Below are 55763 nucleotides of genomic sequence, written 5' to 3' on the forward strand. Positions count from 1 at the left end.
AAGCAGGGCTGCTTGCCGGCCACGATCACGTTGACGTGGTCGCGGCTGCGCAGGACGTGGTCGGCCACGGCCAGCAGGGTGTTGGCGTCCGGCGGGAGGTAGACCCGTACGACCTCGGGGCTCTTGTTGAGGACGTGGTCGACGAAGCCGGGGTCCTGGTGGGAGAAGCCGTTGTGGTCCTGACGCCAGACGTGCGACGTGAGCAGGTAGTTGAGGGAGGCGACGGGGGCACGCCACGGCAGTTCCCTCGATGTCTTCAGCCACTTGATGTGCTGGTTGACCATCGAGTCGACGATGTGGACGAACGCCTCGTAGCAGGAGAACAGTCCGTGCCGGCCGGTCAGCAGATAGCCCTCCAGCCAGCCCTGGCAAGTGTGTTCGGAGAGGATCTCCATGACCCGGCCGTGCCGGTCGAGGTGCTCGTCGACGGGAAGGTGCCCGGCCTGCCACGCCTTGCCGCTGACGTCGTAGACGGCCTGGAGCCGGTTGGAGGCGGTCTCGTCCGGGCCGACGAGCCGGAAGTCGCGTCGATCGCCGGTGTCCTTCATGACCCGCGCCAGGAGGTCTCCCAGAACGCGCGTCGGTTCGTGCAACGTGGTGCCCGGTTTGTCGACGGGGACGGCGAACTCGTCCAGCGGCGCGAGGGGCAGGTCGCGCACCAGCAGGCCGCCGTTGGCGTGCGGGGTGGCGCCGAGCCGCCGGGCCCCGTCGGGGACGCAGGCGAGGACGTCGGCGGTGGGCCGCCCGTCGGCGCCGAAGAGCTCCCGGGGCCGGTAGGAACGCAGCCATCCCTCCAGCTGACGGAGGTGCTCGGGGTTCTCCCGGACACCGGACAGCGGGACCTGGTGGGCGCGCCAGGTGCCCTCGACGGGTCGTCCGTCCACCTCGACCGGACCGGTCCAGCCCTTCGGGGTGCGCAGCACGATCATGGGCCAGTGGACGCGCTCGGCGACCCCGTCCTCGCGGGCGGTCCGCTGCATCACCGCGATGCGGTCCAGCGCGTCGTCCATCGCCGCCGCCATGGCCCGGTGCACCTCGAGCGGGTCGTCGCCGGTGACGTGGATCGGTTCGTGGCCGTAGCCGCGCAGGAGGGCGTCGAGCTCGGACTCGGGAAGACGGGCGAGCACCGTCGGGTTGGCGATCTTGTAGCCGTTGAGGTGCAGGATCGGCAGCACCGCCCCGTCGTGCACCGGGTCGAGGAACTTGTCGGAATGCCACGAGGCCGCCAGCGGCCCCGTCTCCGCCTCCCCGTCCCCGATCACACACGCCACCAGCAGATCGGGGTTGTCGAAGGCGGCGCCGTACGCGTGGGAGAGCGAGTAGCCGAGCTCACCGCCCTCGTGGATCGAGCCGGGCGTCTCCGGGGCCACATGGCTGGGCACCCCGCCCGGGAAGGAGAACTGTTTGAACAGCCGGGCCATGCCCTCACCGTCCCTCGGCACGTCCGGGTACGTCTCGCTGTAGCTGCCCTCCAGCCAGGCGTTCGCCAGGACGGACGGCCCTCCGTGCCCCGGTCCCCACACGCACAGGGCGTCGAGGCCCCGCGCCCTGATCACCCGGTTGAGGTGGGTGTACACGAGGTTGAGGCCGGGCGAGGTGCCCCAGTGGCCCAGCAGCCGCGGCTTGATGTGCTCCGCCGTCAGGGGCTCGGTGAGCAGCGGGTTGGACATCAGGTAGATCTGTCCGGCGGCCAGGTAGTTGGCGGCCCGCCAGTGTGCGTCCAGGGCGCGCAGCTCGTCGTCGGAAAGTACGGTGGCGTCCTGGTGGTCGACCTTGGACATGAGGGACTCCGGAAGTCATCGAGCGATGGAGGCGGCCTGGCCGGCAGGGAGCGCCGGCGGCACTGCCGCGAGAGTCGTGCGAGAAGGGGTCAGCCGTGGGGGATCACGGCGACGGGGGCTGCGCAGTGGTGCAGGACGGCGTGCGTGACATGGCCGATGTGGGCGCCGAACGGACTGCGGCGGATGCGCCGGCCCACGACGACGAGCGAGGCGTCGCGGGAGGCCTCCACGACGTGGACGGCCGCACTGCCGTAACGGGACACCTCGACGACCTCCACGTCCGGGTACTTCTGCCGCCAGGGCCGCAGCGCCTCCGCCAGGGCAGCCGCGTCGGCGAGTGCCAGCCCTTCGTGCAGGGCGGGGCTGACCGGTGTGCCGTACGCGTAGTACGGCGGCGGGTTCCAGCCGTGGACGACCCTCAGGGACGTCGCCCGGCGCCCGGCGGTGTCGAAGGCGAACTCGATCAGCGTCTCGTCGGGGTACTCGACGTCGAGTCCGAGGACCACGGGCAGGAAGGGCGTCGCCGCGGAGGGGATGCCGGCCGGGTCCGGCTCGTGCTCGTCAGCGGCCACTTCCAGCGCGCGGACCAGCACCACCGGGCGGTCCGCGTGGGCGACGGCCGACAGGCCCACGGAGCCGACCATGAATCCACCGATGCCGCTGAGGCCGCGCGAGCCCAGGACGAGCATGTCGGCGCTCTTCGCCGCGTCGGCGAGAACCTCACCAGGAGATCCGGACAGCTGCTCCCTGATCACCTCGACGCCCGGGTGGCGCAGGCCGATGCCCTCGGCGGCCTCCCGGGGGATGCGTTCGGTCCAGTGCTGCCTGGTCTCGACGCCGAGGAGCGGCGCCTGGGCCATGGGCTCCGGCACCGGCTCCCAGACGTGGACGATCTTCAGCGGCAGCCCGCGCAGCCCGGCTTCGCGGGCTGCCCATTCGGCGGCGGCCCGGCTCTCCCGCGAGCCGTCGAGACCTACGGTGATGGTGCGGAGCATGATCTCCACCTCCTGGGGGCAGGGGATCCGATTTCAGCGTCGTTTTCGGGAGGTTCGCCGTGAAGGGGCCGCTGGTCCCCGATGTGGGCCGGCCGGGCCGGCCGACCCGCGCGGCTCGGCGCGGTGGGCCGGGTGTCGGGCCCACCGCGGCAGCGGTGTTCAGCGCAGCCAGCCGTGGTCGCGGACGAACGGCAGCCTGGCCCAGGGACGGCCCGCGCCCAGGGTGTCGCCGGCGGCGGCGACGGCCGACACGACCAGGGCGACGGCGTAGACGAGGTGGTAGTCGACGAACGGGTTCGTCGACATGCTCGCCGAGCCGTCCGAGAGGTGCCTGGCGGGCGGCCACTCGGCGATCCACATCAGCGCCATCATCGCGGTGCCGGCGAAGGCGGCGATCCGCAGCGCGACCCCCGCGACCAGGGCGAGACCGATCCCGAGCAGGCCCAGCATGAACAGCCAGTTCGCCCACGGGTCGCCGGCCCAGGAGTGGAAGGCGGACTCCATCGGCCCGGCGGCGACGGAACCGAGGAACCCCTTCGTCGGCGACCCTCCATCGATCCAGCCCCTGCCGGACGGGGTGGCGTAGCCGAGGCCGAAGGTCTTGTCGAGGAAGGCCCACAGGAACACGAACCCGGTGAGCAGACGCAGAGACGCAAGGACGTAGGCCCGCGCGGAGTCCGTACCGGTTTCCGCCGACACGGACTCGGACGAGGATGCGGTCCGGTGCCCGCGGAACGAGGGCAGGTGGAAGCCGGGGCTCTGACGAGGGTGCTCGTGCACGGCCATGGTCGAGGTTCCCTTCGAGGGGGTCGGGTCGTTGCCTGACGTCACTCACTCTGGCCGCGCCCGCCGGGCGGCGCCGGATGCCGAAGGTCCACGGCCACTGGGCCGAACGGCCCTGCCTTCAGGTGCCGTTGGACTCGGCGCGCACACCGGACACACCCCGTTCAGTAGGCCGCCGGGCCACGTTCGCGGAACTGCTCCACCACCCGCTCGACCGAATCCCGCGCCGGGCTCGGGGTGTCGCGCACCGGGAAGGGGATGCCCGAGGCCTCGTACTTCGGGGATCCGAGCTTGTGGAAGGGCAGCAGTGGACGGGTCGCCGTGCGGCGTGCCGTGGTCCTCGTACACGCACGGGACGTCGGTGAGGCTCAGCGGGAGGTCGGCCTCGACGTCCTCGGCGAGCAGGGCGGCCGTATCGAGCGGTACGCGGTCCCGCGGCAGGTTGTCCCGGGTCGTCGCCCCGGGGACGATGAGCCCGGGAACTCGCGTCCCGGCAGACGGTGTTCGCCCCGCCGAGGTGTACGGCGCCTGCATGGACGCCGGAGGCGACGGAGGGCGATGTGGTGCAGTTGCGGCTGCTCGGACCGGTGGAACTCGTGGTGCGGGGAAACCTGGTGGAACTGGGACCGCCGCAGCGCCGTACCGTGCTGGCGGCACTGGCGGTCGACGCCGGCAGGCCGGTCCAGGTCGACGTGCTGGCGGAGCGGGTCTGGGGAGCGGACCGGCCGGACGGCGCGCGACACGCGCTGTACGCCCACGTCGCCCGGATCCGGCGCACGTGCGAGACGACCGGTGACAGCGCGGGCGAGGCGTTACGGGTCGTGCGGCGCTCCGGCGGCTACCAGCTGGAAGCCGGCCCCGACCAGGTGGACCTGCACCGGTTCCGGCGGCTGACGGAACTCGCCCGGCAACGCGGGCAGGACCTCGCCGTACGGGCGTCCCTTCTGACCGACGCGCTGGCGCTGTGGCGCGGTGAACCGCTCGCCGGACTGGAAGGGCAGTGGATCGCACGGGTACGGGAGACCTGGCGGCGGGAGCGGGTGGACGCCGCCGTCAGATGGGCGCAGGCCGAGTTGCGCGGCGGTGATCCGGACGCGGTCGTCGCGCCGCTCACCGAACTGCTCGAGGAACACCCTCTGGCGGAACCGCTGGCCGAGGCGCTGATGCGGGCCCTGCACGCCACGGGGGACAGCGCCGGAGCCCTGAACTGCTTCGCCGCGATCGGGCAGCGGCTGGCCGAGGAACTCGGCACGGACCCCGGACAGCGCCTGAGGGAGGTCCACCAGGCCGTTCTGCGGGGGCTGCCGGCCGATACGCCCGCCTCGGCGAACCCCGTCGCGGGGCCGGTCCGGATGCGTTCGGCCGTCGGCGTGACCCCCGCCCAACTGCCCATGGGCGTTGGCCGATTCACCGGCCGGAGGGAGGAACTCGCCCGGCTGCGGGACATCCTCGCCGCGGCCGGGCAGCAGCCCACGGCCGTCGTGATCTCGGCCGTGTCGGGCACCGCGGGGGTGGGCAAGACCGCGCTGGCCGTGCACTGGGCCCGCCGGATGAGCCACGCCTTTCCCGACGGGCAGCTCTATGTGAACCTGCGGGGATTCGACGACGGCGGGACGGTGACCCCGGCGCAGGCCGTCAGGGGCTTCCTCGACGCCCTCGGGGTGCCTCCGCAGAACATCCCGCGCGACGTGGACGCACAGGCGGCGCTGTACCGCAGCCTGCTGGCCGGCCGCCGGGTCCTCATCCTGCTGGACAACGCCCGCGACGCCGGACAGGTACGCCCGCTGCTGCCCGGAGCGCCCGGCTGCCTGGCGCTGGTCACCAGCCGCAACCGGCTGACCGGGCTGGCGGTGGCCGAGGGAGCCCACCTGCTGCCCCTCGACCTGCTCGGCCCGGCAGAGGCGCGGGAACTGCTCACGGTCCGGCTCGGCTCCGTGCGGGTCGCCGCCGAACCCGCGGCGGTCGACGAGATCGTCGTCCAGTGCGCGGGGCTTCCGCTCGCGCTCGCCGTGGTGGCCGCCCGCGCCGCGACCGAGCCGCGTCGGCCGCTCGCGGAACTCGCCGAAGAACTGCGCATGGCCGACAGCCGCCTGGACCCACTGGACGGTGACGACCCGTCCGGCGGAGTGCGGGCCGTGTTCTCCTGGTCCTACCGGATGCTGAGCCCGGACGCCGCGCGGCTCTTCAGGATGCTGAGCCTTCACCCGGGGCCCGACGCCGCCCCGCCGGCCGTCGCGGCGCTGGCCGGTGTCACCGAGGACCGCGCCCGAGCCCTGCTGGCCGAGCTCACCGACGCGCACCTGCTCACCGAGCACCGGCCGGGCCGCCACACCTTCCACGACCTGCTGCGGGCGTACGCAGCCGAGTGCACCGCGACCGAGGACGACGACGCCACCCGGCACACGGCGACCCTGCGGATGCTGGACCACTACCTGCACACCGCCTGGGCGGCGGACGCCCTGCTGACCCTGCGCCGTGACCCCCTGACCCTGGCACCGCCTCTGCCGGGCGCCCAGCCCGGCCGGCCGGCCGACCACCGGGCGGCTCTGGCGTGGTTCACCGCTGAGCAAACCGTCCTGCTGTCCGCGGTCGAGCGGACGCCGACCGGCTTCGACACCCACACCTGGCAACTCGCCGCGACGCTCACCACCTTCCTCGAACGGCGCGGCGCCTGGCAGGAGCTGGCGTCCGCCCACACCACCGCCCTGAGGGCGGCCCGCCTCGCGGACGACACGGCGGGCCGGGCGAACGCCCACCGCGGCCTCGGACTCGCCTGGGCCAGACTGGAGCGCACCGACCGGGCCGAGCACCACTACCGGCTCGCGCTCGGCCTCTTCGCCGAACTGGGCAACGAGGCGGGACAGGCCCGCATGCACCAGAACCTTGCGGCCGTCGCCTCGGCCGACGGCCGCTACCCGGAAGCGCTCGACCACGCGCACCACACGCTCGAGCACTACCGTTGCGCGCACGACCGGGGCGGTCAGGCCATCGCGCTGAACCACATCGGCTGGTACCACACCAAGCTCGGAGACCACCGGCGGGCGCTCGCGTACTGCGAGCAGGCACTCGGTCTCGTCCAGGAGATCGGAGACCTCAGCGGCCAGGCCCACACCCTGGACAGCCTCGGTTACATCCACCGGCACCTGGGGCGCCACGCGCGATCCGTGGCGTGTTACGGACAGGCCCTCGAGCTGTTCCGCAAGACGGAGGACCGGCGCAGCGAGGCCATCGGTCACGCATACCTGGGCGACACCCACGAGGACGCCGGTGACCTCGCGGCTGCGCGTCAGGCTTGGATGCGTGCGGTGGAGATCTTCGACGACCTGGGCCTGCCCGACGCCGAGCCCCTGCGCGCCAGGCTGGCCCGCGGTCAGGACGGGTCGAAGCCCGGCTCGTCGTGAGGTCACGGACCGGGCTTCGCACCGTGGCCGGTCGGCGGACGAGCCAGACCCGGGAGGGCGACAACCTATCGACAAGCTCTCGGCCCACACTCCGGCCGCAGGCTGTGGGCCGGGGGCCGACCGGAGTCCCCGGTACCACGAGGAGGGGGACACGAGTGGACGCGAGAGAGCTGTGCGGGCCGTCCGTGGCGGATGCCGGCGGGCGGAGCGTGCTGGAAGGCGCCTTCGCACTGCTGGAGGTGGTGGAGCGCGCCGGGGAGGCCGGACTGACCAGGCTGGCCTCGGAGAGCGGGATTCCCAAGACGACCGCGTACCGGTTGCTGGAGCAGCTGGTCGGCCTGGGCGCCGTGGAGCGGCGCGGCACGTGTTACCGGATGGGATCGCGGATCTTCCGGCTGGGACGGCAGTGGCAACCGCATCCCCGGCTCCGGTCAGCGGCGGCCGAGCCGGTACGCCGACTGGTGCGGGCCACCGGTGCGACCGCCGGGATCGCCGTGCTGCGCCGCGGTCACACCCTCGTTGTGGACTGCACACCGGCCGAGCACGGGGACGCCTGGGCACCGCCGCTCGGCAGCGCGACCTGGCCCTGGCACACGGCGGCCGGGAAGGTGCTGGCGGCCCGGACGCCGTCGGCGATCCCGCAGGACTCCCTCCCGGCCGCCTGGCCGCGGCAGGCGGCGGTGATCCGGGACCGCGGCGTGGCGTTCGACCGCGAGGAACTGGTGGACGGGGTGTGCTGCGCCGCGGTCCCCCTGTACGACCGGAGCCAGGTCCCGGTGGCTGCCCTGTTCGTCGTGACCGACCCCGCACACAGCCTCGAACGGCTCGCCGAGACCGCCCGGGACATCGGCAGCGCCATCAGCACGGCCCTGCGCGGCCCCCGACCGGCCGGGCACGCCGACCCCGTCGCGCGGCACCGGTGGCACCGCGCGACGGGGTCGGACGAGAGCGTGGCGCAGCCGGTTCAGAAGAACCAGCGCTGAGCGATGTTTCCGTTGCACGACCAGACCATCACGGCCGCGCCCTTCTGGTCGTGCGCCGTGTCGAGACAGAGGCCGGAGTAGATGTTGACGATCTCACCGGTGGAGCGAAGCTCCCAGCTCTGCGCCTGGTTGTACGCGTAGCAGCCCACCTGGGTCACCCGCGTCCCGGCGCCGCCACCGGCGAACAGGCACTTGCCCGCGCTCTTCGACCGGATCGTCCACTGGCCCGGGACCGGGCCCTGGCCCCGGTCGGCGGCCACGAGGATGAACTTCTGCTCCGAGACGCCCGTGCAGTTCCACAGTTGCGCGCGGGCGCCCTCGGCGGGGTCCTCCGACTTGATGTCCAGACAGTACCGATGGGTCTCCGCGTTCTGCAGCTGCTCGTAGGTTCGGGTGTTCAGGGCGGACGCCGATGTAGCGGTGGCCCAGAGCACGGCCAGCGCCGTGCAGACGACCACGAAGAGAGCGCGCGGGCCCGTGCTCCAGCGGGAGTTCTTCATCGCTGATTCCTTGCGGTGTGAGGGATGCCGACAGGCCGATGGTGGTCCCGGGTGAGCCCGGTGTCGCGTTCCGGTCCGGTCAGCGAACCGGACCTGCCCGACTCCGCCGAAGCGTTGCGTCCGTCCCAGCCGGGCTCGGCCCGGCCAAATACCCGGCACCGGCACCGGCCCATGGACGGGCCAGGCAGCGGCGAAGGCCACCGCCCTTCTGAGTCGGCATGGCGGACGCACGCATACCCAGTCCCCGAACTGTGTTGCCCCACCATATGTGTCCCTGACCTGCGCGTTCCTACGGTGTGCGGACACCCTCCCGTTCCCACCGCACACGAGGAAGTGGCGCACATGGCCTCCGCAACCACCGCTCCCCCATCACCCCCCGCCAGCCTCAAGCGCATCGTCGCCGCATCCCTCATCGGCACCACCATCGAGTGGTACGACTTCTTCCTCTACGGTTCCGCCGCCGCCCTCGTCTTCAACAGGTTGTTCTTCCCGGACTCCGATCCGCTCGTCGGCACGCTCCTGTCGTTCCTCACCTACGCCGTCGGCTTCGCCGCCCGCCCGCTCGGGGCACTGGTCTTCGGCCACTACGGAGACCGGCTCGGGCGCAAGAAGCTCCTGGTCCTGAGCCTGTTGCTGATGGGCGGGGCGACCTTCGCGATCGGGCTGCTCCCCACGCACGCCACGGTGGGCACCGCCGCGCCCGTCCTGCTGACGGTGCTGCGACTGGTCCAGGGCTTCGCGCTCGGGGGTGAGTGGGGCGGCGCCGTGCTGTTGGTGTCCGAGCACGGGGACGCGCGGCGCCGCGGGTTCTGGGCGTCGTGGCCGCAGACCGGCGCGCCCGCCGGGCAGTTGCTCGCGACCGGCGTGCTGTCCCTGCTCACCGCGGTGCTCTCGGACGACGCCTTCGCGTCCTGGGGCTGGCGGATCCCGTTCCTGCTCTCGGGCGTGCTGGTGCTCGTCGGGCTGTGGATCCGGCTGTCCGTCGACGAATCCCCCGTCTTCCGGCAGGCGTTGGCGCGGGCCGAGGCACGAAAGGCGGCGCGCACGGCGGACGCCGAGCCGCTGCCGCTGGTGTCGGTGCTGCGGCACCACTGGCGTGACGTGCTGTTCGCGATGGGCGCGCGCATGGCGGAGAACATCTCCTACTACGTCATCACCGCCTTCATCCTGGTCTACGCGACCACCTCGGCCGGCGTCTCCAAGCAGACCGCGCTCAACGCCGTCCTCGTCGCGTCCGCCGTGCACTTCGCGGTGATCCCCGCATGGGGCGCGCTGTCCGACCGGGTCGGGCGGCGTCCCGTGTACCTGCTGGGCGCGGTCGGCGTCGGCCTGTGGATGTTCCCGTTCTTCGCCCTCGTCGACACCGGCGACTTCGGCGGCCTCCTGCTCGCGGTGACCGTCGGCCTGGTGCTGCACGGAGCGATGTACGCGCCGCAGGCCGCCTTCTTCTCCGAGATGTTCGCGACCCGGATGCGCTACTCGGGGGCCTCGATCGGCGCACAGTTCGCCTCGGTCGCCGCGGGCGCCCCCGCTCCGCTCATCGCCACGGCGCTGCTGGCCGACTACGACAGCTCCACCCCGATCGCCCTGTACGTGATCGCCGCCGCCCTGCTGACGGTCCTGGCCGTGGGCGTCGCCAAGGAGACCCGCCACCGCGACCTGGCCGACGTCGAGACCGGCGCTGACCGCGAGCCCGCCGGGGACTTCGAACCCGCGAGCGAGACGGAGGGCGGCTGCGCCGGGAAGACCTCCACGACGACGGCGGCGGACACGCAGGCCCTGCGAGCCGATCGCTGAAGCCACCGATCGCCGCTGACGGCGCCCACCCTGCTGACCGCCGTGTGCCGTTCGCGCACACGGCGGTCAGCGGCATACGGAGGGCCTGCGCCGCAGCGGCGGTCGGCAGAGTACGCGGCGCACGGCGGGTACGCGGCGCGCTGCGCGGTCGGCTGCGCACGGCTGTCAGCTGCGCACGCCGCCAGGGGCTGGGACCGCCAACCGGTGCAGGCGCAGGGCCAGTTGGATCTCCAGGGCGCGTGCGGGACTCTGCCAGTCGTCTCCCAGGAGGCGGCCCACGCGTTCCAGGCGCTGGGCCACCGTGTTGACGTGCACGTGGAGTTCGTCCTTCGTGCGGGCCGGACTCATGCCCGCGGCGAAGTACGCGTCGAGGGTGCGCAGCAGGTCCGTCCCGCGCCGTTCGTCGTAGGCGACGACCCGGCCGATGGTCCGGTCCACGAACCCCGCGACGTCCCGGTCGCCGGCGAGGAGCAGGCCGAGGAAGCCGAAGTCCTCGGCGGCCGCTCCGTCGCCGGAGCGGCCGAGCAGTACGAGGGCGTCGAGACAGCGCCGGCCTTCCTCGTAGGCGGCGACCACCGCGTGCGGTCCGTCGGCGAGGTCGCGCACCGGGGCGGACGCGCCGACGGTGACCGCTTCGTGGACGGCGGCGCCGAGATGCTGCGCGGTACGGCGGGCCAGCTCCGTGGCGGTGTCGCCGGGCTCCAGTGGCAGCAGCAGCACGGTCCCGCCGTCGCGGGCGCAGGCCAGGCCCTGCCGCGTCGCGGCGAGGTGGAAGGCCGCGGCCCACAGTCGGCGACGGGCGGCCGCGTCCTGGCCGGGGTCGGCGGCGGGGGCTGCCGCGTCGACCCGGGCCGCGAGGACGACCTGGGTGGCGTCGAGGTCGGCGTGCAGGCGGGCGGCCCGCTCGCGCAGCAGACGCGGATCGCGGTCGCGGGCCTCGAGCAGGTCGTCGAGGAGTTCACCCCGCACGCGCTGTTCGGCCTCGGCGGCCGAGCGTCTGGCCAGCAGCAGCAGGGACGTCACCATGGCGGCCCGCTCCAGCGTGCGCTGGTCGACCGGGTCGAGGCCGGGGTGGCCGCGCAGCACGAGCGCTCCGAACAGCTCCTCGCCGGCGGCCACCGCCGCGATCCAGTCGTCCCGGTGCCGTACGGCGTGGCCTTCGGCGCGGGACGCCTCCAGCGCGTCGGCCGCCGCCGTCTCCGTGAACTCCACGGTCTTGTCGAGGACATGGGACACCGCGGCGGCCACGTCGTGGACTCCGCCGCCGCGCAACACCAGCTCGGCCAGCCGGTCGTGGACGTCGGAGGCGCGTTCGATGACGGCGCTGCGGTCGCGGATGATCTCGTTGGCGTGTTCCAGGCCTGCCAGCGCGGAGCGGGTCTCGGTGAGCAGGTTGGCGGTGTCGATGGCGGCCGCGGCGAGCGCGGCGAAGGAGCCGAGCAGTGCGATCTGCCCCCGTTCGAAGACACGGGCGCGTCGGTCGGCGGCGAACAGGACGCCGATGACGTTCGGTCCCAGCGCCAGCGGGACCCCGAGGATCGCCACCAGCCCCTCGTCGCGCACGCCGGAGTCGATGGCGGCGGTGTGCCGGAAGCGCTCGTCCTGGAAGTAGTCGTCGGTCACGTACGGTCGGGCCGTCTGGGCGACCAGGCCGCCGAGCCCCTCCCCCATGCCGAGGCGCAGCTGCTGGAAGCGGGCCGCCACGGAGCCCTCGGTGACCCGCATGTAGGTGTCGCCCCTGGCCGGGTCGTTCAGGCTGAGGTAGGCGACGTCGGTGCCGAGCAGCGAGCGGGCCCGTTGCACGATCGCGCGCAGGACGGCGTCGAGGTCCCGCAGGCCCGCGAGGTCGTGGGCGGTCTCGAAGAGGGCCGACAGCTCGGCCTCCCTGCGTCGCCGGCCCTCCAGTTCCGCGCGCACACGCAGCGCGACCCGCTTGGCGTGTTCGAGCGCCGCGATCCGCTCGCCGGAACCTCCTTCGGCGCGCGCCAGCAGCACGGGCCGGTCGTACGCCTCGGCCGCCGCACCCCGGGCGAGCAGCTCGAGGAACGGCGCGTCGGCGTCGTGGGCGGTGGTGAGGGACGAGGCGCCCTCCAGGTGGTCGCGGGACATGCTCACAGGATTCCTCATCGTCGGGCCGCCCCGTCAGCCCTGTGGAAAACTCCGCCGGGGCCGCCCGCCGGGGTCCTGCCCAGGGTGTCCCCCCACGCCCTTCCGGGCTCTCGGCGAGTTCAGTGCGCGGTCCAGCCCCCGTCGAGGACCAGCGACGTGCCCGTCACGAAAGAGGCCTGCGGGCTGCAGAGATAGGCGACCGCTTCGGCGACCTCGGCCGGCTCGATGAGCCGCTTCACGGCGCTGTCGCGCAGCAGAACCTCGGCCAGCACCCGCTCCTCGGGGACGCCGTGCGTACGGGCCTGGTCGGCGAGCTGCCGTTCGACGAGCGGTGTGCGCACGTAGGCGGGGTTGACGCAGTTGGAGGTCACACCGTGGGGGGCGCCTTCGAGGGCGGCGGTCTTGGAGAGGCCTTCGAGTCCGTGCTTGGCGGCCACGTAGGCCGCCTTGTAGGCGGATGCGCGCAGCCCGTGGACCGAGGACACGTTGACGATGCGGCCCCAGCCCTGCCCGTACATGTGGGGCAGCGCGCCGCGGACGAGGCGGAAGGGCGCCTCGAGCATCACGGTGAGCACGGTGCGGAAGACGTCCGGAGGGAACTCGTGGAGGGGGGCCACCCGTTGCAGTCCCGCGTTGTTGACGAGGACGTCGGTTCCGGCGGCGGCGAGTTCGGCGGCGTCCAGATCGGTGAGGTCCAGTACGCGGGGTTCGAGCGAGCCGGGCAGACCGGCCGCGCTCTCTGCGAGCCTCTCCAACCCGCTCGCGTCGCGGTCGACGGCACGGACCTTGGCCCCGGCGGCCGCGAGCCGCAGCGCGCAGGCCCGTCCGATGCCGCCGGCGGCGCCGGTGACGAGGGCGGTGCGGCCGCCGAGGTCGAGCGAGGGCGCGGCGGGGCCGGCAGGGACGGCCCGGGGGGAAGTCATGCCTCGACCCTAGGCAGAGCCCCACCCCGGACCCATGTGGTCAGCGCCCACACTTCACTGCGAGGTCGTGGTCTCGAACCATGTGGGTTCGTCGGCGAGTGCCTGCTTGATGCGGAACAGCTGGCGTTCGCTCAACGGCGGCAGGGCGTCCACCGTGAACCAGCCGACGTCGACGGACTCGTCGTCGTTGACCCGTGCGGTCCCGCCCACGGCCCGGCAGCGGAAGGTGACGTCCATGAACTGGCACGCGTCGCCGTTCGGGTACGCCACCTGCTCGCCGGCCCGCACCAGGACGACGCGCTCGGCGACGCAGTGCACCCCGGCCTCCTCGTAGACCTCGCGCACGGCGCAGTCCGCGGGCTGCTCGCCGGGGTCCGGGATGCCGCTGATCACGGTCCACCGCCGGTTGTCCGCCCGCTGGCCCAGCAGCACCCGCCCCTCGTCGTCGAAGACGACGGCGCTGACGCCGGGGAGCCAGAGAAGCTGGTGGCCGGCGACGGCCCGGATCTCGGTGATGAACTCTGGAGTCGGCATGGTGCGACCCTATCCGGGCGTCCCGGTCAGCCCGCCGCGCTCCGTCGGGTCCGCACCGCGGCGCCGATCGCCCATCCCAGACCGCCCGCCGCGACGAGCAGCAGAGCCATCTCGGGGAGGATGCCGAGCCTGGTCGCCGGGGTCTGCGAGGAGCGCAGGGGCACCTTCTGCACCAGGGAGTCCGCCACGAACATGCCGGTCTTCTGGGTGATCTTCCCGTCCGGCATGATGATGGCGCTGACGCCGCTGGTCACCGGCACCGTGACGGTCCTGCTGTGCTCCACCGCGCGCACCCGGGACATGGCGAGCTGCTGGTAGGTCATCTCGCTGCGGTCGAAGGTGGCGTTGTTGCTGGGCACGGAGATCAGCTGGGCGCCGTCGGTGACCTCGGAGCGCACGGCCCAGTCGAACGCGGCCTCGTAGCACGTGACCAGCCCGACCTTGGCGTCGTCCATGTCGAACACGCCCGGCTTCGTGCCCCGGCTGAAGTCCTTGCGCACCATCGACGTCCAGTCGCTGTTGATCGCCCCGATGAGCGAGCGCAGCGGAAGGTACTCGCCGAACGGCTGGACCTGTCGCTTGTCGTACGTCTGGGTGGGGCCCTTCACCGGGTCCCAGAGGATCTGCTCGTTGTAGAGCCTGCCGTCCCGCTCGACGACGCCGCCGACCGAGACGGGCGCGCCGATGGCCTTGGCGGCCCGGTCGATGACGGCGGCGGCGTCGGCGTTGGCGAAGGGGTCGACGTCGGAGGAGTTCTCGGGCCACAGCACGAAGTCGGGCCGGGCGACCTTGCCCGCCTTGACCTCGGCGGCCAGCCGCTCCGTCTCACGCGCGTGGTAGTCGAGCACGGCCCGGCGCTGGGAATTGAAGTCCAGGCCGAGGCGCGGCACGTTGCCCTGGATGACGGCGACGGTCGCGGTGCCGTCCTGCGCCTTGTCGCTGACCAGCGTGCGGGCGGCCAGCGCGCCGACGACCGGGACGGCCACGCTGAGCAGGGCCACCGCGGCGGCCGACCGCCGCACGTCGCCCGAGTTCCGCCGTTCGAGCACCAGGCGCACGATCTCGTACAGGCCGAAGCCGCACAGGACGACGCCGAAACCGAGCACGGGGGTGCCGCCGACCGCGGCGAGGGGCAGGAAGACACCGTCCGCCTGCCCGAATGCGATCTTGCCCCACGGGAAGCCGCGGAAGGGGACACGCGCGCGTGCCGCCTCCCCGGCGATCCACAGCGCAGCCGCCCACAGCGGCCAGGCCGGCAGTTTGGCCACCGTCGCGACGCCCACGCCGACCAGCGCGACGAAGATCGCCTCGATGGCCACCAGGGCGAGCCAGGGGCCGGGTCCCACCTCGACGCCGGTCCACACCAGGAGCGGCAGCAGGAAGCCCAGCCCGAAGAGGTAACCGAGACCGAAGGCGGCCTTGCGGCTGCGCCCCCGCAGCACCCAGCCGAAGACGGCGAAGGCCGGCAGCGCCAGCCACCACACGGTGCGCGGCGGGAAGCTGAGGTAGAGCAGGACTCCGGAGAGCGCCGCGGCGGCGCCCGGGAACAGGCGGCGCAGGAGCCGCGCGCCGCGCGAAGCGGGCGCGGCCGAGGGCTCCAGCCGGTCCGGCCGGCCTACGGAAGTTGCGGTGACGGTCACTCCGGGAGTGTACGGCGAGTCACCATTGTGCTGACAGCTCGGTCCGTGGAGCCCGCGACCTGGTCGGCCGGGGCCCCGCGCCCGGCGCACAACCCGGCGCAACTCATCCACAAACGGCCCATCAGCGGTTACGGTGTGGCTGAGCTTCGGTCGTGTGCGGCCGGAGTCCGTCACGGTTCAGGTCCGTCACGGTCGGGGGGCGACCGGGTTCGGGGGGCGGGGTGGGTTCCACCGGGATGTCGGTCCGCGAGGCCGCGGACGGGGACGGGGACGGCCGAAACGTTTCGGACGCGCTCGGCGTGACCGTGCTCGGGGCCTGCGCCGTCTGGTCGCTGGTCACCGCCGCGGTGCACGGCGGACGCCCCGAGGGCGTCCTGCTGTCCGTGCTGGCGCTGGCCGCCGGCTACGCGGCGGGCCGGATCACCGGCGTGCTGCTGCCGGTCGCCGCTCCCTGCGCCGGCGCACTGGCCGGGCTCGCGTCGACCGTGACCGTGCCGCGGCTGGGCCCGGGGCCGGAGATCGCCGCGCCCCTGGGACAGGCTGGCGCCACCGCCGCGATGCTGACCCTCTCGGCCGGCGCCGCGTGCTGCGCCGCCTGGACGAGCCGGGTACCCGCACAGCGGCTCGCGCTGTGGCTGCTCGCCGTGGGCGTGACGGCCGCCGCGGCCTTCCTGGACTCGACGACGGGCTTGGTGACCTGCTGCGCCGTGCTGGTGTGCTCGCTGGCCGCCGGACGGATGCGTCACCGAGGTCCGGCGCTCGCCGCGTCCGCCGTGGCGGCCGCCCTGGTGACCGGCCTGACCTGGGCCGTCGCCGGGAACGCGGTGCCTTCCGGTCTCGCCGGCCCGCTCACGGACCGGTTGACGCCGCACCGCGTGGACCTGTGGCGCGACGCCCTCGGCATGGTCCGGCGCCAGAGCGTCCTGGGCGTGGGCCCGGGACGCTTCGGCGAGCTGAGCACGACGGCGGCGCAGTCGACACTGTCCGACGGCAAGCCGCACTCCGCGCCGCTGCAGACCGCGGCGGAGCAGGGCGTCGTCGGACTGCTGCTGCTTTCGGCGGCTTTCTGCTGGGTGCTGTTCGCGCTGTGGCGGTCGCAGCGTCCGACACCGGTCGTCCTCACCGCGGGGGCCACGCTGACGGCGCTCGCCGCGGTGGCCGCGATCGGCAACGCGCTGAGTTTCACCACCGTGTCGGTGGGCGCGGGGCTGCTGGCCGGCCTGGCGACGGCCCGGCCCCTCGCCGCGGAACCCGCGGCGTACGGCGCCCCGTCGGCGTTCGGGCGGGACCTGCGGCGCGGCGACCGCCCGACGGTCTGACGCCGGGAGAGGGCGGACGCCAGGAGAGCGCGGACGCCGAGAGAGGGCGGACGCGGGGGAGGGACGCTCAGCGCGCGGGGCCGGGGGCTCCGGTGCGCAGCCGCTCCTGGATGACGCGGACCGCGGACTCGGCGTCGTCCACGGTGATCGTGAACGTGTGGCCGTCCCACAGGCGCAGCACCACGCCCTCGCCCTTGCGCACGACGACCGCCGTGCCCTTCTCCGGCCGCCAGCGATAGCCCCAGCCACCCCAGTGACGTGGCGTGACGTGCGGTTCGAAGTCGGCGCCGGCGACATGCGCCAGCGGGATGCGCCGGCGTGGCAGCCCGATGTGGCCGCAGCGCACTTCGAGGGACTCCTCGTCGAGCTTCAGGTCGACGTGGACGAAGGCGAGGGTGCCGAAGAGCACCAGCAGCCCGGCGGCGATGCAGCCGACCACGGACATCACGAGCGGGGCGACGCCGGACGTCCAGGCGGACTCGACGGCGAGTTCGACGCCGAGCGCCAGGCAGGCGACCCCGACCAGGGCGAGCAGCCACTGGAAGCGGTTGGTGGCGCGCCCCGTCCAGACGTCGGGGTGCGGGGCATCGCGATGCGGGACGTCGGGAAGCGGGATGCTCTCGTCGTGGGGGTGGTCCCTCATATTCATGAGATTACTCAGGTTTCGCTGCGCCGGTAGTCCGTAGCGCAGGGTGACTGCTCCGCCCGGGGCCCCGCCAGGGCCGTCCGTGCCGGGCAGGTCACGGGCCGCGGTACGTGACGGTCAGGTCGCAGGGTGCGCGACGTTCACGGGGCGGGACTGACGGCTTGGAGCAGGCGGCCTTCCGCGTAGGCCAGCGCCGGCGCCGGCAGAGCTCCGGGGCGACCGCTGAGCAGAACCGTCACTGCACCGAGCGCCGCAGCCTCCGGCTCGGGGCGGGCGCCGATCCTGCGCAGGGCCTGCGCGACCACCGCCCCGGCCGATCCGTGCAGGGCCAGCGGCGGACGGCCGGGACGCTGCACGGCGGCGCGGATACGGTCGGCGACGAGCTCGTAGTGGGTGCAGCCGAGGACGACGGTCGTGACGTCCTCGGGGGTGAGAGCCGCCGCCGCGGCCACCGCCGCGTCGATCGCGGCCTGGTCGGCGTGCTCCACTGCCTCGGCCAGCCCCCAGCACGGGACCTCGGCGACCGTGACGCCGCCGGCGAAGTCCTCGATGAGACCGCGCTGGTAGGGGCTCCCGGTGGTGGCGGGCGTGGCCCAGATGGCGACGGGTCCGCCGCCTGCCGCGGCCGGCTTGATCGCCGGAACGGTGCCGATCACCGGGATGCCGGGCTCGAGGGCGTCCCGCAGCGTGGGCAGGGCGTGCACGGTGGCGGTGTTGCATCCCACGATGAGGGCCTCGGGCCGGTGCGCGGCGGCGGCCTCGGCGACGGCCAGCGCACGCGCGGTGAGGTCCTGCGGGGTGCGCGGTCCCCAGGGCATGCCGTCGGGGTCGAGGGAGAGCACGAGATCGGCGTCCGGTCGCAGGCGCCGTACCGCGGCGGTGGCCGCCAGCAGGCCGATTCCGGAGTCCATGAGCGCGATCTTCACCCGGCCACCATAGACGATGTGCGCCTGTGGCCCCTTCGGGTGGGGAAGACTGCGCACGTGAGCGCCATTGTGTGGATCGCCGCCCTGTCCCTGGCCGCCTGGCTGTGGCTGCTGCTCTGTCAGGGCTTCTTCTGGCGCACGGACATCAGACTGCCGGACCGGACGGCGCCGCGGCAGTGGCCGTCGGTCTGTGTCGTCGTCCCCGCGCGCGACGAGGCGGCGGTGCTGCCCGCGAGCCTTCCCTCGCTGCTCCTCCAGGACTATCCGGGACGGGCCGAGATTTTCCTCGTCGACGACGGCAGCAGCGACGGCACGGGAGACCTGGCGCGCGCCCTCGCCCGGCGGCACGGCGGGCTCCCCCTGACCGTGGCCTCACCCGGCGAACCGCCTGCGGGCTGGACCGGGAAGCTGTGGGCGGTGCGGCACGGGGTCGGTCTGGCACGCGCGCGTGAGCCCGAATACCTCCTCCTCACGGACGCCGACATCGCGCACGCGCCCGACAGTCTGCGGGAACTGGTGGCGGCGGCCCGCACCGGCGGCTTCGACGCCGTGTCCCAGATGGCGCGACTGCGGGTGGAGAGTCCGTGGGAGCGACTGGTGGTGCCGGCGTTCGTCTACTTCTTCGCCCAGCTGTATCCGTTCCGCAGGATCGGGCGGCGCGGTGCGCGCACGGCGGCCGCGGCGGGCGGCTGCGTCCTGCTGCGCGCCGAGACGGCCGAGCGGGTGCGGATCCCGGACGCCATCCGGCAGGCGGTCATCGACGACGTGGCGCTCGCGCGGGCCGTGAAAAAAGCGGGCGGGCACATCTGGCTGGGGCTGGCCGACCGGGTGGACAGCGTGCGGCCGTACCCGAGGCTGCACGACCTGTGGCGGATGGTGTCGCGCAGCGCGTACGCACAACTGCGCCACAGCCCGGCGCTGCTGATCGGAACGGTGCTCGGCCTGATCCTGGTGTACCTCGTCCCGCCGCTCGCCCTCCTCTTCGGGCTCGCGGCCGGCAGCGCGCCGACGGCGGTGTGCGGCGCGCTGGCCTGGCTGGTCATGGCGGGGACGTACATCCCGATGCTGCGTCACTACCGGCAGCCGCCGTGGCTCGCTCCCGCGCTGCCGTTCACCGCGTTCCTCTACCTCCTGATGACGGTCGACTCCGCCGTGCAGCACTACCGGGGGCGCGGCGCGGCCTGGAAGGGCCGCACCTACACACGTCCGGACGCCGTCGCCGACGAGGGCTGAGCCGGGCCGGGACCCGGCCCGGGACCCTATTTGCGCCCCGGCGTCCAGTTCATGCCCCAGCCGTAGACGTGGTCGACGGTGCGCTGCGGGCTCACGCCGCGCTCGGGCACCAGATAGCGGGCCTCGCGCTGGACGACGAGGTCGCCGCCCTGGTTGGTGATGAGCGCCAGCGCGCAGACGGTCGAGGGGACGGTGCACTCGTCCAGGGAGAAGTCGACCGGTGCGCCGAACTGGGGCTGCAGCGTGACCGTGGCGTGCAGGTCGGCGAACGAGCGAGCGCCCTCGTAGATGGTCACGAAGACCAGGATGCGCCGGAAGTCGTTCTTGCGGTCGAGGTTGACGGTGAGGTTCTCGCCGCTCGACACCGCGCCCGTGCGGTCGTCGCCGTCGAGGTGGATGTACGGCGGCTGGTGCAGCGAGCCGAAGGCGTTGCCGAGGGCCTGGACCACGCCCTTGCGGCCGTCGGCGAGTTCGAACAGGGCGCACAGGTCGAGGTCGAGGTCGTTGTGCAGCGCGACCGCCCGTCCGCGCTTGCTTCCCCAGCCGGAGAACTGCTTGCGCACCTCCCAGTTGAGGTTGACGCGCAGGGCGCCCGACGTGCCGCCCTGTTTGGTCAGGGACACCGACGGGGCGGCCTTGGTGAGCGTCACCTTGGTGAGCCTGACCGGCGCGCCCGGCACCGTGGGCGGGGCGGGCGGGGGCGGCGGGGCCTGATGCAGGGGCGGGGGCACGGTGACCGGGAAGGCGGGCATGGTCGGCTGCTGGGGCGGCGGCGTCGGGGTGACGGGGGCGGGGGCCGGCGGGACGGGGGCCGCGGCGTGCTGGGGCTCGTCGACGGTGATGCCGAAGTCCGTGGCCAGACCCTCGAGACCGCTGTCGTAGCCCTGTCCGACGGCGCGGAACTTCCAGGCGCCCTGACGGCGGTAGAACTCACCCAGAACGAAAGCGGTTTCGACCGTGGCGCCCGCGCTGTCGAACCGGGCCACGACCGCGCCCTGCGCCGCGTCCCGCACCTCGATGTAGAGGTCCGGGATCCGGCCGAAGGAGCCGCCGTCCGACGAGGCGGCCAGGACGACGGTCTCGATCGAGGGCTCCACGCGCGCGAGGTCGACCAGGATGCCGTCGGTCACCCGTCCTCCGGCGTCGCGCTTGCCCTCGTGGCGGACGGAGCCGGAGGAGTGCGCGGGCTGGTTGTAGAAGACGAAGTCGGCGTCGGAACGGACCTTCCCGCCCACCAGCAGCAGCGCCGACGCGTCCGCGTCGGGAACACCCGGCCCGGAACGCCATCCCAGCTCGACGCGCAGCGCCGTGGTCGGCACCGGGACATTGGACCCCTTCGACATTGACATGTACGCCCCCATCGCGTGTCGGTGGACCGGGTCCAGGTCCCGGCGCCCCTCGGCTTGTCTACCGGCCAACCTATTCCGAGGGACCGCGGACGCCCATCGGGAACGCAGGATCAGCCCTGGCCAACCCCTGGTAACCCACCCGGAACTCGGCCATTACACGATCTACGCGCCGCTAGCCGTCCTTTTTTCCCAAGTTCGCTCGCATTGGGGATCCGAGGCTCCTACCGACACGGAAATCAACCCTCTTATCGGTCTCCCCAACCAGCACATCGTGGGCTTACCTTATGTGCCATGACCTCCCCCCGCTCCACCTACGGAGGCGGCTACTACTCCGCCTTCCCGGACACTCCGATCTACGACTCGCTCGTGGCCGAGCGGGGCACCCCGCAGATCGCTCCGATCCGGGTCCCCGCCGCGTACGACATGGGCAGCAGCAACCTGCCCGCGTTGCCGTCGGCGCTGCCCGCCCTTCCCGCGGGTCCCTCGCAGCAGTCCTACGGCTACCCGCAGGCGCAGCAGCCCGCGCCGCTGCAGCAGGCTCCGGCGGCCTACATCCCGCCGCAGGCCGTCGCGCCGCGCGGCTACCCCGGCCCGCAGGCGCAGCAGCAGCGTCCCGCCGGGCCCGGCATGAACTACGAGGCGATGCGCCCGGCCGCGCCCCGGCCGGCCGCGCCCCAGTACCAGGATCCGTACAACCAGCAGCAGTACCGCGGTTACTGAGCCGGTCCGGGGTCACCCGCGCCACCTGGCAAAATGACCCCATGCCTCTCGCGGAACTGGTGTCGATCCACGTCCATCCGGTCAAGGCGTTGCGGGGCCAGGCGCCCCGTGAGGCCGTCGTGGAGCCCTGGGGGCTGGCCGGGGACCGACGCTGGGCGCTGATCGACGACGGGGGAAAGGTCGTCACCCAACGCCAGCAGCCGCGCCTCGCACTGGCCGCCGCCGAGCTCCTGCCCGGCGGCGGCCTGCGTCTGTCCGCGCCCGGCCGTCCGTCCCTGACGGTCCCCGTGCCCTGTCCCATGCCCACGATGTCGCTGGAGATCTTCCGCGACAAGGTGGAGGGGGTCCTCGCCGACGCCGCCGCGCACGCCTGGTGCAGCGACTACCTGGGCGCGGACGTGCAGCTGGTCCACATGGACGATCCCGCCACCCGCAGGCCCGTCGACCCGGCGTACGCGCTGCCCGGCGAGACCGTGTCGTTCGCCGACGGATACCCGCTGCTCGTCGCCACGACCGCGTCGCTCGACGCCCTCAACTCAGCTGTCGCGAAGGGCCCGCACGCCGCCGAGGGGCCGTTGCCGATGAACCGTTTCCGGCCGAACCTGGTCGTGTCGGGCACCGATGCGTGGGCCGAGGACGGATGGTCGCGTGTGGTGGTCGGCGAGGTGGAGTTCCGGGTCGCCAAACCGTGCGGCCGGTGCGTGGTCACCACCACCGACCAGGACACCGCGGCGCGCGGCAGGGAGCCGCTGCACACCCTCGGACGGCTCCGGCGCATCGGCGGCGCGCTGCTCTTCGGCCAGAACCTGGTGCCGCTGTCCCGCGGCACGGTCAGGATCGGCGATCCGGTGCGCGTCACCGGCTGACATCCCGCCCGCCACCGCCCTCCTCACGTCGCGCTCCGGGCCGGGCCCGGGCCCGGCCCGGTCCGCCCCGTCGCGGGCGGGGGGCCGACGGGAACCCCTGCCCGGTTCCGGGGCGTTGGGAGAGGGTGAGCGACTCACGGGGGGCGTCGGCCTTGGTGATTTCGCTCTCTCTTTCACGGGACGCGCGTGCGGACGGCTCCGGCCGGGGTTGTCTCGTAGCGGGAAGGGGGTGGGGTCCATGCAGGCGATCGGCGGAATCTGGCGTTGGCGGCACAACCCGCTGCGCCGACGAACGGACCTGGTCGAGGCGTGGTTGGCCCTCTCCGCCCTGTTCCTGATCCTCCTCGTCGCCCCCGTCGCGGGCTCCGTCGTCGGCGCCGCGGCCCAGGGCACTCTGCAGCAGTCGGTCCGTGCGCAGCACGCGTCGCGCCACGAGGTGACGGCCACCGTGGTGCGCAGGGCGACCGGTTCGCCGGTGGAGGTGGACCCGGAGACGACCACCGGCAGGGAGACGCGGACCCGGGTCGTCGCCGACTGGACCGCGCCGGACGGCACGGCGCAGCACGGCACGGTCCTGGCCGGTCTCAGGACCCCGCACCGCGGCGACCACTTCGCGATATGGACGGACGGACACGGCCGTCTGACGGCCCGTCCCCTGGACTCCGCCACCGCCACGACACATGCCGTGCTCGCCGGCTTCGGCGCGGCCATGTTCACCGCGGGCGCCGTGGAGGGCGGCCGGCGGCTGGTCGTCTGGCGCATGGTCCGCCGCCGTTACGCCCGTTGGGACCGGGCCTGGGAGCGTGCGGGCCCGGACTGGGGGCGCACCGGCGCCGGCAGCTGACGGCCTTTCGCCTCTGGTCAACCCACTGCCCGCGCGCACGCTACGGTGGTCCGGCCGAAGCCTTCGGCATCAACCCGCGTACCACGAGGTGGGGGCACAGCAACGCCATGGCACAGGGCACGGTCCAGGTGACGCACACCGGCACATCGCGGTGGCGGCGCCGCACGGGTGAGTACGCATCGCTCGCCGCAGCCCTGGAGGCCGCGGCGGAGGGCGACGTCCTCACCATCGCTCCCGGCACCTACCGGGAGAACCTGGTCGTGGAGCGGCCGGTGACCCTGCGCGGTCCCGAGGGCTCCCCGGGCTCCGTGCGACTGGCTCCGGTGGACGGAGTGCCGCTGACGGTCCGGGCCTCGGCCGTCGTGCAGGACCTGCACGTGGAGGGTCAGGACGCTGCCGCGCCCGCGGTGCTCGTCGAGGAGGGCACGCCGGAGCTGCTGGACCTGCGGATCGTCACCCGGTCCGCGGCGGGCGTCGAGGTGCGCGGCAGCGCCCGCCCCACGGTGCGGCGGTGCACCGTCGACAACCCGGCGGGCATCGGCATCGCCGTGGTGGACGGCGGCGGGGGCGTCTTCGAGGAGTGCGAGGTCCTCGCGGCCGGCCAGGCCGGCATCGCGGTGCGCGGCGGCGCGCGTCCGCGGTTCGAGCGCTGCCGTGTGCACCACACCGCGGGGGCGGGCCTGAGCGCGACCGGCGACCACACCGCGCTCGAGGCGGTGGGCTGCGAGGTGTACGAGGTCCGGGGCAGCGGCGTGCAGGTCAGCGCGCGGGCCACGGCCCATCTCACCGACTGCGACGTGCACCGCACCACCGCCGACGGCGTCACCCTCGACACCGACGCCGTGCTCACCCTGGCCGACTGCCGTATCCACGACATCCCGGAGAACGCCGTCGACCTGCGGTCCCGTTCCGTCCTGACGCTGACCCGCACGACGGTGCGTCAGTTCGGGCGCAACGGGCTGTCCGTCTGGGATCCGGGCACGCGCGTGGACGCCAACCAGTGCGAGATCTTCGACAGCACCGGTGACTATCCGGCCGTCTGGGTGAGCGACGGCGCCACGGCGGTGCTGGACTCCTGCCGGGTGCACGACGTGCCGGACGCCCTGTTCGTCCTCGACCGCGGCTCCCGTGCGGACGTCGTCGACAGCGACCTCTCCCAGGTGCGCAACACCGCGGTGTCCGTGAGCGACGGCGCCACGGCACAGCTGGACGACTGCCGGATCCGGGACGCGGCGACCGGCGCCTGGTTCCGCGACCACGGCAGCGGCGGCACCCTCGACAACTGCACCATCGACGGCACGCAGACGGGCGTGATCGTCACCAAGGGCGCCGACCCGACCGTCGAGCGCTGCACGGTCGACTCCCCCGCCGAGGCCGGGTTCTATGTGTCGGCCGGCGGCCGCGGCAGCTTTCTGAACTGCAAGGTGACCAACAGCGGGGGCTACGGCTTCCACGTCATAGACGGCAGCCGCACCACGCTCCGCAAGTGCCGGACCGAGCGCTGTGCGCGCGGCGGCTACGAGTTCGCCGACGCCGGTGCGGAGTCCGCGTCCGGTTCGGCGCCCGTGGTCGAGGACTGCAGCAGCGACGAGAGTACGGGCGTGCGCTCGCCAGGGGCTCCGGTCGCCCTGGAGACGGTCGTGCAGACGACCGTCCGGTCCCCGGGCCTGCTCGGCGTGCTGCCCGATCAACGCGTCGCCGTGCCGGAACCGCAGCCGGCCGCTCTGGAGCCGCAGTCGCCGGTGCGGACCTCGCAGGACGTGCTCGGCGAGCTGGACACCCTGGTCGGTCTGGACAGCGTCAAGCGCGAGGTGCGGGCCCTCATCGACATGATCGAGGTGGGCCGGCGCCGTCAGCAGGCGGGGCTCAAGGCGGCGTCCGTCAAGCGCCACCTGGTCTTCACCGGCTCCCCCGGAACGGGCAAGACGACGGTCGCGCGCCTGTACGGCGAGATCCTCGCCGCTCTCGCCGTGCTGGAGAAGGGCCATCTCGTCGAGGTGTCCCGGGTGGACCTGGTCGGCGAGCACATCGGTTCGACGGCGATCCGCACCCAGGAGGCGTTCCAGCGGGCGCACGGCGGCGTGCTGTTCATCGACGAGGCGTACGCGCTGTCGCCGGAGGACGCCGGCCGGGACTTCGGCAAGGAGGCCATCGACACGCTGGTGAAGCTGATGGAGGACCACCGCGACTCCGTCGTCGTGATCGTGGCGGGCTACACGGCGGAGATGGAGCGGTTCCTGTCGGTCAACCCGGGTGTGGCGTCCCGTTTCTCACGGACCATCACCTTCGGCGACTACGGCCCGGACGAGCTGCTGCGGATCGTGCAGCAACAGGCCGAGGAGCACGAGTACCGGCTCGGTCCGGGCGCCGCGGACGCGCTGCTGAAGTACTTCACGGAACTCCCGAAGGGCCCCGCCTTCGGCAACGGCCGCACCGCCCGCCAGACGTTCGAGGCGATGGTGGAACGGCACGCGAGCCGTGTCGCGCAGGTGGCGGAGCCCAGCACGGACGACCTCACCCTGCTGTACGCGGAGGACCTGCCGGAGCTGCCCTGACCCTCCAGGACCGCCGGTCATGCAGACCCGCCGGCCCGTCACGGCCTCCGGCCCTTCCCTGCCTCCGTCGCCTCACGACCCCGGCCGCTTCAGGACCGCTGCACCGGCACCTCCCCCGCCGGCCTCTCGGGCCGCAGCCTCCCCAGCAGCAGTTCGCGCTCCTCGGCGAAGGCCGGGTCGGCCTGGTAGTCGGAGTGTCCGAGGACGGGCGCGGGCAGCGGATGGTCCTCGCTGCGGCCGTACGCCAGGGGGTCGGCGAGCGGCTCGCGGTCCACCTGCGGGCCGCAGCCGTCGCCGGACAGCCGTACGGGGCCGCCGATGGGATCGGTCGGCCGGTACAGGTTGCGCCAGCAGTCGATGTCCTCGTGCAGGGCGGCCAGCGCGGCCGGTCCGAAGTGGGCGGGGAACCAGCGGCCGTAGAGGCGCTCGATCGGGGAGCCGTAGGTGAGCAGGGCGACGCGGGCCCGGTCGGAGGGTTTCAGCTGCCAGGCCGCCGCGGCCGCGAGGACGCTGCCCTGGGAGTGCCCCGAGATGACGAGCCGCCCGCCCGTGGCCCGCGTCCAGGTGGTCATGCGCCAGGTCAGGTCGGGTACGGCGCGCTCCGCGTAACAGGGCGGGGCGAAGGGGTGCGCGGCGCGCGGCCAGAACGTGCCGACGTCCCAGAGGATGCCGATCGTGCGCCGCGCGGAGACGTCCTTGTAGGCGCGCCGGCCCCAGGTCACGAACAGGATGAAGCCGAGCCCGATCATCCAGGAGCCCAGCGCCTGGGCGGTCTGGGCGGCGCCCTGCACGAAGGGGGCCGCCGTCTGCGCGGCCCGGACCGGGGTCCGTCCGGTGCCGAAGGCGCCGACGAGCGCGCCCGCGCCGAGGAGCAGGGTCGTGGTGGCGACCACGGCGACCAGGAGCGGGCCGCGGTCGGTGAGCGCGGCCGTCGCACGGGCCCGGGCGATGAGCCGGGTGCGCGCCGCGTCGCCCGAGCGCACCTCGTACGTCCGGATCACCTCCTTCTCCTCGGCCCGGATCAGCAGCAGGGTGCGGCGGGCGAGCAGCGCGCACACCGCCAGCACCACCGCGAGCAGCACCGGTATGGCGGCCGCCTGCCAGGTCAGCAGCACCGGCGGGCCTTCGAGGAAGGTCCCGGTGCCGTCGAGCCAGTCCGACACCCGCTGCGACACCCCGCCGGACATGACGCCGCCCAGCGCGCAGGCCAGCATCGCGACGGCCGGTCCGCCGAGGCCGTGCAGCGCGCAGCGCTCCGGCGGCGCGTCCGGCCCGTGTCGTCGCGGGCAGTGGTGCAGGGTGCGGGCGACGACGGCGAGGGCGATCACCAGGGCGCCCTGGGCGAGCGCCAGTGCGCCGAAGGTCGCGTCGCCCGGCAGCCGGCCCTCGGACCTCCAGCCCGGGCGGTCCCATCCGGCGTACACCAGGGTGAGGGCGAGCAGCACGAGGGCGGCCGACGGCAGCCCGTGCACGAGGCAGGCGTCGACGCGCCGGTCGAGGCGGCGCTCGCTGCGGCCCCGGCGGCACACCACCCACACCGTGGCCAGCGCGCCCGCGGCCAGGGAGGCCTCCAGGGCGCGGCCCAGCAGGTCGAGGAGGGCGGGGCCGCCGGGCCTGCGGTCCTCGCGCGCGGCCGCCGTGCCGACCGCCGCGGCGATCGTCAGCAGGCCGGCGGCGGTGTGCGCGGCGCGGAGCCTTGCGACCAGGCGGCGCCCGTACCAGAAGCCGGGCCGGCCGAGCGCCGTGTGCGCGGGGCCGGTCTCCGGCTCGGGCGCGCGGTCCAGGGGTTCCTGGGACTCGTACGCCCGCCAGGTGCGGTGGGACAGGTACCACAGGAGCGCCGTGAGCGCGGCCGGCAGCAGGGCGGCGAGGGCGAGCCTGCGGCCCGGCCCGCTCCACCAGCTGCCGTCCGAGACGGCCGGTGACAGGAAGCCGAGCCAGGTGTGGCGTTCGGCGCAGGCGGTCGTGCCCGCGCACTGCCAGGCCGTGAGGTCGAGGGCGACCTCGCAGGCCGCCGCCACCAGGAGGACCGTCAGGCTCAGCGCCGCGAGCCGCACCAGCAGGCCGTACACCCGCACCGCGCGGGTGCCCTCCCGCGCGGCGGGGCGCATCCAGTGGGCGAGGTTGACGACCATGAACGGCAACAGCAGCAGCCACAGGGCGCGGGTGCCGTTGCCGGACGTGAGGTTGGACCACACATACGCCTCGGGGACGGGAACGCCGCGGCCGCGGTCGTCGCCGGGGCCGGTGTCGGCGGCGACGTCGTCGGCCCGGCGGTAGACGGCCGCCGTCCCGTCGCCGGTGATCCGCACGGTGCGCGGATCGTTCAGCATCTTCTCGGGCGTGGCGCCGCCCACGCCGTGGACCAGAAGTTCCAGGGCGGCTCCGCCCGCAGAGGCAGGTTTCACGATGCGCACTTCCCCCATGACACGCCTTCGAATGTGTCCGTGCGGGCATAAGGATCGCCACTTCGGACGCGTGATACACCTCCGGTCACGGAATCTCCGCCTGGTGTGCGAGGGACCGGCGCCCACCGCGGTGGCATGCACGCGTCGGGGTGGTGGTACAGCTGTGACCCCGCCGTGCGAGGATGGGACGCCCGCACACCGGCGTCGGGGGCGAACGTCCTCGTCGGAGCAGGTGAGCGGCCCGTCGGACGGCTTGAGGGAAAGGACCGGAGCGTACGTGAGTGAGAATCAGAACCTCCTCGCGGAGCAGCGGCGCTCCCTGATCCTGGACGAGGTCCGACGCCGGGGCGGCGTCCGCGTCAACGAGCTGACCCGAAAGCTCGGCGTGTCGGACATGACGGTGCGGCGTGATCTGGACGCGCTGGCCCGGCAGGGCGTGCTGGAGAAGGTGCACGGCGGCGCGGTGCCGGTGGTGGAGGCGAGCACCCACGAGCCGGGCTTCGAGGCGAAGTCGGGTCTGGAGCTGACCGCCAAGGAGGACATCGCCAAGGCCGCGGCGCAACTGGTCGCCCCGGGGAGCGCGATCGCGTTGTCGGGCGGTACGACCACCTACGCGCTCGCCCATCACCTGGTGGACGTGCCGGACCTGACCGTGGTGACGAACTCGGTGCGCGTCGCGGACGTCTTCCACGTGGCGCAGCGCACCGCGGGCCCCCGGCAGGGCGCGGCCACGGTCGTACTGACGGGCGGGGTGCGCACGCCGTCGGACTCACTGGTGGGGCCGGTCGCCGACCAGGCCATCGCGGCACTCCACTTCGACGTGCTGTTCCTCGGCGTGCACGGCATATCGGCCGAGGCCGGGCTGTCGACGCCGAACCTCGCGGAGGCCGAGACCAACCGGCGGCTGGTGCAGTCGGCGCGCCGGGTCGTGGTGGTCGCCGACCACACCAAGTGGGGTGTGGTGGGCCTGAGTTCGTTCGCCGCGCTGGAGCAGGTCGACACGCTCGTGACGGACGCCGGTCTGCCGGAGGCGGCCCGCACGGAGATCTCCGAACACCTGCGTCGACTGACGGTCGCGGGCGAGCCCGACGAGGGTGCAGACATCTGAGAGGACGGCGGCTAGGGTGGCGCACCCGTTTCCCCGCCATGCGGAGGTCGCGCGTATGCCTCGCCGGTTGCGTCCCGAAGGGCTCGACTTCGTCCGGACCGCCCCCGTGCGGCTGGTCTACGCGGCGGAGGTGTCCGCTCCCCCCGAGCACGTCTTCCGTGCGCTCGCCGAGGACGTGCCCGGGTGGGCGCAGTGGTTTCCGGCCGTGACGTCCGCCGAGCCGCTGGACGGCGGGGCGGCGCGCGAGGTGCGCCTGCGGGGCGGCACGCGTTTTCGTGAGACGGTCCTCGCGGCGAAGGAGCCGGAGGTGTACGCCTACCGCGTCGACGTCACCAACGCTCCGGGCGTCGGGGCACTGGTCGAGGAGTGGCGGCTTGCGCCGGCCGGGGCGGGGACGCGCGTGCAGTGGACGTTCGCCGCGGACGGCCCCGGGGCGTTCCGGGCGGTGCTTCGACTGGCCCGGCCGGGGCTCGGACGATCGTTCCGCGGGGCCGTGAAGCGGCTGGACCGCCGGCTCTCCGGCTGAGCGCGGCGCCCCGTGGTGGGCGCTCCGGTTCAGTCCTGCCACACGCCGGTGGCCAGCAGCGTCTCGATCACCGCCGCGTAGGGGGCGATGTCCAGGCCCTGCTGGGCGAGCCAGTCGTCGGAGTAGTACTTGTCCAGGTAGCGGTCCCCCGGGTCGCACAGCAGGGTGACGACGCTGCCCCGGCGGCCCTCGGCCACCATCTCGGCGACGATCTTGAGCGCGCTCCACAGCCCGGTGCCCGTCGAGCCGCCCGCCTTGCGGCCGATGGCCCGTTCCAGGGCGCGCACCCCGGCGACGCTGGCGGCGTCGGGGACCTTCATCATGCGGTCGACGGCGCCGGGGACGAAGCTGGGCTCCATCCGGGGCCGGCCGATGCCCTCGATGCGTGACCCGCAGTCGCAGGTGACGTCCGGATCGCCGCTCGTCCATCCCTCGAAGAAGCACGAGTTCTCCGGGTCGGCGACACAGATGCGGGTGTCGCGCTGGGTGTAGTGGACGAAGCGCGCGAGGGTGGCGGAGGTGCCGCCGGTGCCGGCCGTGGCGACGATCCAGGCGGGCTCCGGGAACCGCTCCAGCTCCAGTTGACGGAAGATGGATTCGGCGATGTTGTTGTTGCCGCGCCAGTCCGTGGCCCGCTCCGCGTAGGTGAACTGGTCCATGTAGTGGCCCTCGAGGTCCGTCGCGAGGCGTGCCGACTCCTCGTACATCGTGCGGGAGTCGTCGACGAAGTGACACCGCCCGCCGTGGAACTCGATCAGTCGGATCTTCTCGGCGCTCGTCGTACGCGGCATGACGGCGATGAAGGGCACGCCGATCAGCTTGGCGAAGTACGCCTCGGACACGGCCGTCGAGCCGCTGGACGCCTCGATCACCGGGCGGTCCGGCCTGATCCAGCCGTTGCACAGGCCGTAGAGGAAGAGCGAGCGGGCGAGCCGGTGTTTGAGGCTGCCGGTGGGGTGGGTGGACTCGTCCTTGAGATAGAGGTCGATCCCCCAGCTCTCCGGGAGCGGGAAGCGCAGCAGGTGGGTGTCGGCCGAGCGGTTGGCGTCCGCCTGGACTCTGCGGACGGCTTCTTTCAGCCAGTCGCGGTAGGCGGCGTCGCTGCGGTCGACGTCGAGGGTGGCGCCGGTCCTGGTGGGCGGGGAGGTGGTCACGGCGGGGCTCCTTCGGACTTCGCGCCGACGGTGGTCCGCGCGGCCGACACTCCGATCATAAACATCTTCCACACGCTTCTCACCTGCATAAACACTGCTTTGAGGCACTCAAAGGCGGCCCTGGGGGCGGATGCGTGCGCCGGGGGCGCATTCATGCGAATGCTCCGGACGGCCCCTTGTGGACGTGCGGACGCACTGGTGCTCGAGGACAGGCGCGGGCAGACTGCACCGGGTCGGGGCGAGCCCCGCACAGGGGCGCGCACCGGGTCACGGACGACTTCGAACGCGAGGGGGCGGAAGGGCATGGCGGAGCCGGAGTTCACGGCTACGGGCGTGCGTATCGGGAAGCGGCTGCGCTCGCTCACCCGGGCCGGGCAGGTCCGCATCAGCGACGGCAGGCTGGAGTTGCTGACCAGCTACGGCAGCGAGATCGACAGCGCGCCCGTGCAGGCGGTCCGCGCCTCGAAACCCTGGTTCGCCCCGGAGGACCGGGCGCTGGCCGACCTCAACGGCAACCGGTACCTGCTGACGCTCGGCGAGCACGACCCCGCACCGGGCGAACCCGGACCGCCTGCGGCGCGCCGCTTCATCGAGGCCGTGCGCAGGGCGGCGGGACGCGGCGGCTGAGCCGCAGGGGGCGGGAGACCGGCCCGGGTGGCCGAATCACCGCGAGTTGCGCCACCGCATCCGCTGCGTCACTCTGGTCTCACGTCACTCTGGGTTTACCGGCGATAACGCTGCGAACCAGCCCGCCGGCCAAGACAGCAGGCGGCCGCCTTGCGCAGACGCCCTGCTCGATCCGAACTCCGTGTTCTTCCGGACCTCAGTCGGGGAGTCGCAGCCGTGATCAGCAACCCAAGCAGGCACTGCATGGTGGAGCTTCAGGCCCTGCCGTCGCGGATCGGTCAGGTCCGCAGAATCGTATCGGCGCAGTTGCGCTACTGGCACATGGATCCGCTGATAGACCGGGCCGCGCTCGGTGTGACGGAGCTGTTGACCAACGTCCACCTGCACGCCCAGCCCGACAAGACCTGCGTCGTCGAGATGGAGCTGCTGCTCGACCGGCTGACCGTCTCCGTGCGCGACCACGATCCGCGACTGCCGGTCGTCAAGGCCGCCGAGACGCTCTCCACCTGCGGACGCGGACTGGCCATGGTGGCCGCGGTCAGCGAGAGCTGGGGCGCCCGGCCGGAGGGAGAGTCCGGCAAGGTCGTGTGGTTCACCCTGCCGGCGCCCGTCGCCGCGCGGGAGCTCGCGGCGCGTCCGCCGCGCCGCACCCCGCGCGAGCAGGCCGCTCCCCGGTTCACGGAGGTCGTCTCCGTCGACGATCTGCGGCCCGCGCATGCCCCCGCCCGGTCGGCCGTCGTCGGTTGACCGGGCGGTGACGTCCCGCACGGCGAGGCGCCCCCGCGCCCGGTGTGCCGGCCCCCGCCGGGGGCCGGCACACCGGGCGCGGGCGTTCCCGGTCGGGACGCGAACGCCGGTGGCGTCGTCCACCTCCGCCTCCGTGGCGTCGACGGCCCCTGCGGCGTGATCACGCCGTGCCGCCCCTGCCCATGCGGCCGAACTGCTCGTCCAGGACGGACAGTCGCCGCCAGTACTCGTCCTCGTCGATCTCGCCGGAGGCGAAGCGGCGGCCGAGGACCGCGAGGGGCGAGTCGCCGGTGGGGCGGGGGTCTCGCGGCGCGCCCCAGGGACCGGGGCGGCCGCGCCACACGGTGCGGCGCAGCAGCGTGACCGCGCCGATCACCACGGCCGCCCAGATCAGCGGGAGGAACAGGATCCACGGGCCGGGGCCGCCGCCCTGCCAGTCGGCCAAGGTGTTCATCTCGGGTCATCTCCTCAGGGGATCTGCAAGGGGACCTTGCAACGGGACGTGCTCGACGTCTCGAGAGTCCCGCCGGACGGGGGTCCGCGTCGTCGCACGGTCGGCGTCACTGTGCGTACCTCCCCGGGAGTACGGGGACGGGCCCCGGATGCTCCCCGGGCTCTCGACTTCTGTACCTACTGGTATGTACAGTCGCTTCATGGGCACATCGGAGCGACTGATCGAATCCACCCGGGAACTGCTCTGGGAGCGCGGATACGTGGGGACGAGCCCCCGGGCGATCCTGCAGCGGGCGGGGGCGGGACAGGGCAGCATGTACCACCACTTCAAGGGCAAGCCCGATCTCGCCTCGGCGGCGATCCGGCGGACCGCCGAGGAGATGCGCGCCGGCGTCGAGGAGGTGCTGAACGGGCCGGGCACGCCCTACGAGCGCATCGAGGCGTATCTCACGCGCGAGCGCGACGTGTTGCGGGGCTGCCCCCTCGGGCGGCTGACGATGGACCCGGACGTCGTCGCGAACGACGCGCTGCGTGGACCCGTGGACGAGACGATCGACGGGATCCGCGAACTGATCGCCCACATCGTCGAAGAGGGCAAGGAACAGGGGCAGTTCGGCCCGGAGCTGGACGGCGAGGCGATCGCCGCCACCGTCGTGGCCACGGTTCAGGGCGGCTATGTGCTGGCCCGCGCGGCCGGTTCGCCGGCCGCCTTCGACGCGGGCGTCCGCGGACTGCTCTCCCTGCTCGCCCCCCGCCCGGCCCGCCAGGAGGCCCCGTGCACGCCATGCAGTACGAGCTGACCCTGCCCGCCGACTACGACACGCGCGTCATCCACGCGCGCGTGGCCCGTGTCGGGCGCCGGCTGGACGACTGGGCGGGCCTCGGTCTCAAGGCGTACCTGCTGCGCGAGCGCGGGGTGCACGGCTCACCGGTCAGCCAGTACGCGCCGTTCTATCTCTGGAACACGGTGGAGGGCATGAACGCCTTCCTGTGGGGCGCCGGGTTCCAGGGCCTGAGCGACGACTTCGGGCGCCCGGCGGTCCGCCAGTGGACGGGACTGGCCTACGAGGAGGGAGTCGCCGCCGACGCTCCGGCCCGGTTCGCCGTACGGCGGCGCCGGCCTCTTCCGGACGGCGGCCCGGTCTCCGCCGCGGTGCGGGAGTCGGTGGACGAGGCGCGACGGCTGGCGCGGGAGGACGGCGCGGTGCTCGCGGCCGCCGCCGTGGACACGAGCCGGTGGGAGACGGTGCACCTGTCCCTCTGGGAACACGCCGCACCGACGGCCGAGGGAGAGCTGTTCCAGGTGCTGCACCTGTCCGCGCCCGGTCGGGCCGCGCTCCCCGCAGGCCGCCAGTGGTGAAGCGATGACCGGGGTACCGGCGGTCACCACACGGGCGACGACCGGCACGGGGTGGCCGTGACCGGCGCGGGGTGGTCGTGACCGGCACGGGTGGCCGTGCGGTGAAGCGGGCAGGCCCGATCCTGTCGAAGCGTGGCCTGCCGGACCGCCGACGGACGTCCGTGCTCGCCCGACCATGGAGGACGACGAACCGACCCCGACGAGGAGCACGTACCGCGATGGCCCTGGAGATGCGCGACCGCTGCGAACGCTGCACCACCGCCGCCCTGCCCCCCGACGGGCCGGCCCGGATCTGCTCCTACGAGTGCACGTTCTGCGTGCCGTGCGGGGAGGCCATGGGCGGCGTGTGCCCGAACTGCGGCGGGGAGCTGGTCCCCCGGCCGCGCCGAGCCTCGGCCGGCTGACGGGACGCCCGGTCGCCGTCCGTCAGCGCGCCAGGCCGGGCCGGCGATCGGCCTCGGGCCACGCGCGTGTCCACGATCCATCCCTCGTCCAGGCCATCGGCGGGCGGCCGTCGCCGTCCGGGGGCAGGGGTCGGCGTGACCCCGCACTTCGGCGGCCTCGGGCGGCGGCGGGGGCCGGGTCACCGGATCTCCCCCCGGGCTTTCTCAGTCGGTGCTGTCGAAGCTGGCGAAGTAGGCGGCGGCCATGTCCTCGTCGCCGTGGCCCTGCGCGGCGGCCCGCTCCAGACGCTCGGCGCTCGCGGCCGCCACGTCCAGGCGGACGCCGTTCCCCCGCCCGGCCTCCACGATCAGCCGGGCGTCCTTGGCGGCCGTCGCCACCGCGAACTGGGCCGGCGTGAGCCGTTCGTCGAGAATCAGGGCCGCCTTCGCCTTCAGGTACCCCATGTCGAGCGGGCCGCCCTCGATCAGTGCGAAGAACGCCTCCGGGTCGACGCCCAGGGACTGCGCCAGCGCGAGCACCTCCCCGGTGGCGGCGGTGGCCGCGATCACCCAGCTGTTGGCCACCAGCTTGAGCCGCGTGGCGGTGCCCGCGCCGCCGTCCTCGCCGGTCCACACGGTCCGGGCCCCCACGGCGTCGAAGACGGGGGCGACCGCGGCCCGGCTCGCCGAGGGACCGGCCGCGAGGACGGTCAGCTGCCCGGCCTCGGCCGGCTGACGGGTGCCCAGGACGGGGGCGTCGAAGAACGCGAGACCGTGTGCGTGGGCGAAGGCCGCCAGGTCGGCCACGGCCTCGATCCCCGCGGTCGTCGACTGCACCCAGGCCGTCCCGGCGCGCAGGGCCGGAGCGGCCTCGCGCATCACCTCCAGGGTGGCGGGTCCGTCGTAGAGCATGGTCAGCACGACGTCCGCGCCCTCGACGGCCTCCGCGGGCGCCGCCGCGACGTGGACGCGGTCCGCGGCCAGCGGCTCCGCCTTGGCGCGGGTGCGGTTCCAGACGCGGACGGTGTGGCCGGCCCGGGCGATGCTGCGGGCCATAGCGGCGCCCATGATGCCGGTGCCCAGGACGCTGACGGTCAGATGGTCTGTCATGCCGTCAACCTACGTCCGCATGTGGGCCACCGGCGCCATTCGCATGGCACGGCGGCCACCGGGGTGCGGCCTTTCGGCCGACGGCTGACCGACCGTCATGGGCGCGTCGACCAGGACCGGGTCGGCGCCTGCCCCGAGGCCGCCGAGAGGGCGGACGCGGCGCGTCTCATGCCGCGGTGAGCGCGCCGAGCGGGTCGTCCAGGACCGGCTGCCAGGCAAGCTCGGCCGCACCCACCAGGCTGTTGTGGTCGAGGGAGCAGGCGAGGACCGGCACCCCGCCGTTGTGTCCCCAGAGGCTGCGCTCGGTGACGACCGCCCGGAGCCGGTCGGGGTCGGCGGCGAGAAGGGTGCGGTGCAGTCCGCCGAGGATGATGCGGTCGGGGTTGAGGATGTTCACCAGACCCGCCAGGCCGAGGCCGAGCCGGTCGATCAGGGCGCCGACGGCCATCCGGACGACCGGGTCGCCGTACTCCTCGCGGATCAGTTCGTTGGCCTGCTGGAGCAGGGAGCCCTCGGGACCGGGCTGCCGGCCGGCGGTGTTCAGCAGGGCGAGCGGATCGGCCTCCACGTCGAGACAGCCGCGGCTGCCGCAGTAGCAGGCCCGTCCCTCGGGGTTGACGGTGAGGTGTCCGACCTCGAGGGCCAGTCCCGAACTGCCGGTGTGCAGACGGCCGTCCAGCACGAGTGCGCCGCCGACGCCCCGGTGCCCGGTGGCCACGCACAGCAGGTCGCGGGCGCCGCGTCCGGCCCCGTGGCGGTGTTCGGCCAGGGCGGCCAGGTTGACGTCGTTGGCCGCGAACGCCGGTCCGGTGACTCCGGCGGCGCGGGTCCGCTCGGCGAAGATCTCCCGCACGGGCGCGCCCGCGGGCCAGGCCAGATGCAGGGGGTTGAGCGCCAGCCCTTCGGGTTCCGTGATCGCGGAGGGCACGGCGAGCCCGGCGCCCACGCAGCGCCGGCCGGTCCGCCGCAGCAGCTCCGCGCCCGCGTCCACGGCCGCCCCGAGCACCTTCGCGGGGTCGGCGTCGACGGCCTCACAGCTGGGCGTGGTGGCGACGATCCGGCCTCCGAGACCGACCAGCGCGGCCCGGAAACCGTCGGCGTGCACCTGTGCCGCCAGGACGACGGGGCCGTCCTGCGCGACTTCGAGCCGGTGGGAGGGGCGGCCCTGCGAACCGGCGGCGGCGCCTGGCCGAGCGTCCACCCGGATCAGGCCCAGCGCGACGAGCTCGGCGGCGACCGCGCCGGCCGTTGCGCGGGTGACCCCGAGCTCGGCCGTGAGCACCGCGCGGGTGGGCGCCCGCCCGGTGTGCACGAGCTCCAGCGCGGGCCCGAGCGCACCACGCCCCCGGTCCAGCCGCGCCCTCGAGGTGGTCCTTTCCCCCGCCGGCCGGGGGTCCGCCTTGCCGCTCATGAGGGCGAGTCTCCCATGATCCGTTGCTCAGCCGGCGTCGGGGAAGCCGCTCACCCGCAGGGTGATGTTCAGCCGTCCCGTCAGGCCCAGCGCGGGCGGAGCCGTCCCCGGCAGCACGCGTGGCACCCCGTGGTACGCGAGCCGGGAGGCGCCGCCGAACACGAAGAGGTCGCCGCTGCGCAGCTCGACGTCGGTGTAGGGCCGTGTCCGGGTCCGCGGGTTGCCGAAACGGAAGACGCAGGAGTCCCCGAGGCTGAGGGAGACCACGGGCGCGTCGGACTTCTCGTCGGCGTCCCGGTGCATGCCCATCCGGGCGTCGCCGTCATAGAAGTTGATCAGCGCGATGTCGTACGCGGCCGCGCGGGACTCCTGCGGTCCGAGCGCGTCGGCCACCGCGCGCCGGCCCAGCTCGTCCAGCCAGCCGGGGAACGGCTTGACGGGCGTGCCGTCGCCGTCGGTGACGGTGCGGGCATAGGCGTACGGGCGCCAGTGCCAGCCCAGACAGACCTGGCGGGCGGTCATCGTGCCGCCGCCGGGCGTGCGGACCGTGCGCAGACCGGCCGGCGGACGGGCCCAGTCCCGGCACGACCCGAGCAGCTCGAGCTGGCGGGCCGCGTCCAGCCAGTCGGGCAGGTGCACCGCTCCCGGCGCGACCTCGGCACGCCCACGGGGGAACAGCTCCGTGTCCATGAACCCATCCTCCCGCATCGCCGTGCTGCCGCCGCCCGGCGGTGACACCGCGTCTGAACTGCGGCTCGGTTAGCCTGACCACGATGAACGACCGTATGACGACGCCGTGGGGCGAGGTCGAGCTGGCCCGCCACCCCGAGGACCCGCGCGATCAGCTGCGCGCCTGGGACGCTTCCGACGCCTACCTGCTCAGACACCTCGCGGCGCAGGACGTCCCGCTGAGCGGCACGGTGGTGGTGCTGGGCGACCGCTGGGGTGCGCTGGTGACGGCGTTGGCGGCGCACCGGCCGACGCAGATCACCGACTCCTGGCTCGGGCAGGAGGCGACCCGGGCCAATCTGGCGCGGGCCGGCGTCGAGACCGGATCCGTGCGGCTGCTCACCACCCAGGACCCGGCGCCGGAGCGGATCGACGTGCTGCTGGTGCGCGTCCCGAAGAGCCTCGCGCTGCTGGAGGACCAGTTGCTGCGGCTGGCGCCCGCCGTCCACGCGGGCACGGTCGTCGTCGGCGCGGGCATGGTGAAGGAGATCCACACCTCGACGCTGAAGCTGTTCGAGCGGATCCTCGGGCCGACCCGGACCTCCCTCGCCGAGCAGAAGGCCCGGCTGGTCTTCTGCACCCCCGACCCGTCGCTGAAGCGGCCCGCCAGCCCGTGGCCGTACGTGTACGACCTGCCCGGCGACCTCGGCTCCCCGCTGTCCGGCCGTCCGGTCGTCAACCACGCGGGGGTGTTCTGCGCCGACCGCCTCGACGTCGGCACCCGGTTCTTCCTCCGGCATCTGCCGAGCACCGGGGGCGACCGCCGGGTCGTCGACCTGGGGTGCGGCAACGGGATCGTCGGCACGGCGGTGGCGCTGGCCGATCCGCGGGCGGAGGTGCTGTTCACCGACGAGTCGTTCCAGGCGGTGGCGTCGGCGGAGGCCACCTACCGGGCGAACGGGGTGCCGGGGCACGCCGAGTTCCGGGTCGGGGACGGGCTGGCCGGCGTCGCCGACGCCAGTGTGGACGTCGTGCTCAACAACCCGCCGTTCCACTCCCACCAGGCCACCACCGACGCGACGGCGTGGCGCATGTTCACGGGGGCCCGGCGCGCGCTGCGGCCGGGCGGCGAGCTGTGGGTGGTCGGCAACCGGCACCTGGGCTACCACGTCAAGCTCCGGCGGCTGTTCGGCAACAGTGAACTGGTCGCCGGGGACCGGAAGTTCGTGGTGCTGAAAGCAGTCAGGCGAGGGTGAGTCCCGCCGACGACCCGAGGCCGCCGCGGCTAGGTCGTGTGGGCGAGTTCGATGTCGTGGTCGCTCACGTCGGCGCCGCCGAGGCTGACGTCGTCGGCCCGGGGCGGGTAGCCCGACGCGATGACCGTGTACGGGCCCTCGTCCAGGTCGGTGAAGGCGTACGTCCCGTCGCCGCCGGTCGTGGCGGTCGCCACGACGTTGCCCGCGGCGTCCACGAGGGTCACCCGGGCATCGCACGCCGGAGCGCCCGCGGCGCGTACCGTGCCCCGCACCTGCGTGCCGGGCCGCAGCTCGACGTCGACCCGGGTGGCGCCGGCGACGCCGATCTCGACGGGCTGTGCCAGCGGCCGACGCCCCGGAGAGCTGACCGCGAGGACGACGTCCCCCGGCACCAGGTCGGCGACGGTGAACTCACCCTTGCCGTCGGTCCGTGAGGTGGCCAGCACATCGCCGTGCACGTCCATGACGACGACCACCGCCCCCGCCAGCGGCGCTCCGTCGCCCGTGGAGCGGACCGCGCCGACCAGACCGGTGGAGCTGCTGAGCAGCACGTCGTGCTGGACGGACGCCGCCCCGACCACGACGGTCGCGGCCTGCGGCTGGTGGCCGTCGGCCGAGGCGATGAGCACGTAGGCCCCTGTCCCGGGCGTCAGTTCGTAGGAACCGTCGAGGCCGCAGACTGCGCGGCCCACCTGGCGCCCGCCCAGCGAGATCAGCGTGACGGCGGCACCGGCCACCGGCAGGCCCTCGGCGCCCCGCACCCGCCCGCGCACCGCTCGGCCGCCTGCGGCCGGTCCGCCGTCGTCCAGTCCGGGAACCGTGGCGACGAGCTCCGCGACGGCGCGGGCCAGCGGCACCGCCACGGCCGCGCCCGCCGCCCGCGCCTCCCCGGCCGTGCCGACGCCCGGCTGCTCGCCGCTCGGTTCGATCGAGGCCGGTTCGACGCGGGCCGGTTCGACGCGGGCCGGTGCGGTCCGCACCGGCGCCGTCCGGGCCGGTTCGACGCAAGAGGGTGCGATCGGCTCGTCGGAACACGATGCGGCCGGCGCTGCAGTGGTCGCGGTGCGCCGCCCCGGAAGGAACGCTGCGACGGCCAGGGCGAGGATCGCGGCTCCGGCTCCCGCCGCCATGACCATGTCGAACCTGCCGCCCGTGGGCAGTGCGCCGCCGCCGAGGTCGCCGGTCATCCGGACCAGGATCACGCCGGCCACGGCGACGAAGGCCGGCACCGCCAGGGCGACACCGACCCGGGGCGCCGCGGCCCCCTCCTCGATCCGGCCGGATCGGGTCTGCGCAGGGGACATGGGCCGGGCCTCCGTGGGGGGTGCGGTGCTGCACGACTGCGCAGCATCCTAGGCCCGCTTGATTTACTCAAGCAACTGGCATGTTCGGTGTGCGGCGTGTGAAAGATCCGGGCAGGGAAACCCTGCCCGGAACCCCTTTCCCGCCCGTTACAGCGCGCGCTCCAGGCTGTCCGCCACCAGCTTCACGAACCGGCCCGGCTCCTTCGGCCGCCCGCCCTCGGCGAGCACGGCAAGGCCGTGCAGCAACTCCGCAGTCTCCGCGAGACCGGAGCGGTCCTCGCGCTCCTGGTAGGCCTTGTTCAGTCCCCTGACGAGCCGGTGCTCGGGGTTGAGCTCGAGGATCCGCCGGGCCCGCGGCACCTCCTGCCCCATCGCCCGGTACATGTTCTCCAGCGCCGGGGTGAGATCGTTCGCGTCGGAGACGATGCAGGCCGGCGACACCGTGAGCCGGGAGGACAGCCGCACCTCCTTGACGTCCTCGTCCAGGTGCTCGTTCATCCAGGAGAGCAGCGCGGCGTACTCCTCGCTCTGCTTCTCCCGCTCGCCGTCCGCCTGTTCGCCGCTCTCCCCGTCGAGGTCGACCTCGCCCTTGGCGACCGACCGCAGCGGCTTGCCGTCGAACTCGCCCACCACGTCGGCCCACACCTCGTCCACCGGGTCGGTGAGCAGCAGGACCTCCACGCCCTTCGCCCGGAACGCCTCCATGTGCGGGGAGTTCTCGATGCTCTGCCGGGACTCGCCGGTCAGGTAGTAGACGGCGTCCTGGCCCTCCTTCATCCGCTCGACGTAGCCGCGCAGGGTGGTCGGCTCGTCCTCGCTGTGCGTGGTGGCGAAGGAGGAGACCGCGAGAAGCGCGTCGCGGTTGTCGGCGTCGGACAGCAGCCCTTCCTTGAGGACGGCGCCGAACTCCCGCCAGAACGTGGCGTAGCGGTCGGGCGCCGCGGTCATCATGTCCTTGACCGTGGACACGACCTTCTTGGTGAGCCGCCGCTGCATCATCCGGATGTGCCGGTCCTGCTGCAGAATCTCGCGGGAGACGTTCAGCGAGAGGTCGGCGGCGTCGACCACGCCCTTGACGAAGCGCAGGTACGGCGGCAGCAGCGCCTCGCAGTCGTCCATGATGAAGACGCGCTTCACATACAGCTGCACACCGCGCTTGTAGCCCTGGTTATACAGGTCGTGCGGGGCGTGCGAGGGCACGAACAGCAGCGCCTGGTACTCGAAGGTGCCCTCCGCCTGCAGCCGGACGGTCTCCAGCGGCTCGCGCCAGTCGTGGCTGATGTGCTTGTACAGCTCGTGGTATTCGTCGTCGGACACCTCGTCGCGCGAACGCGCCCACAGGGCCTTCATCGAGTTCAGCGTCTCGGGAGCGGGCGCCGCGTCGTCGCCTTCGCCCTTCTTCGGGGTCATCCGGATCGGCCAGGTGATGAAGTCCGAGTAGCGCTTGACGATCTCCCGGATCGTCCACTCCGAGGTGTAGTCGTGCAGCTTGTCCTCGTCGTCGGCAGGCTTCAGGTGGAGGGTGACGGAGGTGCCCTGCGGGGCGTCGTCGACGGCCTCCAGGGTGTACGTCCCCTCGCCGCGCGACGACCAGCGGGTGCCGTGGGCCTCCCCTGCCCGCCGGGTGACCAGGGTCATCTCGTCCGCCACCATGAAACCGGAGTAGAAACCGACGCCGAACTGTCCGATCAGCCCCTCGGCGTTGCCCGCGTCCTGCGCCTCGCGCAGTTCCCTGACGAACTGGGCCGTGCCCGAGTTGGCGATCGTGCCGATCAGCCGCCCGACCTCGTCGTACGACATCCCGATGCCGTTGTCCCGCACGGTGAGGGTACGGGCCTCGGGGTCGGTCTCGATCTCGATGTGCAGGTCGGAGACGTCGGCGTCGGGCGCGTCCTCGCGCAGCGCGGCGAGGCGCAGCTTGTCCAGCGCGTCGGAGGCGTTGGAGACGAGCTCGCGCAGAAAGACGTCCTTGTTCGAGTAGACCGAGTGGATCATCAGCTGCAGCAACTGACGGGCCTCTACCTGGAACTCAAACGTTTCGGTCGACATGGTTCGCGTGTTCCTCACAGGTTCCGAAAGAGCTCCTGAACTGGCGGAAGCCACTTTAGGACACCTTCTCGGGCTGCGCGGGCCGTGGTGCGCAATGCTCCCCGCCGAACGCGCGGCGGGGTGTCAGCGCATGAGCGCGGCGCGCACGGTGAGGCCGTAGCCGACGCGGAGCCGGCGCAGTTCCCAGAGGGCGACCGCGCTGACCGACAGCGGTGCGCCCAGCAGGAGCAGGATCCGCACCGGCCCCGGAACGCCCTCGTACGCGCCGGTGAACACGTCGATCACCGTCGACTCCCACACCAGCACCATCGCCAGCAGCGGCGGGACCGTCTCGTGGATGTCCGCGGTGCGGAACACGTGCACGAGGGACATCCCGACGCCGTAGACGACGAACGGCAGAACCCACAGGATCAGGAACAGCGCGACGACGACGGTGATCACGGTCGTTGCGGGACCGGTTGCGAAACGGCCGTCGAGGAGGCCGGTCAGCACGGCCGCAGGAAACAGGGCGACTGCGGCGATGATCGCCACGATCGAGCCGAACGGCTTGGCCGCCCGGCGCAGCAGCTCGCGACGGGCCGGCGGGCGCGCCGCGCCGATCAGTGCGCCGACGACCAGGGGGAGCGTCACCGCGAGGACGAGGACGTCGTTCCAGGTCTGATCCACCCGGTCGTCGGCGAAGTCCCCGACGGACGCGACGAGTTTGTAGGAGATCATCACCCACACCAGGGCGGCCAGTCCGACGGCGGTACGGATCCGCTGCATGCGGGTGACCGCCGGATCGTCGATCCGGCCGGGCCGAGACGGCCGGAACACCGTACGGCCCACCGCGATCGGCCCGACGGCCCCCCACCATCGCCGGAACAGGCCCACGCGGGGCATCGGTTGCGGAAACGGCTGCGGCAACGGCTGCGGCCCGTAGGGGCCGTGGGGAGGGTGGTACGGGTCGTGCGGCGGCTGTCCGCCGGTCTGGTTCCAGGCGTTCATGATGTCGGCTCCCCCGAGGCACTGCGCTGATGACGGATGCGTGCGGAAGCCTAGCGACCGCGTCGACCCGGCTCCGGGGCCGTGTGCGGATCAGCGCGGAATCTCCTCCACCTGTGCGAAGCCTTCCGTCGCGGTCCAGTCCAGCCGGGTCAGCGTCTCGGTGGAGTTCCTGGTGAAGCGCAGGCGCCCCGCGCCGCCGTCGCCCTGCGCGGCGACCTTCGTCCAGCCGTCGAAGTCCTCGGTGAGCTCGGCGTCCCAGCGTCCGAGATCCGCCGTGCCGACCGCGGCGATCGACTCGGTGGGCGGTTCGCCGTCATAGCAGTAGTCGCCCCAGTCCGCGATCACGGCGACCGTGTTCCCGAACGCCTTGAGCGTCAGGCTGTGGCAGCGGTCCGCCGCGGTCGCGTACACCAGGCGGGGCGTGCTCCAGGCGCCCGAGCCGGCGTCCCGGTGCCGCTCCACGAGTCCGCGTCCGGCCGCGTAGGACATGCCCACGCGCCGGCCGTCGGCCAGGCGGATCTCCCCGTCGAAGCGGGGGTCCGAGGACGAGGACGGGGTCGGGGCCCCGGTCGGGGCGGGGGACCGATTCGGCGAGGCTTCGGCGACGGACCTCGTCGGCGTCGCGGTCACCCCGGCTCCCGTGTCCGCCGCCCCCGTGCCCGACGTCCCGTGGCAGGCCGCCGCGAGGCCCGCCGCCATCGCCGCAGCGGCCAGGGCCCGCAGTGGATCACCGCTCATGCGCATCCCCCCATGGTGCCCCCGCACGCCGAGCGCGACCACGACGGGCGACTGTCAGTCCGACAGCATTCTGGTCAGCACCGCGCGCTGCACCGGCCGTACGTCGCCGTGCAGCGTGCGTCCCTTTCCGGTGAGCGCCACGCGGACGCCTCTGCGGTCCTGCGCGAACAGGCCGCGCTCGACGAGACCGTCCTTCTCCAGACGGGCGATGAGCCGCGACAGCGCGCTCTGGCTGAGATGGACCCGTTCGGCGATCTCCTGGACGCGGAAGCCGTGCGAGACGTCCCGTGCGGCCGACCCGGCGAGGACCTCGAGCACCTCGAAGTCGCTGGCGCACAGGCCGTGTCGGTGCAGTGCCCGGTCGAGTTCGCACTGGGTGCGGGCGTGCAGGGCCAGCATGTCCCGCCACTGCTCCACGAGCGCCTGCTCGGCCTCGGCGCCGTCCTGCTCCACCGCCATGGGGCGCACCGTAGCAGAGCACGAATTTTGTTGCACCTGAATTAAATGCATTTGCATTCGATGCATACGCATGTACTGTCCTCGGCATGACCTCTCCGCTCACCTCCCCTGCGGTCCCGCTCCCCGAGGGCCACTGGACCGCCCGGCGCTGGGGCACGCTCCTGGTGCTGTGCGCCGCGATGTTCCTGGACGCGCTCGACGTGTCCATGGTCGGCGTCGCCCTGCCGTCCATCGGCTCCGACCTCGGACTCTCCACCTCGACCCTGCAATGGATCGTCAGCGGCTACATCCTGGGTTACGGCGGACTGCTCCTCCTCGGCGGTCGCGCGGCCGACCTGCTGGGCCGCCGCCAGGTGTTCCTGGTCGCGCTCGGCGTCTTCGCGTTGGCCTCGCTCCTCGGCGGCCTCGTCGACTCGGGTCCGCTGCTGATCGCCAGCCGGTTCGTGAAGGGTCTCAGCGCCGCCTTCACCGCCCCCGCCGGCCTGTCGATCATCACCACGACGTTCCCGGAGGGCCCGCTGCGCAACCGCGCCCTCTCCATCTACACCACCTGCGCCGCGACCGGCTTCTCGATGGGGCTGGTCCTCTCCGGCCTGCTCACCGAGGCCAGTTGGCGCCTGACCATGCTGCTCCCCGCCCCGATCGCGCTTCTCGCGCTGGCGGCCGGCCTGAAGCTCCTGCCGCGCAGCGAGCGGGAGAGGAACCACAACGGCTACGACGTCCCGGGGGCCGTCCTCGGCACCGCGTCGATGCTGCTGCTCGTGTTCACCGTGGTGCAGGCCCCCGAGGCCGGCTGGACGTCCGTTCGGACCCTGCTGTCCTTCCTGGCCGTCGCCGTCCTGCTGACCGTCTTCGTCCGCGTCGAGCGGCGCTCCGCCGGTCCGTTGATCCGGCTCGGGGTGCTGCGCTCGGGCAGCCAGATCCGCGCCCAGCTCGGGGCGATGGCCTTCTTCGGCTCCTACGTCGGCTTCCAGTTCCTGGCCACGCTGTACATGCAGACGCTGCTCGGCTGGTCGGCGCTGCACACGGCGCTCGCCTTCCTGCCTGCCGGCGCGCTGGTGGCGGTGTCCTCGACCAAGGTGGGCTCGACAGTCGACCGGTTCGGCACCCCACGGCTGATCGCGGCGGGCTTCGCGTTGATGGTCGCCGGGTACGCGCTGTTCCTGCGCGTCGACCTCCACCCGGTCTACGCCGCCGTCGTCCTGCCGTCGATGCTGCTGATCGGCGCGGCCTGCGCGCTGGTCTTCCCCTCGCTCAACATCCAGGCCACCAACGGCGTGCCGGACCACGAGCAGGGCATGGTGTCGGGCCTGCTCAACACCTCGGTGCAGGTGGGCGGAGCGATCTTCCTCGCCGTCGTGACGGCGGTGGTGACCGCGGGCGCCCCCGCCGACCCCACCCCGCAGGCCGTCCTCGACAGTTACCGCCCTGGACTGGCCGTGGTGACGATCGTGGCCGCCGCCGGTCTGCTCATCACCCTCCCCGGCCTTCGCACCCGCCGCGCCCGGAACTCCGTCGTCGTCGTCAAGTCCCCTTCGACGAAGGCGGAGTTCGAGACCGAGGCGGAGCCGGTGGGGGCCCGGGACTGACCCGGAGCGCGCACAGCACCGTCCGCAACGGGACGCCCGGCGGGGCCGATTGCCACGCCGGGCGTCCGCCTGTGACACTCGGCCCCATGGACGGTATGGACGGTCACGGGGGACGGCGGACACAGGCCGAGCGGGACGCGATCACCGTCGAGATCGGATACGCGCTCGTCAGCGCCGTGTTCGCGGCGGCCGTGGTCTTCGGCGCGGTCGCGGGCCCGGCGCTGCTGTTCGACCTGCCCGGCCCGGCGGAGACGTGGCTGGTGCGGGCGGCCCTCGTGCTGGCCCCGGTGCTGTTCGCGGCCCGGGTGGTCTCCGTGCTGCTCCACTTCAGGCCGGGCACTCAGCCCAGCCAGCCCGGCCGCACCAGCCCCGACTCGTAGGCGAGGACGACCAGTTGGGCCCGGTCCCGGACGCCCAGCTTCACCATCGTGCGGCTGACGTGCGTCTTGGCGGTGAGCGGGCTGACGACCAGCCGGCGGGCGATCTCCTCGTTGGACAGACCGATGCCCACCAGCGCCATCACCTCCCGCTCCCGCTCGGTGAGCCGGCCCAGCGCGTCGTCCGTGGCCGGCGCCTTGGAGCGGGCGGCGAACTCGGCGATGAGTCTGCGCGTCACCCCCGGAGAGAGCAGCGCGTCGCCGGCCGTCACCGCCCGCACCGCGCGCAGCAGTTCGTCCGGCTCGGTGTCCTTGACCAGGAAGCCGGAAGCACCCGAGCGGATCGCCTCGAACACGTACTCGTCGAGTTCGAACGTGGTGAGCATGACCACCCTGACCTGGCCGAGGGTCTCGTCGCCGGTGATCCGACGGGTTGCGGCCAGACCGTCCAGAACGGGCATCCTGATGTCCATCAGGACGACGTCGGGTCGCAGTTCCCGCACCGCGCGCACCGCCTCCTGCCCGTCCGCGGCCTCGCCGGCCACCTCGATGTCGGGCTGTGCGTCGAGCAGCGCCCTGAATCCCGCCCGGACCAGCGACTGGTCGTCGGCGAGCAGTACGCGGATCACCGGTCCTCCCTCGTTCCCCGATCGCCCCCGGACGTCGCGGGCAGCACGGCCAGCACCCGGAATCCGCCGTCGGGCCGAGGCCCCGCCTCGATCGTGCCACCCAGGGCCGCGGCCCGCTCCCGCATTCCGGCGAGACCGTTGCCGCTGCCGCCCGCGTCGGCGCCGGTCGCCGGGCCGTCGTCGTCGATCCACAGCCGCAGCGTCGTGCCGCTCGCGTCGAGCCGCACGCGCGCGTGCCGCGAGCCGGAGTGCCGTACGACGTTGGTCAGGGCCTCCTGGACGATGCGGAAGGCGGCGAGGTCCGCGTGCGGCGACAGCCGCGGCGGCCGTCCACTCACGTCGACCACGAGGCCGGCCCGCGCCGCCTGATCCACCAGTTCGGGCAGCCGGTCCAGGCCGGGCGCCGGGGTTCGCGGCGCGTCCCCCGGCGCGCGCAGGGTGTCCAGCACCTGGCGCACCTCGCCCAGCGCCTCCTTGCTGGCGGACTTGATGGCGCCGAGCGCGGTGCGCGCCTGCTCGGGGTCGGAGTCGAGGAGCGCGAGACCCACGCCCGCCTGCACGTTGATCACCGAGAGGCTGTGCGCGAGGACGTCGTGCAGTTCACGCGCGATCCGCAGCCGTTCCTCCCCGGCTCGCCGCCGGGCCGCCTGGGCGCGCTCGGCCCGCTCACGGGCCCACTGCTCACGCCGGCTCCGGACCAGCTCCGCGAGCGCCACGATCGCCACGGCCCAACCGGCGACGACGATCTCCTGTCCGAAGGGGGCCGGATCGTCGCCGGCGGGCGGCAGCCACCGGTACCACCAGTGCGCGACCAGCAGATGCACGGCCCACAGCATGCCCAGGGCCGTCCAGGCGGCCCGGCGGTGTCCGGAGGCGACCGCGGCGAAGCAGGCCACCGCCACGGTCAGGAAGACCGGTCCGTAGGGGTAGCCCGCGCCGAGATAGAGCGCGGCGGCCGCAGCGGTGCCGAACACGACGGCCACGGGGTGCCGCAGGCGCCACAGCAGGAGCCCCGAGGCGGCCACCAGCAGCACGCGCGCGAAGACGTCGAGGGAAGCCCGCTCGCCCTCCTGCGCATGGGCCGCGAAGGCCGAGCCCGCGAGCACGACCACGGCGACCAGCACAGTCGAAAGCCACGGCAGGGGGACGGGACCAGGCTCCGTGTCGTCCCGGCCGTCCGGCCGGCCCGCCCGTCGCCACTCCCCCCGTCCCCTCCATGGGCGCAGCCCCGACGAGAGACCGTGCGAGCGCCGGCGCCGCCGCTCCGGGCCGGCACGCCCGCCACCCACCTGCTCTCCGTCCATGCCCGCCACGCTAGACGCCGCCGGCCTCGCCCGACGTCCGCCGGGCGAGGTCATCAGCCGTACTCCCCCGGAAGTACGGCTGGGGCCCTGCGGTCCCGGGCAGCGGTTCAGCGGGCGGCGAGCGCCGCCTCGACGTTGCCCGCCATCACGGACAGCACGCGCAGCGTCTGCGTGTACTGCTCACCGGTGAGTCCCGTGACGACGACGGCTCGGTCGGCCTTCACCCGGGCCAGGACGTCCGTGTGCGCGGTCCGCCCGGCCTCTGTGAGGGCGAGACCGTCGCCAGGGCCGTCGAGGAGCCAGCCGCGCACGGCGAGCCGGGCCAGCACCTCCGCCGCCCCCGGACCGTCCGCCGTCCAGAAAGGGGCGAGGGCGTCCTGGAGCGCGGCTCGGCCGAGACCGCCGGAGGCAAGCGTGTTCAGCACCTGCCACTGCCGTCGATCGAGCCCGAGGTCCGCGAGGGCGGCCTCGAAGTGCCTCTCCAGGAGGTTGTCCAGATGCTTGAGCCAGTAGCCGATGGGTCGGTCGGACGCGGTCACGGACGCCTCCTGGAGCGGTCTCGGACTGGTTCACAGGCACAGGGTCATGCGACTCTCCGACCCTCCGCCATTCCCATGTAATATGACATACAGTTGTCTTCGACTATGCACAGGAGGGCCGATGGACGGCAAGCCCGGCGCCGACACCGCGGCCATCGAGCGGGCGGTGGTCGCCCTGCGCCGCGCTCAACGGCGCCGCAACCTGGCCCGGTTGTCCGAGCGTCGCGGCGAGCGCGCCGACGATCGGTCCGGGCCGCCCGACGGCGTCTTCGACCTGCTGGACGCGGTGGAGGCCGCCGCCGAACAGGGCGGACGCCTCACCGTCACGGAGGCCGCGGGAGCCCTCGGAGTCGACCAGCCCCGCGCGAGCCGGCTTGCCGCCCAGGCCCTGGAGGCAGGCCTGCTGCGCCGGGTGGCCGACCAGCACGACGGCCGGCGCTCCCTGCTCGCCCTCACCGCCGAGGGGAGGACCGCACTCGCCCGGATCCACGACTTCCGACACCGCATGGTGGCCGAGGCGATGGCCGCCTGGCCGGCCGCAGACCGGGACGCGCTGGCCCGCCTGCTGCCCCGGTTCGTGCACGACTTCACGGCTCTGGGCGACCCCGGCCCGCGCCCCCCGGCCACTCGGCCCGGCGCACCCGACTAGCGCAGGCCCACCTCGCGGGCCAGGCGGGTCACCGCATACCGGAAGAAGGGCTCACGTTCCTCCACGACGCGGTGGAACTGCCCGAAGAGCTCGAACCCGACCAGCCCGTACAGCTGGGCCCAGGCCGCGACGAGGGCGGCGACCACTCCCGGCGGGAGGTCGGGCGCGAGGTCCGTCGCCATCCGCACCGCCTCGGGGACCAGGTCGTCCATCAGGAGTGGCACGTCCAGCCGGTCCTCGCGGCGCGCGTCGCGCACGATGCCGATGAAGAGGAGGCCGACCCGGGCGGCGGCGGGGACGGTGCTCTGAGGGGCGCTGTAGCCGGGCACCGGCGAGCCGTAGATCAGTGCGTACTCGTGCGGATGCGCCAGCGCCCAGGCGCGCACCGCTTCACCGACCGCGACCCAGCGTTCCAGGGGCTCGGCACCCGCAACGGCCGTGTGCGCGGCCTCCGCACTCTCGCCGAGGGAGTCATAGGCGTCGATGATGAGCGCGGTGAGCAGGTCGTCGCGGCTCGGGAAGTACCGGTAGAGCGCCGAGGAGACCATGCCGAGCTCGCGGGCCACGGCGCGCAGCGAGAGCTTGGCGGCGCCCTCGGACGCCAGCTGTCTGCGGGCCTCCTCCTTGATGGCGGCGGTGACTTCGGCCCTGGCCCGGGCCCGTGCGCCTCGAACGGTGTCGCTGCTCATGTCCGCAGTGTCCCACGAAACCGGATCGGTGCACACAACCGTGAGCAGCGCCCAGAAAAGAGAGCACCGCTCTTGCCATGGCCCACCACGCTCGGGCACACTCGTCAGCAGCGAGAGCAGTGCTCACACTTTCCGCCTCAGGAGGCAGCCACCATGTCGACCCACGTGCAGAAGCCCGGCTGGTTCACCGTCAACGTCTTCAACCGTGCCGTGGCCTGGCTGACCCGTCGTGGTCTCAGCGTGTGGGGGTCGAGGGTGCTGGCGGTCCGCGGCCGCAAGAGCGGCGCCTGGCGGACCACCCCGGTGAACCTGCTGACCGTGGACGGACAGCACTACCTCCTCGCCCCGCGCGGCCACGTCCAGTGGACGCACAACATGCGCGCGGCGGGCGGCGGTGAGCTCCACCTCGGCAGAGCCGTGGAGGAGTTCACGGCCACCGAGGTCGCCGACGACGACAAGCCGCCACTGCTTCGCGCCTACCTCAAGCGCTGGAAAGCCGAGGTCGGCGTCTTCTTCAACGGGGTGGGCCCCGACTCCTCCGACGCCGAACTGCGCCGAATCGCCCCCGACCACCCGGTCTTCCGGATCGCGGTCACCGGCCGCCGCTGACGGAAACCGTCAGGAACCGCTTTCGTCGGCCGTCGGCGCCGGCACCGGTTCCGTCGTGGCCGCGATCCGCCGGTCCATCGCGGTCAGCGCGCGCTGGGCCATCGGGTGGGACCGGACGAGTTCACCCAGCGTCGTCCGGCCACGCGTGATGTCGGTGAACGCCCGCCAGGCCGGCCGGAATCCCGTGAGCGCCGCGTGGAAGAGCCCCGGGCGGCGCTCGAACGCGGCGAGCATCCGCTTGCCGACGCTCATCTCCACGCCGAGACCCGCCTTGACCGCGAAGGCGTAGTTCAGCGCCTGGCGGCGGGCGTCGACCGCGTCGTGCGCCTCGGAGATCCGCACCGCCCACTCGCCCGCGAGCCGGCCGGAGCGCAGGGCGAAGGAGATGCCCTCGCGCGTCCACGGCTCGAGCAGCCCCGCCGCGTCCCCGCAGACCAGCACCCGCCCGCGCGAGAGCGGTGAGTCGTCCGCCCGGCAGCGGGTCAGATGACCGGAGGAGATGCTCGGCTCGAACCCGGCGAGGCCGAGCCGCCCCACGAAGTCCTCCAGGTACCGCTTGGTGGCCGCGCCTTCGCCACGCGCCGAGATCACGCCGACGGTCAGCGTGTCCCCCTTGGGGAACACCCAGCCGTAACTGCCCGGCATCGGACCCCAGTCGATGAGGACCCGGCCCTTCCAGTCCTCGGCGACCGTGTCCGGCACCGGGATCTCCGCTTCCAGACCGAGGTCCACCTGGTCGAGCTTGACGCCGACGTGCGCTCCTATCCGGCTCGCGCTGCCGTCCGCCCCGACCACCGCGCGCGCCAGCAGCGTCTCGCCGCCCTGCAGGACGACGGCGACCGAGCGCCGGTCCGGCACCGCCGAGCCGTGCTGTTCGACGCGCTGCACCGTCGCTCCGGTGCGCAGCTCGGCGCCCGCCTTCTGGGCGTGCTCGACCAGCTGCTGGTCGAACTCGGGCCGGTTGATCAACCCGAACAACATCTGCCGGGAGCGGCGCGTCCGGGTGAAGCGCCCGTTGTTCGAGAACGTCACCGCATGGACGCGGTCGCGGAACGGCAACTCGAATCCGGGCGGCAGTGCATCCCGGGAGGGGCCGATGATGCCGCCGCCGCACGTCTTGTAGCGGGGCAGTTCCGCCTTCTCCAGCAACAGCACGCGCCGCCCCGTGACCGCGGCCGCGTAGGCGGCCGAAGCCCCCGCGGGTCCCGCGCCCACGACCACGACGTCCCACACCTGCCGGGCGTCGTCCGCCGAAGAGTTCTCGTCGTCCGCCGCAGAGTTCTGGCTGCTCACGATGGTCTACTGCTCCCGATCAAGCCGCTTGCCGCACCTGTCTCCCCGCATCCTACGGCGGAGATCGTCACGGTCCGATGACGGTCCGCTGTGGCAGGATCGGCGGCGTGCGCGCCCCCACCCGGCAGGCGCGTACGCTCGCACGGTCCCTCGAACGGACCAGTGCCACCCTGTACAACGTCGCACCCACAAGGAGCGTGCCCATGTCGTCGAATCCGGTCGCCGAGACCGTCGCCTCGCTGATGCCCAGGGCGCGGGCGGAGCTCACCGAACTGGTGGCATTCGCCTCGGTGGCGGACTTCGACCAGTTCCCGAGGAGCGAGAGCGAGGGCGCCGTCGAATGGATCTCGGCGGCCCTGCGGGCCGAGGGCTTCCAGGACGTGACCGCGCTCGACACCCCCGACGGCACCCAGTCGGTCTACGGCTGCCTGCCCGGCCCGGCCGGCTCCAGGACCGTCCTGCTCTACGCCCACTACGACGTGCAGCCGCCACTGGACGAGGCCGCGTGGACCAGCCCGCCCTTCGAACTGACCGAGCGGGACGGCCGCTGGTACGGCCGCGGCAGCGCCGACTGCAAGGGCGGCGTGATCATGCACCTGCTCGCGCTGCGCGCCCTCAAGGCGAACGGCGGCGTGCCGGTCACCGTCAAGGTGATCGTCGAGGGCTCCGAGGAGCAGGGCACCGGCGGCCTGGAGCGGTACGCGGAGGAGCACCCCGACCTGCTGACGGCCGACGCGATCGTCATCGGCGACGCGGGCAACTTCCGCGTCGGTCTGCCGACGGTCACCTCCACCCTGCGCGGTATGACCATGCTGCGGGTGCGGATCGACACCCTCGAGGGCAATCTGCACTCCGGCCAGTTCGGCGGCGCGGCCCCCGACGCGCTGGGCGCGCTGATCCGCGTCCTGGACTCGCTGCGCGCCGAGGACGGCTCGACGACGGTCGACGGCCTCACCGACGACTCGCGGTGGGAGGGCCTGCAGTACGACGAGGCGCAGTTCCGCCAGGACGCCAAGGTGCTGGACGGCGTCGGCCTGATCGGTTCCGGCACGGTCGCGGACCGCATCTGGGCCCGTCCCGCCGTGACGGTGCTCGGCATCGACTGCCCGCCGGTCGTCGGGGCCACGCCGTCCGTGCAGGCGAGCGCCCGCGCGCTGATCAGCCTGCGTGTGCCGCCGGGCGTCGACGCCGCCGAGGCCACGAAGCTCCTCCAGGCTCACCTGGAGGCGCACACCCCGTGGGGCGCGCGGGTGAGCACAGAGCAGATCGGCCAGGGTCAGGCGTTCAGCGCCGACACCGCCAGCCCGGCGTACGCGGCGATGGCCGAGGCGATGGCCGTCGCCTACCCGGGCCAGGAGATGCAGTACGCGGGACAGGGCGGCTCCATCCCGCTGTGCAACACCCTCGCCGGTCTCTATCCGCAGGCGGAGATCCTGCTGATCGGCCTGAGTGAGCCCGAGGCGCAGATCCATGCGGTCGACGAGAGCGTGTCCCCGCAGGAGCTGGAGCGGCTGTCCGTGGCGGAGGCCCTGTTCCTGCGCCGGTACGCGGCGAGCTGATCCGCCGGGTACGGATACCGACGGGGGCGACGAGGGCGCGGCCTGCCCGCGCAAGGGCGCCTACCGGTGCGAAGGCTGGTGCCGGAGAGTCTCCTCACCCGGGCACGTCACGTCGGCAGCCCAGTGGTCGCCGGCCACTGGGCGGCAGCCCGCTCACCGACGGACCGCTACGCCACGGTCGCCGACATCACGGCCCCGAGGCCGTCGCACAGCGCTCCGCGCGAGCGGGGCCGCCGAAGGCGGATCCCGCCACAGGGGCCGAAGGAAGACGGTTCCGGGCACGGAGACCGGCGGATAGCGGTTCCGGGCACAGGGACCGGCGGATAGCGATTTCGTGCACGAGATCGGCGGGAACCGGTTCCGAGCACAGGGACCGGCGGATAGCGGTTCCGTGCACGAGATCGGCGGAAACCGGTTCCGAGCACAGGGAAAGCACAGGACCGACGGAAAACGGTTCCGGGCGCAGAGGCGGACGGAATGCGTTGCCGCACCAGAAACGCGCGGAAAGCGGTTCCGCAAGCAGAAGTGTCGGAAAGCGGTTCAGAGACCAGAAGCCAGCGGAAAGCGGCTCCCGACGCGGAGACCGGCCGAATGCGGTTCCCGGCTCCAGAGGCCGGTCGAATGCGGTTGCCAGCTCCAGAGGCCGGTCGAATGCGGTTGCCGGCTCAGAGGCTGACGGAAAGCGGTTACCGGCTGCTCAGCGCGTGACCAGGACGGCTGGGCCGTCTCGGGCGAGGGCCGCAAGGTCGTTCCCGGCGGCGTCGTTGCGGGGGCGGGGCGCGTCGCGGTCCGACCGCCGCGCTCACCCCTGCGGAACGCCCGCTTCGAGGTAGTGGGCGGCCCCGCGCTCACGGGCCCGCAGCGCCCAGCGCAGTCGCTCGTAACGGACCGGCGGCAGCAGGACGGCGGCCTCCTCCTCCGTCACGAAGCGCCAGGCACGCAGCTCGGGGCCGGGCAGCAGCAGCCCTTCGACGGCGGCGGCGTCGAGTCGGCCGCCGTCGAAGAGGAGGCGCAGGCCCCCGTAGCGCGGCGGTGCGGGCCGCTCCCAGTCGACGACGAGCAGCCGGGGGACGTCCGTCAGCCGGATCCCGGTCTCCTCCTCGACCTCGCGGATGCCCGCGCGCGCGGGCGCCTCGCCGGGTTCCACCACACCGCCGGGAAATTCCCAGCCGGGCTTGTAGGTCGGGTCGACGAGCAGCACCCGGTCCCGGTCGTCGAAGAGGAGCACCCCGGCGGCCAGGGTCTCGGCGGTGGGCTCGGGGGTCTGCACGATGTCGCAGGCGGACGCGGCGCCGCTGCCGACGGCCTCGGCGATGCGCAGGGCGGTCTCGTGGGGGGTGAGGACGCCGTTGTCGACGGGATGGGCGTCGGCGGTGAGCCAGGTCGCGAGGGCGGCGCGGTAGGGCTCGATGTGGTCGTAGGACCACTGCCGCACCCGTATCTCGCCGTCGGGTTGGTCGGCGGGGAGGTCGGCGGGGATCTCCCGGCCGGCTGTCCGCTCGCGCAGGATCGTTTCCGCCGGAGCGAGGAGCACGTGCCGGACAGCGATGCGGCGGGCCGCGAGACCGCCGAAGATCTCGTCGCGGTACTCCTGCCGCAGCAAGGTCATGGGGACGACGAGGGTTCCGCCCAGTTCGGCGAGGAGCGCGGCCACCGTGTCGATCACGAGTCGCCGCCAGATCGGCAGGTCCTGGTAGTCACCGACCTCGGCGAGACGCTTGGGCGGCAGCAGGTGCGGGAGCGCCGCGCCGACGACCTCGGGGTCGAAGAGCGTGCTGTTCGGGATCAGGTCGATCAGTTCCCGTGCGGTGGTCGTCTTTCCCGCACCGAACGCGCCGTTGATCCAGACGACGGTCACGGTTCCCCCTCTTCT

50 protein-coding genes are annotated in these 55763 nt (G+C 73.3%); 22 read left to right on the forward strand and 28 right to left on the reverse strand.

The window, feature by feature from the left end; all coding sequences use genetic code 11:
* The 3 genes from ACH4ZA_RS26100 to ACH4ZA_RS26110 all read right to left on the reverse strand — a co-directional run.
* Positions 1-1781, reverse strand: a 1781-nt coding sequence (locus ACH4ZA_RS26100) for a phosphoketolase (RefSeq protein ID WP_398431889.1), incomplete at its 3' end; no start/stop codon positions are given.
* Positions 1782-1870: 89 nt separating this feature from the next.
* Positions 1871-2776, reverse strand: coding sequence for a universal stress protein (locus tag ACH4ZA_RS26105; protein WP_398431890.1), 906 nt, complete (start codon positions 2774-2776; stop codon positions 1871-1873).
* A 159-nt stretch (positions 2777-2935) separates the two neighbouring features.
* Complete coding sequence (locus ACH4ZA_RS26110; protein ID WP_398431891.1) at positions 2936-3562, reverse strand: hypothetical protein; 627 nt, start codon at positions 3560-3562, stop codon at positions 2936-2938.
* Positions 3563-4119: 557 nt separating this feature from the next.
* On the opposite strand from ACH4ZA_RS26110, the gene ACH4ZA_RS26115 reads away from it, so the two are divergent.
* Both ACH4ZA_RS26115 and ACH4ZA_RS26120 read left to right on the forward strand, forming a co-directional pair.
* Positions 4120-6960, forward strand: a complete 2841-nt coding sequence (locus tag ACH4ZA_RS26115; protein WP_398431892.1) for a BTAD domain-containing putative transcriptional regulator — start codon at positions 4120-4122, stop codon at positions 6958-6960.
* Positions 6961-7115: 155 nt separating this feature from the next.
* Entirely contained in the window at positions 7116-7943 is an 828-nt protein-coding gene (locus ACH4ZA_RS26120; protein WP_398431893.1) for an IclR family transcriptional regulator, read from the forward strand.
* On the opposite strand, the gene ACH4ZA_RS26125 is transcribed toward ACH4ZA_RS26120, so the two are convergent.
* Positions 7925-8443: an RICIN domain-containing protein gene (locus ACH4ZA_RS26125; protein ID WP_398431894.1), complete on the reverse strand. Its 519-nt coding sequence runs from the start codon at positions 8441-8443 to the stop codon at positions 7925-7927. The two genes, ACH4ZA_RS26120 and ACH4ZA_RS26125, sit on opposite strands and share 19 nt — an antisense overlap.
* 342 nt (positions 8444-8785) lie before the next feature.
* Here ACH4ZA_RS26125 and ACH4ZA_RS26130 point away from each other — a divergent pair, with 342 nt between their 5' ends.
* Positions 8786-10240: an MFS transporter gene (locus ACH4ZA_RS26130; RefSeq protein ID WP_398431895.1), complete on the forward strand. Its 1455-nt coding sequence runs from the start codon at positions 8786-8788 to the stop codon at positions 10238-10240.
* 165 nt (positions 10241-10405) lie between these two features.
* On the opposite strand, the gene ACH4ZA_RS26135 is transcribed toward ACH4ZA_RS26130, so the two are convergent.
* From ACH4ZA_RS26135 to lnt, 4 genes are all read right to left on the reverse strand, one after another.
* Positions 10406-12349 carry a helix-turn-helix domain-containing protein gene (locus ACH4ZA_RS26135; RefSeq protein WP_398431896.1) on the reverse strand — a complete coding sequence of 648 codons (1944 nt, stop codon included), beginning with the start codon at positions 12347-12349 and terminating at the stop codon, positions 10406-10408.
* Between the two features lie 119 nt (positions 12350-12468).
* Positions 12469-13272: a 3-hydroxybutyrate dehydrogenase gene (locus tag ACH4ZA_RS26140; RefSeq protein ID WP_398431897.1), complete on the reverse strand. Its 804-nt coding sequence runs from the start codon at positions 13270-13272 to the stop codon at positions 12469-12471.
* A 54-nt stretch (positions 13273-13326) separates the two neighbouring features.
* Positions 13327-13806 (reverse strand): NUDIX hydrolase, encoded by a 480-nt coding sequence (locus ACH4ZA_RS26145; RefSeq protein WP_398431898.1) that lies wholly within the window; start codon positions 13804-13806, stop codon positions 13327-13329.
* Between the two features lie 26 nt (positions 13807-13832).
* Positions 13833-15446 (reverse strand): apolipoprotein N-acyltransferase, encoded by a 1614-nt coding sequence (gene lnt / locus ACH4ZA_RS26150; RefSeq protein ID WP_398431899.1) that lies wholly within the window; start codon positions 15444-15446, stop codon positions 13833-13835.
* 299 nt (positions 15447-15745) lie between these two features.
* Between lnt and ACH4ZA_RS26155 the strand changes: the two genes are divergently transcribed.
* A complete protein-coding gene (locus ACH4ZA_RS26155; protein ID WP_398431900.1) occupies positions 15746-16765 on the forward strand; it encodes an O-antigen ligase family protein in 1020 nt (339 codons plus the stop codon).
* A gap of 67 nt (positions 16766-16832) precedes the next feature.
* Here ACH4ZA_RS26155 and ACH4ZA_RS26160 read toward each other — a convergent pair whose 3' ends face one another.
* A complete protein-coding gene (locus ACH4ZA_RS26160; RefSeq protein WP_398431901.1) occupies positions 16833-17408 on the reverse strand; it encodes a hypothetical protein in 576 nt (191 codons plus the stop codon).
* 143 nt (positions 17409-17551) lie between these two features.
* Positions 17552-18337, reverse strand: a complete 786-nt coding sequence (locus tag ACH4ZA_RS26165) for a glutamate racemase (RefSeq protein WP_398431902.1) — start codon at positions 18335-18337, stop codon at positions 17552-17554.
* A 39-nt stretch (positions 18338-18376) separates the two neighbouring features.
* Here ACH4ZA_RS26165 and ACH4ZA_RS26170 point away from each other — a divergent pair, with 39 nt between their 5' ends.
* Positions 18377-19570 carry a glycosyltransferase gene (locus ACH4ZA_RS26170; RefSeq protein ID WP_398431903.1) on the forward strand — a complete coding sequence of 398 codons (1194 nt, stop codon included), beginning with the start codon at positions 18377-18379 and terminating at the stop codon, positions 19568-19570.
* Between the two features lie 26 nt (positions 19571-19596).
* Here ACH4ZA_RS26170 and ACH4ZA_RS26175 read toward each other — a convergent pair whose 3' ends face one another.
* Positions 19597-20931, reverse strand: a complete 1335-nt coding sequence (locus ACH4ZA_RS26175; RefSeq protein ID WP_398431904.1) for a TerD family protein — start codon at positions 20929-20931, stop codon at positions 19597-19599.
* A 279-nt stretch (positions 20932-21210) separates the two neighbouring features.
* On the opposite strand from ACH4ZA_RS26175, the gene ACH4ZA_RS26180 reads away from it, so the two are divergent.
* From ACH4ZA_RS26180 to ACH4ZA_RS26195, 4 genes are all read left to right on the forward strand, one after another.
* On the forward strand, positions 21211-21639 hold the full coding sequence (locus tag ACH4ZA_RS26180) for a DUF6643 family protein (protein WP_398431905.1): 429 nt from the start codon (positions 21211-21213) through the stop codon (positions 21637-21639).
* A gap of 41 nt (positions 21640-21680) precedes the next feature.
* Positions 21681-22505 (forward strand): MOSC domain-containing protein, encoded by an 825-nt coding sequence (locus tag ACH4ZA_RS26185; protein ID WP_398431906.1) that lies wholly within the window; start codon positions 21681-21683, stop codon positions 22503-22505.
* Positions 22506-22743: 238 nt separating this feature from the next.
* Positions 22744-23349 carry a hypothetical protein gene (locus ACH4ZA_RS26190; RefSeq protein ID WP_398431907.1) on the forward strand — a complete coding sequence of 202 codons (606 nt, stop codon included), beginning with the start codon at positions 22744-22746 and terminating at the stop codon, positions 23347-23349.
* A 107-nt stretch (positions 23350-23456) separates the two neighbouring features.
* Positions 23457-25904 carry a right-handed parallel beta-helix repeat-containing protein gene (locus ACH4ZA_RS26195; RefSeq protein ID WP_398431908.1) on the forward strand — a complete coding sequence of 816 codons (2448 nt, stop codon included), beginning with the start codon at positions 23457-23459 and terminating at the stop codon, positions 25902-25904.
* Between the two features lie 89 nt (positions 25905-25993).
* Here the strand turns inward: ACH4ZA_RS26195 and ACH4ZA_RS26200 are convergent, their stop codons facing one another.
* A complete protein-coding gene (locus tag ACH4ZA_RS26200) occupies positions 25994-28312 on the reverse strand; it encodes a hypothetical protein (protein WP_398431909.1) in 2319 nt (772 codons plus the stop codon).
* Positions 28313-28589: 277 nt separating this feature from the next.
* On the opposite strand from ACH4ZA_RS26200, the gene ACH4ZA_RS26205 reads away from it, so the two are divergent.
* Entirely contained in the window at positions 28590-29420 is an 831-nt protein-coding gene (locus ACH4ZA_RS26205; RefSeq protein ID WP_398431911.1) for a DeoR/GlpR family DNA-binding transcription regulator, read from the forward strand.
* Between the two features lie 55 nt (positions 29421-29475).
* Positions 29476-29946, forward strand: coding sequence for an SRPBCC family protein (locus tag ACH4ZA_RS26210; RefSeq protein ID WP_398431912.1), 471 nt, complete (start codon positions 29476-29478; stop codon positions 29944-29946).
* Between the two features lie 29 nt (positions 29947-29975).
* Here the strand turns inward: ACH4ZA_RS26210 and ACH4ZA_RS26215 are convergent, their stop codons facing one another.
* Positions 29976-31100 (reverse strand): PLP-dependent cysteine synthase family protein, encoded by a 1125-nt coding sequence (locus ACH4ZA_RS26215; RefSeq protein ID WP_398431913.1) that lies wholly within the window; start codon positions 31098-31100, stop codon positions 29976-29978.
* 303 nt (positions 31101-31403) lie between these two features.
* Here ACH4ZA_RS26215 and ACH4ZA_RS26220 point away from each other — a divergent pair, with 303 nt between their 5' ends.
* The gene (locus ACH4ZA_RS26220; protein WP_057582518.1) at positions 31404-31727 is read left to right on the forward strand and encodes a hypothetical protein; all 324 of its coding nucleotides are present in this window, start codon (positions 31404-31406) and stop codon (positions 31725-31727) included.
* A gap of 243 nt (positions 31728-31970) precedes the next feature.
* A complete protein-coding gene (locus ACH4ZA_RS26225) occupies positions 31971-32474 on the forward strand; it encodes an ATP-binding protein (RefSeq protein WP_398431914.1) in 504 nt (167 codons plus the stop codon).
* A gap of 160 nt (positions 32475-32634) precedes the next feature.
* Here the strand turns inward: ACH4ZA_RS26225 and ACH4ZA_RS26230 are convergent, their stop codons facing one another.
* Entirely contained in the window at positions 32635-32928 is a 294-nt protein-coding gene (locus ACH4ZA_RS26230) for an SHOCT domain-containing protein (RefSeq protein ID WP_398431915.1), read from the reverse strand.
* 184 nt (positions 32929-33112) lie between these two features.
* Between ACH4ZA_RS26230 and ACH4ZA_RS26235 the strand changes: the two genes are divergently transcribed.
* The 3 genes from ACH4ZA_RS26235 (at position 33113) to ACH4ZA_RS26245 (ending at position 34691) form a co-directional block, all read left to right on the forward strand.
* Positions 33113-33727, forward strand: coding sequence for a TetR/AcrR family transcriptional regulator (locus ACH4ZA_RS26235; RefSeq protein WP_398431916.1), 615 nt, complete (start codon positions 33113-33115; stop codon positions 33725-33727).
* On the forward strand, positions 33703-34287 hold the full coding sequence (locus tag ACH4ZA_RS26240) for a DUF4865 family protein (RefSeq protein WP_398431917.1): 585 nt from the start codon (positions 33703-33705) through the stop codon (positions 34285-34287). The genes ACH4ZA_RS26235 and ACH4ZA_RS26240 overlap by 25 nt, the downstream gene beginning before the upstream one ends.
* Positions 34288-34505: 218 nt before the next feature.
* Positions 34506-34691, forward strand: a complete 186-nt coding sequence (locus ACH4ZA_RS26245; protein WP_398431918.1) for a DUF1272 domain-containing protein — start codon at positions 34506-34508, stop codon at positions 34689-34691.
* A gap of 204 nt (positions 34692-34895) precedes the next feature.
* On the opposite strand, the gene ACH4ZA_RS26250 is transcribed toward ACH4ZA_RS26245, so the two are convergent.
* From ACH4ZA_RS26250 to ACH4ZA_RS26260, 3 genes are all read right to left on the reverse strand, one after another.
* Positions 34896-35780, reverse strand: a complete 885-nt coding sequence (locus ACH4ZA_RS26250; protein WP_398431919.1) for an NAD(P)-dependent oxidoreductase — start codon at positions 35778-35780, stop codon at positions 34896-34898.
* Positions 35781-35946: 166 nt separating this feature from the next.
* Complete coding sequence (locus tag ACH4ZA_RS26255) at positions 35947-37191, reverse strand: ROK family protein (protein ID WP_398431920.1); 1245 nt, start codon at positions 37189-37191, stop codon at positions 35947-35949.
* Between the two features lie 27 nt (positions 37192-37218).
* Positions 37219-37881 carry an alpha-ketoglutarate-dependent dioxygenase AlkB family protein gene (locus ACH4ZA_RS26260; RefSeq protein ID WP_398431921.1) on the reverse strand — a complete coding sequence of 221 codons (663 nt, stop codon included), beginning with the start codon at positions 37879-37881 and terminating at the stop codon, positions 37219-37221.
* A gap of 83 nt (positions 37882-37964) precedes the next feature.
* On the opposite strand from ACH4ZA_RS26260, the gene ACH4ZA_RS26265 reads away from it, so the two are divergent.
* Positions 37965-39116 (forward strand): methyltransferase, encoded by a 1152-nt coding sequence (locus ACH4ZA_RS26265; RefSeq protein ID WP_398431922.1) that lies wholly within the window; start codon positions 37965-37967, stop codon positions 39114-39116.
* A 29-nt stretch (positions 39117-39145) separates the two neighbouring features.
* Here ACH4ZA_RS26265 and ACH4ZA_RS26270 read toward each other — a convergent pair whose 3' ends face one another.
* From ACH4ZA_RS26270 to ACH4ZA_RS26290, 5 genes are all read right to left on the reverse strand, one after another.
* A complete protein-coding gene (locus ACH4ZA_RS26270) occupies positions 39146-40420 on the reverse strand; it encodes a collagen binding domain-containing protein (protein WP_398431923.1) in 1275 nt (424 codons plus the stop codon).
* 147 nt (positions 40421-40567) lie between these two features.
* On the reverse strand, positions 40568-42469 hold the full coding sequence (gene htpG / locus ACH4ZA_RS26275) for a molecular chaperone HtpG (protein WP_398431924.1): 1902 nt from the start codon (positions 42467-42469) through the stop codon (positions 40568-40570).
* Positions 42470-42592: 123 nt separating this feature from the next.
* A complete protein-coding gene (locus ACH4ZA_RS26280) occupies positions 42593-43456 on the reverse strand; it encodes a hypothetical protein (RefSeq protein WP_398431925.1) in 864 nt (287 codons plus the stop codon).
* Positions 43457-43546: 90 nt separating this feature from the next.
* Positions 43547-44194 carry a hypothetical protein gene (locus ACH4ZA_RS26285; RefSeq protein ID WP_398431926.1) on the reverse strand — a complete coding sequence of 216 codons (648 nt, stop codon included), beginning with the start codon at positions 44192-44194 and terminating at the stop codon, positions 43547-43549.
* Positions 44195-44248: 54 nt separating this feature from the next.
* A complete protein-coding gene (locus tag ACH4ZA_RS26290) occupies positions 44249-44653 on the reverse strand; it encodes a MarR family winged helix-turn-helix transcriptional regulator (protein ID WP_398431927.1) in 405 nt (134 codons plus the stop codon).
* A gap of 86 nt (positions 44654-44739) precedes the next feature.
* Here ACH4ZA_RS26290 and ACH4ZA_RS26295 point away from each other — a divergent pair, with 86 nt between their 5' ends.
* Together ACH4ZA_RS26295 and ACH4ZA_RS26300 are read left to right on the forward strand one after the other, a co-directional pair.
* Entirely contained in the window at positions 44740-46242 is a 1503-nt protein-coding gene (locus tag ACH4ZA_RS26295; RefSeq protein ID WP_398431928.1) for an MFS transporter, read from the forward strand.
* Positions 46243-46337: 95 nt separating this feature from the next.
* The gene (locus tag ACH4ZA_RS26300; RefSeq protein WP_398432031.1) at positions 46338-46622 is read left to right on the forward strand and encodes a DUF6332 family protein; all 285 of its coding nucleotides are present in this window, start codon (positions 46338-46340) and stop codon (positions 46620-46622) included.
* Here ACH4ZA_RS26300 and ACH4ZA_RS26305 read toward each other — a convergent pair.
* The 3 genes from ACH4ZA_RS26305 to ACH4ZA_RS26315 all read right to left on the reverse strand — a co-directional run bounded on the left by ACH4ZA_RS26305 (position 46583) and on the right by ACH4ZA_RS26315 (position 49091).
* Entirely contained in the window at positions 46583-47248 is a 666-nt protein-coding gene (locus tag ACH4ZA_RS26305; protein ID WP_398431929.1) for a response regulator, read from the reverse strand. The genes ACH4ZA_RS26300 and ACH4ZA_RS26305 overlap by 40 nt on opposite strands.
* The gene (locus ACH4ZA_RS26310) at positions 47245-48552 is read right to left on the reverse strand and encodes a sensor histidine kinase (protein WP_398431930.1); all 1308 of its coding nucleotides are present in this window, start codon (positions 48550-48552) and stop codon (positions 47245-47247) included. Before ACH4ZA_RS26310 ends, ACH4ZA_RS26305 begins: the two co-directional genes overlap by 4 nt.
* Before the next feature lie 107 nt (positions 48553-48659).
* The gene (locus ACH4ZA_RS26315) at positions 48660-49091 is read right to left on the reverse strand and encodes a MarR family winged helix-turn-helix transcriptional regulator (RefSeq protein WP_398431931.1); all 432 of its coding nucleotides are present in this window, start codon (positions 49089-49091) and stop codon (positions 48660-48662) included.
* Between the two features lie 121 nt (positions 49092-49212).
* Here ACH4ZA_RS26315 and ACH4ZA_RS26320 point away from each other — a divergent pair, with 121 nt between their 5' ends.
* Positions 49213-49740, forward strand: a complete 528-nt coding sequence (locus ACH4ZA_RS26320; RefSeq protein ID WP_398431932.1) for a MarR family winged helix-turn-helix transcriptional regulator — start codon at positions 49213-49215, stop codon at positions 49738-49740.
* On the opposite strand, the gene ACH4ZA_RS26325 is transcribed toward ACH4ZA_RS26320, so the two are convergent.
* Positions 49737-50429 (reverse strand): TetR/AcrR family transcriptional regulator, encoded by a 693-nt coding sequence (locus ACH4ZA_RS26325; protein WP_398431933.1) that lies wholly within the window; start codon positions 50427-50429, stop codon positions 49737-49739. The genes ACH4ZA_RS26320 and ACH4ZA_RS26325 overlap by 4 nt on opposite strands.
* A 153-nt stretch (positions 50430-50582) precedes the next feature.
* Between ACH4ZA_RS26325 and ACH4ZA_RS26330 the strand changes: the two genes are divergently transcribed.
* Positions 50583-51038, forward strand: a complete 456-nt coding sequence (locus tag ACH4ZA_RS26330) for a nitroreductase family deazaflavin-dependent oxidoreductase (protein WP_398431934.1) — start codon at positions 50583-50585, stop codon at positions 51036-51038.
* A 9-nt stretch (positions 51039-51047) separates the two neighbouring features.
* Here ACH4ZA_RS26330 and ACH4ZA_RS26335 read toward each other — a convergent pair whose 3' ends face one another.
* Positions 51048-52331, reverse strand: coding sequence for a geranylgeranyl reductase family protein (locus ACH4ZA_RS26335; protein WP_398431935.1), 1284 nt, complete (start codon positions 52329-52331; stop codon positions 51048-51050).
* A gap of 203 nt (positions 52332-52534) precedes the next feature.
* On the opposite strand from ACH4ZA_RS26335, the gene ACH4ZA_RS26340 reads away from it, so the two are divergent.
* Positions 52535-53890, forward strand: coding sequence for a dipeptidase (locus tag ACH4ZA_RS26340; RefSeq protein WP_398431936.1), 1356 nt, complete (start codon positions 52535-52537; stop codon positions 53888-53890).
* Positions 53891-54692: 802 nt separating this feature from the next.
* Here ACH4ZA_RS26340 and ACH4ZA_RS26345 read toward each other — a convergent pair.
* Positions 54693-55748, reverse strand: coding sequence for an NUDIX domain-containing protein (locus ACH4ZA_RS26345; protein WP_398431938.1), 1056 nt, complete (start codon positions 55746-55748; stop codon positions 54693-54695).
* Positions 55749-55763: the final 15 nt, after the last annotated feature.

This window comes from Streptomyces sp. NPDC020597 (assembly GCF_044335095.1).
Lineage (GTDB): Bacteria > Actinomycetota > Actinomycetes > Streptomycetales > Streptomycetaceae > Streptomyces.

Bases quoted from the DNA above. Each gene is read 5' to 3' on its own strand.
- ACH4ZA_RS26105 (WP_398431890.1), bottom strand. From the start codon at position 2,776: ATGCTCCGCACCATCACCGTAGGTCTCGACGGCTCGCGGGAGAGCCGG.
- ACH4ZA_RS26110 (WP_398431891.1), bottom strand. From the start codon at position 3,562: ATGGCCGTGCACGAGCACCCTCGTCAGAGCCCCGGCTTCCACCTGCCC.
- ACH4ZA_RS26125 (WP_398431894.1), bottom strand. From the start codon at position 8,443: ATGAAGAACTCCCGCTGGAGCACGGGCCCGCGCGCTCTCTTCGTGGTC.
- ACH4ZA_RS26130 (WP_398431895.1), top strand. From the start codon at position 8,786: ATGGCCTCCGCAACCACCGCTCCCCCATCACCCCCCGCCAGCCTCAAG.
- ACH4ZA_RS26135 (WP_398431896.1), bottom strand. From the start codon at position 12,349: ATGTCCCGCGACCACCTGGAGGGCGCCTCGTCCCTCACCACCGCCCAC.
- ACH4ZA_RS26140 (WP_398431897.1), bottom strand. From the start codon at position 13,272: ATGACTTCCCCCCGGGCCGTCCCTGCCGGCCCCGCCGCGCCCTCGCTC.
- ACH4ZA_RS26145 (WP_398431898.1), bottom strand. From the start codon at position 13,806: ATGCCGACTCCAGAGTTCATCACCGAGATCCGGGCCGTCGCCGGCCAC.
- ACH4ZA_RS26160 (WP_398431901.1), bottom strand. From the start codon at position 17,408: ATGAGGGACCACCCCCACGACGAGAGCATCCCGCTTCCCGACGTCCCG.
- ACH4ZA_RS26175 (WP_398431904.1), bottom strand. From the start codon at position 20,931: ATGGGGGCGTACATGTCAATGTCGAAGGGGTCCAATGTCCCGGTGCCG.
- ACH4ZA_RS26180 (WP_398431905.1), top strand. From the start codon at position 21,211: ATGACCTCCCCCCGCTCCACCTACGGAGGCGGCTACTACTCCGCCTTC.
- ACH4ZA_RS26185 (WP_398431906.1), top strand. From the start codon at position 21,681: ATGCCTCTCGCGGAACTGGTGTCGATCCACGTCCATCCGGTCAAGGCG.
- ACH4ZA_RS26190 (WP_398431907.1), top strand. From the start codon at position 22,744: ATGCAGGCGATCGGCGGAATCTGGCGTTGGCGGCACAACCCGCTGCGC.
- ACH4ZA_RS26195 (WP_398431908.1), top strand. From the start codon at position 23,457: ATGGCACAGGGCACGGTCCAGGTGACGCACACCGGCACATCGCGGTGG.
- ACH4ZA_RS26210 (WP_398431912.1), top strand. From the start codon at position 29,476: ATGCCTCGCCGGTTGCGTCCCGAAGGGCTCGACTTCGTCCGGACCGCC.
- ACH4ZA_RS26220 (WP_057582518.1), top strand. From the start codon at position 31,404: ATGGCGGAGCCGGAGTTCACGGCTACGGGCGTGCGTATCGGGAAGCGG.
- ACH4ZA_RS26225 (WP_398431914.1), top strand. From the start codon at position 31,971: ATGGTGGAGCTTCAGGCCCTGCCGTCGCGGATCGGTCAGGTCCGCAGA.
- ACH4ZA_RS26230 (WP_398431915.1), bottom strand. From the start codon at position 32,928: ATGAACACCTTGGCCGACTGGCAGGGCGGCGGCCCCGGCCCGTGGATC.
- ACH4ZA_RS26235 (WP_398431916.1), top strand. From the start codon at position 33,113: ATGTACAGTCGCTTCATGGGCACATCGGAGCGACTGATCGAATCCACC.
- ACH4ZA_RS26245 (WP_398431918.1), top strand. From the start codon at position 34,506: ATGGCCCTGGAGATGCGCGACCGCTGCGAACGCTGCACCACCGCCGCC.
- ACH4ZA_RS26250 (WP_398431919.1), bottom strand. From the start codon at position 35,780: ATGACAGACCATCTGACCGTCAGCGTCCTGGGCACCGGCATCATGGGC.
- ACH4ZA_RS26255 (WP_398431920.1), bottom strand. From the start codon at position 37,191: ATGAGCGGCAAGGCGGACCCCCGGCCGGCGGGGGAAAGGACCACCTCG.
- ACH4ZA_RS26260 (WP_398431921.1), bottom strand. From the start codon at position 37,881: ATGGACACGGAGCTGTTCCCCCGTGGGCGTGCCGAGGTCGCGCCGGGA.
- ACH4ZA_RS26265 (WP_398431922.1), top strand. From the start codon at position 37,965: ATGAACGACCGTATGACGACGCCGTGGGGCGAGGTCGAGCTGGCCCGC.
- ACH4ZA_RS26270 (WP_398431923.1), bottom strand. From the start codon at position 40,420: ATGTCCCCTGCGCAGACCCGATCCGGCCGGATCGAGGAGGGGGCCGCG.
- htpG (WP_398431924.1), bottom strand. From the start codon at position 42,469: ATGTCGACCGAAACGTTTGAGTTCCAGGTAGAGGCCCGTCAGTTGCTG.
- ACH4ZA_RS26280 (WP_398431925.1), bottom strand. From the start codon at position 43,456: ATGAACGCCTGGAACCAGACCGGCGGACAGCCGCCGCACGACCCGTAC.
- ACH4ZA_RS26285 (WP_398431926.1), bottom strand. From the start codon at position 44,194: ATGAGCGGTGATCCACTGCGGGCCCTGGCCGCTGCGGCGATGGCGGCG.
- ACH4ZA_RS26290 (WP_398431927.1), bottom strand. From the start codon at position 44,653: ATGGCGGTGGAGCAGGACGGCGCCGAGGCCGAGCAGGCGCTCGTGGAG.
- ACH4ZA_RS26295 (WP_398431928.1), top strand. From the start codon at position 44,740: ATGACCTCTCCGCTCACCTCCCCTGCGGTCCCGCTCCCCGAGGGCCAC.
- ACH4ZA_RS26300 (WP_398432031.1), top strand. From the start codon at position 46,338: ATGGACGGTCACGGGGGACGGCGGACACAGGCCGAGCGGGACGCGATC.
- ACH4ZA_RS26310 (WP_398431930.1), bottom strand. From the start codon at position 48,552: ATGGACGGAGAGCAGGTGGGTGGCGGGCGTGCCGGCCCGGAGCGGCGG.
- ACH4ZA_RS26320 (WP_398431932.1), top strand. From the start codon at position 49,213: ATGGACGGCAAGCCCGGCGCCGACACCGCGGCCATCGAGCGGGCGGTG.
- ACH4ZA_RS26325 (WP_398431933.1), bottom strand. From the start codon at position 50,429: ATGAGCAGCGACACCGTTCGAGGCGCACGGGCCCGGGCCAGGGCCGAA.
- ACH4ZA_RS26330 (WP_398431934.1), top strand. From the start codon at position 50,583: ATGTCGACCCACGTGCAGAAGCCCGGCTGGTTCACCGTCAACGTCTTC.
- ACH4ZA_RS26340 (WP_398431936.1), top strand. From the start codon at position 52,535: ATGTCGTCGAATCCGGTCGCCGAGACCGTCGCCTCGCTGATGCCCAGG.